We start from the raw sequence: 52874 nt of genomic DNA, 5'->3' as shown, positions 1-52874 counted from the left end.
TGGATTCGGGCATATGGAGACGTCGGGTTTTCGCAGGCTTTGCGAACTTTCCCGGCCAAGCACAACCCACGCGGGTGCGTGACTGGATGATGTTCGATGATTTGGGAGATCAACTATCGAATCGTGTGCTTGGTACGCCCAAGGGGAATCGAACCCCTGTTCCCGCCGTGAGAGGGCGGTGTCCTGACCGCTAGACGATGGGCGCGCTCAAGAACCGGCGATATAGGCTGACGGCCGGGAAAAAGCAACTGGGGTTTGGCGGCTTTACCAGATCGAATGAAAAGCCGCCCGCGAGGTTACCGCTTGGGCTCGATCAGGTCCCAGAGATTGCCGTGCAGATCGGCGAAAACCGCCACTGTCCCATAGGGCTCGAAACGCGGCGCCTCGCGGAATTCGACGCCCTTCTCCAGCATCGCCGCATGGTCGCGGGCAAAGTCATCGGTTTCGAGGAACAGGAAAACCCGGCCGCCGGTCTGGTTGCCGATGCTCTGTCTTTGTGTCTCGTCGGACGCCTCGGCCAACAGCAGCCTGGCGCCCTGATCGTTGGCCGGCGCCACCGTGACCCAGCGCTTGCCGCCGCCGAGATCGACGTCTTCGACGAGCAGGAAACCCAGCCGCCCGACATACCAGGCGATCGCCGCGTCATAATTGGCGACGACCAGCGCTACGGTTGCGACACGGCGATGTTCGGCAAAGCCGCTCATTTGTTGCGAATTGCAAACTGGCCGATCATACGACGCTCGGCGATATCATAGACGAAGATCGCGCGACTGCCGTCGGTGAGTTCCGCATCGATCGAGACGCGATTGCCCGACAGCGTCTGGCTGATCACTTTCGCGCCGACCGGCAGCACGATATCGCCGCTCAGGGGCTCGCCGGCGGGCACCTGGATGTCACCGGCCAGCGGCGGGGCCACCGGTGGCGCCTTGCGGGCTTTGTAGACAATCGCCGCGATCACCACCATAAGAGCCAGCAACAGCAGGCCGAGATTGATGGCCATGAAGCGGACGAGCTTGCCACGCATCTTTTCGACCTCGGGGTCGAGCGGCTTTTCCTCGCCTTCGGAGACTTCATCGGCATTGGGCCGGGCCATGGCAAATATTCCGGAACGGTTTTTCGATGAGCGCTCATAGCGAAGAGGCCCCCCAATTGATAGAGGACGAATTCACGGAAGCCGAGCCGACCGTGCTGGTCGCGGGCGCGGATGCGGCCGGCCAACGTCTCGATCAATGGCTGGCCGCTCAGCTTGGCCCCGACATGTCACGCAGCCGCGTGCAGATGCTGATCCGGCAGGGCGCGGTTTCCATCAACGGCAAGCCGGTCGAGGAAACCAAGCGCAAGATGATCCCAGGCGAAAGCGTATCGGTTGCCATGCCGGAGCCCGAGCCGGCCGAACCGCGGGGCGAAAATATCGCGCTCGATGTGCTCTACGAAGACAACGCGCTGATCGTCATCAACAAGCCGGCGGGGCTGGTCGTGCATCCCGGCGCCGGCAACTGGACCGGCACGCTGGTCAACGCGCTGATCCATCATTGCGGCGACAGCCTGTCAGGCATTGGCGGCGTGCGCCGGCCGGGCATCGTGCACCGTCTCGACAAGGAGACCAGCGGCGTCATGGTCGTCGCCAAGACCGACCGCGCCCACAAGGCGCTGTCCGAAGCCTTCGCCGACCATGGCCGGACCGGCGATCTCGAGCGCGCCTATCTGGCTTTGGTCTGGGGCATACCGCAAAGGCCGACCGGGACGGTCGACGCACCGCTCGGCCGCGCCGCCGACCGGGTGCGCCGTGCAGTGGTGCCGGAAGGCCGCGGCGACGCCCGCCACGCCGTCACCCACTTTGCCGTTCAGGAGCGTTTCGGCGAAAAACAGCAGGAATTCGCCACGGCAAGCCTGGTCGAATGCCGGCTGGAAACCGGCCGCACCCACCAGATCCGCGTCCACATGGCCCATATCGGCCACCCCGTCATCGGCGACCCGGACTACGGCCAGGCCTTCCGCACCAAGGCCAACCGGCTGCCGGACCCCCTGAAAAGTCGGGTCAAAGCATTTTCCCGGCAAGCTTTGCATGCCTGGCTCCTTGCATTTCGCCATCCCGATACCCATCTACCGATGAGGTTCGAGGCGCCGATACCGGGGGACATGGAGGAACTCGTCGGCGGCTTCCGCGATTTTTGAACCCGCCATCAACCGGCTCGAAACCAGCCATCAAAAAACCTGACTGGCATTGTTCACTTCAGCGTGACACACTGTTTCGTGTTGAACAAATGCCTGTCTTTTCTGGTTTTGTTCCTGTATAAGGTCTGACGTCGCGAGCGAGCCTTTTGGTGCTCGCGTCACATGCCCGCCGCGTTTCGGGGGCATCACTCCAATAGAGAGGGGGCGCTATCATGGCCCAGTCACTACCCAGTATCGTTTCCGGCGAAGGCGGCCTCAGCCGCTATCTGGAAGAAATCCGCCGCTTTCCCATGCTTCAGCCGCAGGAAGAGTACATGCTCGCCAAGCGTTATGCCGAGCATGAAGACACCTCCGCCGCGCACAAGCTCGTCACCAGCCATTTGCGGCTCGTTGCCAAGATCGCCATGGGCTATCGTGGCTACGGCCTGCCGATCGGCGAGGTGATCTCGGAAGGCAATGTCGGCCTGATGCAGGCCGTCAAGAAATTCGAACCCGAGCGTGGCTTCCGCCTCGCGACCTACGCCATGTGGTGGATCAAGGCCTCGATCCAGGAATACATCCTGCGCTCGTGGAGCCTGGTCAAGATGGGCACGACCGCCAATCAAAAGCGCCTGTTCTTCAACCTGCGCAAGGTGAAGGGCAAGATCCAGGCGCTGGATGACGGCGACCTCAAGCCTGACCAGATCGCCGAGATCGCCACGCGGCTGAACGTTTCCGAGGCCGAGGTGGTGTCGATGAACCGCCGCTTGTCCGGCGACGCGTCGCTCAACGCCCCGATCCGGGCGACGGAAGGCGAGTCCGGCGAATGGCAGGACTGGCTGGTCGACGACCACGAAAGCCAGGAAGAAATGCTGATCGAGCAGGACGAGCTGGAAAACCGGCGCGGCATGCTGTCGGGCGCTCTTGCGGTGCTCAACGATCGCGAGCGGCGCATCTTCGAGGCTCGTCGCCTCGCCGAGGAGCCGCTGACGCTGGAAGAGTTGTCGGCCGAATTCGACATCAGCCGCGAGCGCGTGCGCCAGATCGAGGTGCGTGCCTTCGAGAAGGTGCAGGATGCGGTCAAGGCCGCCGCCAAGCGCCAGACCCAGGCGCTGCGCACCATCGAGGCGCAGCCGGCGGCTTAAAAAGTCGGCTTCGGCAACGAAACACAAAGGCGGCGTCAGGAAACTGGCGCCGCCTTTTTCGTACAAGCTGCGATTGCCTCAAAGCCCATCCAGCGGAAACTTCAGATACCGCCTTCCATTGGCTTCCGGCTCCGGCAGCCGGCCGCCATTCATGTTGACCTGCAGCGCATGCAGGATCAGCCGCGGCATTGGCAATGTCTTGTCGCGTGCCTCGCGCAGCGCCACGAACTCGGCCTCGCCGCGCGCGGCGACGAGATGAATGTTGCTGGCCTTCTGCACGGCAACCGTGCTTTCCCACAAGGGCTCGCGGCCGCCGGCCTGATAGTCATGGCCGACGAAGACGCGCGTCGCGTCCGGCAATGCCAGTATGTCCTGGATCGAGCGCCATAACCGTGCGGCACTGCCGCCGGGAAAATCCGCCCGCGCCGTGCCGCTGTCGGGCATGAATAGCGTGTCATGGACGAAGGCGGCGTCGCCGATCACGTAGCTGATCGAGGCCAGCGTATGACCGGGTGAGAACAGCACCTTGACCGGCATGGTCCCGATCCGGAAAGTCTCGCCCTGCGTAAACAGCCGATCCCACTGCGAACCGTCGGCGGGAAAATCCGGCCAGTTGTAAATCACCTTCCACAGCTTCTGGACGTCGACGACCCTGTCGCCGATCGCCGTCGGCGCTCCGGTCTTCTGCTTCAGGTAGTGCGCGGCCGAGAAATGATCAGCATGCGGATGGGTGTCGAGAATCCACTCGAGCTCGAGCCCGCCTTCCCCGATGAAATCGAGCAGGGCATCGGCGCTCTTCGTACCGGTTGCGCCGGATTTCTCATCGAAGTCGAGGATCGGATCGATGATGGCGCACCGCTTCGTCGCCGGATCGGTGACGACATACTGAATGGCCCCGGTCGGCTTGTCATAAAAGCCCCTGACCTCAGGTCTTGCCAAAGCCACGTCCAACCGAGCTCTCCAACCAGCCGGCAGGAACGATTTTCTCCGCCGGACCCCAACGGGAGCATGGTTGTCCGCCAAAGCGGGCCAGTCAAGCATGACTTGGCCCGCTAGGTCGGAAAAGGCAAAATCCGTTCCGGTACCTGCCTCAGGCCGACGGCTGCTTGGTCTTCCTGAGATAGGGCAGGATGGTCTCGAAGGCCCCGAAGCGCTTGATCGCATCCTCGTTGGAAACCGCGGCCGTGATGATGACGTCCTCGCCCTGCTTCCAGTTGGCCGGCGTCGCCACCTGATGCTTGGCGGTAAGCTGCATGGAATCGACCGCACGGAGGATCTCGTCGAAGTTGCGGCCCGTCGTCATCGGGTAGGTCAGCACCAGCTTGATCTTCTTGTCCGGGCCGATGACGTAGACCGAGCGCACGGTGGCGTTGTCGGCTGGCGTGCGGCCTTCCGAGGTTTCGCCGGCGCCGCCGGGCAACATGTCGTAAAGCTTGGCGACCTTGAGGTCCTTGTCGCCGATCAGTGGATAGTGCACCGTTTGGCCGGTCGCCGTCTTGATGTCGGCCTGCCACTTGTCGTGGCTGGCAACCGGATCGACGGAGATGCCGATGATCTTGACGTTGCGCTTCTTGAACTCGCCTTCCAGCCCCGCCATCGTGCCAAGCTCGGTCGTGCAGACCGGGGTGAAGTTCTTCGGATGGCTGAACAGGATCGCCCAGCCGTCACCGATCCAGTCATGGAACTTGATTGACCCTTGCGTGGTCTCGGCGGTGAAATCCGGCGCAATATCGTTGATACGAAGGCTCATGGCACATCTCCCCTGTAACTAATCCCGTCGGCGCGGCAGGCCTCAATCAAGGCGCGCCTGCTCCGGCCCGCCGCATCTTAGCGCAAAAATCGCGACTGCAAGATAATATGAAACTCTTGTCGGCGGCGGAATGAGCATTTTCATGCTGCCGATGGCATCGGCGCAAGGGACTTCCAGTTGCATGGGAAGGCTTGGGCCGGCTCAGGCCTTGTTGATCGCCAGCGTCGCAGTCAGATCTTCCATGCGTTGCGCTAATGCGCCGAGCGCGCTTGTCATCACGCTGTCGCTCTTGTCGGCCTTGGTCAGCGCCTCGTCGCGCGTCTTGCGCAAGGTCAGCACTTCGCTTTCCATACCCTTGACGCGTTTCTGCAGCTCAGAGAGTTCGTCCATCACCATGATGCCGGCCATGACGGTCAGCCGCTGGTCGCCGATCTCGCCAAAGGAATCCTTCAGGTGCGAGACATAGCGGTCGAAGCGCTCGGCAAGGTCCATCAGATGTTCTTCCTGGCCTTCGTCGCAGGCCATGCGGTACTGTTTGCCGTCGATTGAAACCGTGACCTGTGCCATGGGCCAGCTCCTATCTGTCCAACACGGCGCGGATGGTTTCCATGGCGGTCACCAGCCGTCGCGAGACTTCCTTGTTGGCGTCCTCCAGCCGTTCGGCGCGCGCTTCGGAATTGTCGAGTTCCTGCGCCAGCCGGGAACGGTCGGCATTCATCCGCTGCACTTCGGCCTCGGCTTCCGAGTAGTCGCGTTCATGCTCGAGCTTGGCCGCGACGGCGTTTTCCAGCCCCTCGATGGCCTTTCCCAGCCTGGCGATGACTTCTTTGAGCGTGGTTTCCCCGGTCATGGCCTTCGTCCTGCCCTGCCCATCACCGAATCGTTCGTGTTCAGAACGCGTTATGTCGGAAACATTAGGCACCGGGTGAAGGCGACGTCAACAAAGCTCTCGCGACTGTCCCCTGCTAACGCTAATGTAGGTCGCTTCACCAAGCCTCAACGCCATCACAAGAGTGGCAAATCTGCACCCGATTTGTTGACTAAAAGCCCGCGCCTGCTATGTGTCGCGCACCCTTTTCAAGGGCTCTCCCAAGCCCCCAAACCCCCACCCCTGGAGGAACCATGACGTCGCGTGAACAACATGACCGGATGGCCAATGCGATCCGTTTTCTCTCCATGGACGCCGTCGAGAAGGCCAATTCCGGCCATCCCGGCCTGCCCATGGGCTGCGCCGACATCGCCACGGTGCTGTTCACCCGCTTCCTGAAATTTGACGCCAAGGCTCCGCACTGGGCCGACCGTGACCGCTTCATCCTGTCGGCCGGCCATGGCTCGATGCTGCTCTATTCACTGCTCTATCTGACCGGCTACGAGGACATGACCCTCGACCAGATCAAGAATTTCCGCCAGCTGGGATCCAAGACCGCCGGCCATCCCGAATACGGCCACGCCACCGGCATCGAGACGACGACCGGCCCGCTTGGCCAGGGCCTCGCCAATTCGGTCGGTTTCGCCCTCGGCGAGCGCATCATGAACGCCGCCTTCGGCAACGACCTCGTCAGCCACTACACCTATGTGCTGGCCGGTGACGGCTGCCTGATGGAAGGCGTTTCCCAGGAAGCCATCGCGCTGGCCGGGCATTTGAAGCTCAACAAGCTGATCGTCTTCTGGGACAACAACAACATCTCGATCGACGGTCCGGTCTCGCTTGCCGACAACACCGACCAGGTCGCCCGCTTCCAGGCCTCCGGCTGGAACGCCAGCCATATCGACGGCACCGACCCGGAAGCGATCGCCTACGCCATCGAAGCCGCCCGCCATTCCGACAAGCCGACCATGATCGCCTGCAAGACGACCATCGGCTTCGGCGCCCCGACCAAGGCCGGCACCAACAAGGCGCACGGCTCGCCGCTCGGCGCCGACGAGATCGCCGGCGCGCGCAAATTCTTCAACTGGGAATCGCCGCCCTTCGAGATTCCAGCCGACATCCTGGACGCCTGGCGCACTGCCGGCAAGGCCGGCGCCAAGCCGCGCGCCGACTGGGAAGGCCGCCTCGCCAAGGCCGAACCGAAGCTGAAGGCCGAGTTCGAGCGCCGCCTTTCCGGCAAGCTGCCGTCCAATTTCGACGCCGTCATCGCCGACTACAAGAAGAAGCTCTCGGCCGACAAGCCGAAGGTGGCGACGCGCAAATCGTCGGAAATGGCTCTGGAAGTCATCAACGGCGCCGTGCCGGAAACCATCGGCGGTTCTGCCGACCTGACCGGCTCCAACAACACCAAGACCAGCCAGACCAAGAACATAACGCCCGACGATTACGGCCAGCGCTATGTCCATTACGGCATCCGCGAGCATGGCATGGCGGCCGCCATCAACGGCCTGACGCTGCATGGCGGCCTCATCGCCTATGGCGGCACGTTCATGTGCTTCTCCGACTATGCCCGCCCGTCGATGCGGCTTTCCTCGCTGATGGGCATCCGCTCGATCTTCGTCATGACCCATGATTCCATCGGTCTGGGCGAAGACGGCCCGACCCACCAGCCGGTCGAGCACCTGGCGGCGCTGCGCGCCATCCCCAACCACAATGTCTTCCGTCCGGCCGACGCGGTGGAAACCGCCGAATGCTGGCAGATCGCGCTCGAATCCGAAAAGACGCCGTCGACCCTGGCTTTGACCCGCCAGAACCTGCCGACGGTCCGCACCGAGCATTCGGCCAAGAACCTGAGCAGCCAGGGTGCCTACGAACTGGCCGCGGCCAGCGGCGAGGCGGCGGTGACGATCTTCGCCACCGGCTCCGAGGTCGAGATCGCGCTCGGCGCCCGCGACCTGCTCGAGAAGCACGGCCACCCGACCCGCGTCGTGTCAGTACCTTGCTTCGAACTGTTCGATCAGCAGAGCGAGGCCTATCGCAAGAAGACGATCGGCAACGCGCCGATCAAGATGGCGATCGAGGCCGGCATCCGCCAGGGTTGGGATCATCTTATCGGCTCGGACGGCATCTTTGTCGGCATGCGTGGCTTTGGCGCTTCGGGCACCATCGAGCAGCTCTATCCGCATTTCGGCATCACCGCCGAAGCGGCCGCAAAGGCGGCGGAGACCCGCCTGCACGGCAAGTGATATCGGTGTCCGGCCCCGAGAACCGCTCTGGCGTTTCGCGGGGCTGGACCAACCTAATCGATTTAAATTCGGCCCTCTGCGGCTGGATTCTTGTGCCGTCCGCCGCTATGAAGCAGCGGATCTATCCGCCTTCCAGCTCCCAGGGAGAGAAAAATGACCGTCAGAGTTGCCATCAACGGATTCGGCCGCATCGGCCGCAACATCCTGCGCGCCATCCATGAATCCGGCCGCAAGGACATCGACGTCGTCGCCGTCAACGATCTCGGCCCGGTCGAGACCAATGCCCACCTCTTGCGCTACGACAGCGTGCACGGCCGCTTCCCTCACGAGGTGAGCGTCGATGGCGACCAGATCACCGTCGGCAAGGAGAAGTTCAAGGTTACCGCCATCAAGGATCCGACGCAGCTGCCGTGGAAGGACCTCGGCGTCGACATCGCGCTCGAATGCACCGGGATCTTTACCGCCCGCGACAAGGCCGCCGCGCACCTGACCGCCGGCGCCAAGCGCGTGCTGGTCTCGGCACCCGCCGACGGCGCCGACCTGACCGTCGTCTACGGCATCAACCACGACCAGCTGACCAAGGACCACATCGTCATCTCGAACGCGTCGTGCACCACCAACTGCCTGGCGCCGCTGGCCGCCGTGCTGCACGACACGGTCGGCATCGAAAAAGGCATGATGACGACGATCCACTCCTACACCGGCGACCAGCCGACGCTGGACACCATGCACAAGGATCTCTACCGCGCCCGCGCCGCGGCCCTGTCGCAGATCCCGACCTCGACGGGTGCGGCCAAGGCGATCGGCCTCGTGCTCCCCGACCTCAAGGGCAAGCTCGACGGCATCTCGATCCGCGTGCCGACCCCGAACGTCTCCGTCGTCGACTTCAAGTTCATCGCCAAGCGCGCCACCACGGTGCAGGAAATCAACGAAGCGGTGATCGCCGCCTCGAACGGCAGGCTGAAGGGCATTCTCGGCGTCACCCATCACCCGAATGTCTCGATCGACTTCAATCATGATCCGCGCTCGTCGATCATGGCGCTCGACCAGACCAAGGTGATGGACGGCAACTTCGTTTCGGTGCTGTCCTGGTACGACAATGAATGGGGTTTCTCCAATCGCATGGGCGATACCGCCGTCGCCTTCGGCAAGACCATCGCCTGATCGCGGGCTCTCGTCTCACGGCTTTGCAGACGCCCGGCTTTGCCGGGCGTTTTCATTTGCCGAGGCAGCAACAAAATCAGCGGTATAGGCCAAAAACCACCCTCCCGCCTTGCACTGGTCACGCCTTCGCCCCACTCTGCCGTAATCCAGGAGACAGAAGAATTTGAGGGGATGATTTAAGAATGGAGCATGCGATCTATCTCGTCACGCTGGTCGGCACGGCGCTCGTTGTCGCCGCAGCGTTTTCGAGCCTGATCGCCTTTCGCTTCGGCGCCCCGCTCCTGCTGCTATTTCTTTGCATCGGGCTTGCCACCGGTACCGACGGACTCGGCATCGAATTCGACAATGCCCGCATCGCTTATTTTGCCGGCTCATTGGCGCTGGCCGTCATCCTGTTCGATTCCGGTTTCGGCACGCCGCTCAACGCTTTGCGGCAGGCGGCGGGGCCGGCCCTGTCGCTAGCGACTGTCGGCGTGCTTCTCACCACCGGCCTGTTCGGCGCCGCCGCCTACTATCTGCTCGACCTGAGTTGGCTGGAATCCTTCCTGCTCGGTGCGGCCGTCGCCTCGACCGATGCGGCGGCCGTGTTCTTCCTGCTGCGCGCCGGCGAGATCAATCTGCGCGAGCGCGTACGTTCCACGCTCGAAGTCGAATCCGGCACCAACGACCCGATCGCCATCTTCCTGACCATCACCCTGGTCGAAGTCATCGCCGCGCACGCCAACCCTGAAACCAATGTCCTCCTCACCAGCCTGATCCTGGGCTTCCTCGTCAACATGGGCCTTGGCGCCCTTGTCGGCGTGCTCGGCGGCTTGGCCATCGTGCGTCTCGTCGACCGGCTCAATCTCGACCATGGCCTGCTGCCTATCTTCGTGCTGACGCTGTCGCTGATGGTCTTTGCCGCCGCCGGCGCGATCGGCGGCTCCGGCTTCCTGGCGGTCTATATCGCCGGACTCATTGCCGGCAATTCCGACATCCGCGCCGTCACCATTCTCAAGCGCTTCCAGGACGGCATGTCGTGGCTGGCGCAGATCATCATGTTCCTGATCCTCGGCCTGTTCGCGACCCCATCGCAATTCCCGGCGATCATGGTGCCGGCTATCGCGCTTGGCTTGTTCCTGATGTTTGTCGCGCGGCCCATCGCCGTCTGGCTCTGTCTGATCCCGTTCCGCCTGCCCCGTCCCGAGGTTGCCTTCGTCTCCTGGGTCGGCCTGCGCGGCGCCGTCTCGATCCTGCTCGCCATCACCCCCCTGCTCGGCGGACTGGAGAATGGCCGCACCATCTTCAACGCCGCCTTCATCATCGTGCTGGTGTCGCTGGTCATCCAGGGCTGGACAGTCGGCCCGCTGGCGCGTCGCCTCGGCCTCATCGTGCCGGCGCGCCTCGGCCCTCTCGACAAGGTCGAACTCGAATTGCCGGGCTCCGCCCATCACGAACTTCTTGCCTATCGTGTGGCGCATGGCAGCCCGGTGGCGCGCGGTGAGCGCATTCCACGCTGGGCACGGCCCTCGCTGGTGCTGCGCGACGGCCGCTCGATGCGCTTCCAGGACATGGGCCGGCTGGCCGCCGGCGACCAGGTCTACATCTTCGTGCCGGACCGCTATCCGCGCCTGCTCGACAAGCTGTTTGCCAGCCGTGCGGTGGTCGACCCCGAGGATGCCGATTTCTTCGGCGCCTTCGCCGTCGATCCGGCCCGTTCGGCCGAGGAACTGGAGGCCGCCTATGGGCCGGGCCTAAGCGAGGCCGAACGCAAGCTGACCGTCGGCGCCTTGGTCACGGCGCGTCTCGGCGGCCATGCCGAATATGCCGACCGCGTGCTGATTGGCCCGATCGAGCTGATCGTCAGGGATGTCGACGACAAGGGCAGGATCACGGGTCTCGGCCTCTCCTTCGAGCCGACAGCGCCGGTCGCGCGGGTTCCGGTGTTCCTCAGCGCCGGCGAAATGGGCGACCGTCTGGGCGCCTTTGTCCGCAACTGGCGCAAGCCAACCGAGACGCAAGAAGCGGCACGGACAGACGAGACCCCGGAGCCACCGGTCGAAAAGGCAACGACCGGCAGCTGACGAGAGCGATCGTTTGCCCTGTCCTGTCCGCGTGGGCGATCTTCACGGACTATGTCCCCGCCCGCCTCAAAATTTCGCACCGCCATCCCAGCCAAGCCTTGCATCGTCGTTGATGCGAGGTATGGTCCCGGCGATTTTCCCGAGGAAAGGAACCGGCATGGCCGCCTTCAAGACACTGGACGATATCGGCAACATCAGCGGCAAGCGCGTGCTGGTGCGCGTCGACCTCAACGTTCCCGTCGCCGACGGCAAGGTCACCGACGCCACCCGCATCGAACGCATCGCACCGACCATCGCCGAACTGTCGGGCAAAGGCGCCAAGGTCATCCTGCTTGCCCATTTCGGCCGACCCAAGGATGGCCCCTCGCCCGAATTCTCGCTTGAGCCGATCGCCAGGGCGACGGCGCAGGTGCTCGGCCGTCCCGTCGGCTTTGCCTCGGATTGCGTCGGCGACACGGCGGGAAGCGCGGTCGCGGCCATGAACAAGGGCGACGTGCTGCTCCTCGAAAACACCCGTTTCTACAAGGCCGAGGAGAAGAACGACCCGGCCTTCACCGAAAGGCTCGCCGCCAATGGCGACATCTTTGTCAACGACGCCTTTTCGGCCGCCCACCGTGCCCACTCCTCGACCGAGGGGCTGGCGCATCTTTTGCCTTCCTTTGCGGGCCGCACCATGCAGGCCGAGCTCGAAGCGCTGGAGAAGGGCCTGGGCAATCCGGTCCGCCCTGTCGTCGCCATTGTCGGCGGCGCCAAGGTCTCGACCAAGATCGACCTGTTGATGAACCTGGTGAAGAAGGTCGACGCGCTGGTCATCGGCGGCGGCATGGCCAACACGTTCCTGGCCGCGCGCGGCACCGATGTGGGCAAGTCGTTGTGCGAGCATGACCTGGCCCCGACGGCCAAGCAGATCATGATCGAGGCGGCCGAGGCCGGCTGCGCCATCATCCTGCCGGTCGATGGCGTCGTCGCCAGGGAATTCAAGGCAGGCGCCGCCTGCGAGACGGTCGCCATCTCCGACGTGCCTGCCGATGGCATGATCCTCGATGTCGGCGCCAAGACCGTGACGACGATCGGCGAATGGATCGACCGCGCCGCGACGCTGGTCTGGAACGGTCCGCTCGGCGCCTTCGAGATCGCGCCGTTCGATCACGCCACGGTGGCGGCGGCAAAACACGCCGCTGCGCGCACCAAGGCCGGCAAGCTGGTCTCGGTCGCCGGTGGCGGCGATACGGTGGCGGCCCTCAACCACGCCGGTGTCGCCGACGACTTCACCTATGTCTCGACCGCCGGCGGCGCCTTCCTGGAATGGATGGAAGGCAAGCCGTTGCCCGGCGTCGACGTGCTGAAGCGCTGAGGCAATTCTCGGCCCAAGCAACGATCCGATCAACTCAAAGCGAGCCGGCGGCGGCGCCGGCACCTTTCAATCGATTCGAGCTTTCCGATGCCATTCCTTTGGCGGTAGACTTCCGTTAAGCGCGGAAAGAACCCCTCCAGGAGAAGCATGATGAGCGAACGTCTCGAAGACATTGCCGCCGCGATCGTCGCCAATGGCAAGGGCCTGCTGGCCGCCGACGAAAGTTCCGGCACGATCAAGAAGCGCTTCGACGTGATCGGCGTCGAATCGACCGCAGACAGCCGCCGCGATTATCGCGAGATGATGTTCCGCGCCAAGGACGCGATGACCAAGTATATTTCCGGCGTCATCCTCTATGACGAGACGATCCGCCAGAAGGCCGCCGACGGGACGCCGCTGGTCGACATCATCAAGGCGGCAGGCGCCATCCCCGGCATCAAGGTCGATGCCGGCGCCAAGCCTCTGGCCGCCTTCCCCGGCGACACCATCACCGAGGGCCTCGACGGCCTGCGCGAACGCCTTGCCGACTACTACAAGCTTGGCGCCCGCTTCGCCAAATGGCGCGCGGTGATCGACATCGACATCGCCAAGGGCGTGCCGTCGGCGACCTCTATCGGCTCCAACACCCATGCGCTTGCCCGCTACGCCGCCCTTTGCCAGGAAGCCGGCATCGTGCCGATCGTCGAGCCGGAAGTGCTGATGGACGGCGCCCATTCGATCGACACGTGCTACGAGATCAGCAAGATGACTTTGCTTAAGCTCTACAACGAGCTCTACGCGGCGCGCGTCGTGCTCGAAGGCACGATCCTGAAGCCCAACATGGTGCTGTCGGGCAAGAAGTCGGGCACGGTGGACAGTCCCGAAAGGGTCGCCGAGATGACCATAAAACTGTTCCGCGAGACGGTGCCGGCGGCGGTCCCTGGTATCGCCTTCCTTTCCGGCGGCCAGGAGGACGAGGAAGCGACCGCCAACCTCAACGCCATCAACGCCATCGGCCCGCATCCGTGGAAGCTGACCTTCTCCTACGGCCGCGCGCTGCAGGCCGCCCCGCAGAAGGCTTGGAGCGGCAAAGCATCGAACGTTGCCGCCGGTCAGGCCGCCTTCACCCATCGCGCCCACATGAATTATCTGGCCGCGCTTGGAAAATGGCAGCCGGCCTTGGAAAAAGCTGCCTGAACCAAGCTTCTTTGCGCACACCAACCCGGGCCATGTGCCCGGGTTTTTGTTTGCCCCCAAAGCATTGGGCCAGAACTTGGGCTCGAGCCCGACCATCCTTATGTCCTGTGCGGTGTTTTCGGCTGCGATGTCGGATTGCGCCCACCTCGAACGTCCTTGGGGTGACCGAGAGGGAGAGGCACATGCATCGCAACAAGGCCGTTTCGCGCGAAGACTGGTTCCGGGCGCACAAGGCGCATCTGGCCCGCGAGAAGGAACTGACGCGGTTGCGCGCGCGTGTTGCGGCCGAACGGCGGGAACTGCCCTGGCTGAAAGTAAGGAAGGACTACGTCTTCGAGACGGAGCAGGGGCCGAAGAAACTGGCCGATCTTTTCGCCAACCTCAGCCAGTTGATCATCTATCACTTCGTGTTCGCGCCGGGCTCCACGCATCACTGCGAAAGCTGTGCCTTCGTCGCCGACCATATGGACGGCGCCAACCGGCATCTGAGACATCACGACGTGTCGCTCGTCGCCGTATCACGGGCGCCGCTTGCGGAGCTGCTGCCCTACAAGCAGCGCATGGGCTGGACGTTCGACTGGGTATCTTCCTATGCCTCGGACTTCAACTTCGACATGCAGGTATCCTTCACCGACAAACAGATCGCATCCGGCGAAGCCGTCTATAATTTCGAAACACCGGTGCTGACGTCGAAGGACCTGCCCGGCACCACTGTCTTCCACAAGGGCGAAACCGGCGACATCTTCCTGACCTTCATGTCACGGGCACGTGGCAGCGAGCAGTTCATCGGCGCCTATCAATATCTCGACATCGTTCCGAAAGGCCGCGACGAAACCGGTCCTTACCGGACCTTGATGGACTGGGTACGGCTGCACGATGAATATGGAAACAGGTCGCAACCGGACGACGCGCGCCTTAGCGCAATTCCAAGAAAAGTGTGACGCGGCTTTCCCTTGGGAATTGCGTCAACACAACAGTTGGAGCGGTTTGCCGTTTCGTGAAACGGTGAACTGCTCCAAGGCACCGGCCGGCGACGCTAGGGCCCGTTCACGGCGGACCAAACATGCGCTAAGCCTGCCGCAAATCGTTCGACGGTATCGCCATGCGCTTCCCCACCTCTCTCACCTGGCTCGCCTTCCCCATCTATGTCTGGCAGGGATTGGGCGTTCGCCGCCGCACCTCGCGCATGCTGCCGGCACAGGGACCGGTCATGCACGACCTTGCCGGCAAGACGCCGGCGGTCTCGCTTCTGGTGCTGGGTGATTCCTCGGCCGCGTCGGTCGGCATCGGCAATTCCGAGGATGGGCTTGCCGCGCAGCTCGCCGTTCTGATCTCGCTACGCACCGGCCGCGCCGTGCGCTGGCGCGCTGCCGGCTTCAATTCGGCGACGTCAGGCCAGATTCGCGACCATGTCCTGCCCAATTTGTCGGCCGATCCGTGGACGCATATCGTGCTCGCCATCGGCACCAACGACACCAAGAATTTCCATTCGGTGCCGCGCTTCAAGAAAGAGTTCGGCGGCCTGCTCTACGCACTGCGCGCCAAATGGCCGGAGGCGCGGGTGGTGTGGTCGCCGGTGCTGGAGTTCACGCGGGCGCCGGCCATGCCGCCGCTGCTCGGCAAGATCCTCGAAATCCGCGCGACCGCGATGAACCGGATGGGCGAACGCCTCTGCCTGGAGCGCGGCGCGGTGCCGGCGCCGCGCCTGCCGATCACGAATCCCGAAGAGGGTTTCGCCTCCGACGGATTCCATGCCTCGGAAGCAGGCTACCGGGCCTGGGCGGAACATCTCGTCGACCAGGTGCTTGCCGGCTGACTTTGCCGCGCCAGTCCTGTCATGCGCAGGAACCGCTCTAAGTCAAATGCCCGAGCACGGCCGCCAGCGAGATCGCCGCCATGGCGAGCAACGCCAGCTTCCAGAAATCGCTGCGGCGCTTGAGCCCGGGCCAGCCGATCGGTTTGATCAGCTGGATGACCATGAAACCAATGATCACAAGGGCGAGGAGTTTCGTCATGCCGCCTTTGACCAGCAACGCGGCTGGCTGTCAAAGTGGTTCGTTCGGTCGCTCGCACACGACAGGCGCCGCGTTCCTGGACCGGAACGCGGCGCGGTTGCCCAGGGAGCGGTCTACTTCAACGGCTTGAGGCCGGCCTCGATCGAGGCGCGCTTCGGTTCGAGGAAGGGCGGCAAGGCCAGGGTTTCGCCGAGCGTCTCCAGCGGCTCATCGGCGGTGAAGCCCGGCCCGTCGGTGGCGATCTCGAACAGGATGCCGTTCGGCTCACGAAAATAGAGCGAGCGGAAGTAGTAACGCTCGACCTCGCCGCTCGACGGCAGGCGGAATTCGGCCAGACGGGCGGTCCACTCATGCAGCGTCTCCTCGTTTGGCGCCCTGAAGGCCACGTGGTGAACCGCACCGGCGCCTTGCCTTGCGGGCGCCAGCCCGGGCTGCACGGCGACATGCAGTTCCGCCGCCGGCCCGCCCGCGCCCATTTCGAAAACGTGGACCTGGCCCTCGCCGTCCGGCGAGGCATAGTCGCGGACCTTGCGCATGTTCATCACCCTGGTCAGCACCGCCTCGGTGTTGGTGATGTCCGGGACGCTGATGACGATCGGCCCGAGCCCACGGATCTGGTGCTCGGCTGGCACCGGGCTCCCTGCCCAAGGGTGGCTGCCGCCTCTGCCGCCATCGCTGACGAGCCGTAGACGCTGGCCTTCGGGGTCTTCGAAATCCAGCGACGGATAGCCACCTATGTCGGCGACCTCCCCTGTCGGGATGTTTTCGTTCGTCAAATGCCGCTTCCACCAGGCAAGGCTTTCCAGACTCCCGACCCTGAGGCCGGTCCGCGCGATGCTGTGTGTGCCGCGCCGTTCGCTGCCAACCGGCCAGTCGAAGAAGGTGAGATCGGTGCCTGGCGTCGCCTCGCCGTCGGCGTAGAAGAGGTGGTAGGCCGATGTGTCGTCCTGGTTGACCGTCTTCTTGACCAGCCGCAAGCCCAGCACCTTCGTATAGAAGTGAAGATTGCCGGGCGCATTGGCGGTGATGGCGGTCAGATGGTGGATTCCTGTCAGTTGCAGGCTCATGGTCGTCTCCCTGGTTTTTGGGAAGAATTTTCTCCTTTCATATCAGAACTCCGGTCATGCCGCTGAAGGCCATCTGTCCCTGACGGTTAGTCGCCATGCGCTGAACAATATCGCCTCGACTATCATCCCGTTGGTGAACAATCGGCATCCCGTGGCGAGGCAGGTTGGCAGCGGGAAACACCCCTCTCCGCCGGGCGACGTGCCGAGCTGAATTATCCTCGTGCGCCCTGCCATCCTCCTGACAGACTGCTGTCAGGAGGGGTGTGCGATACTGTCTTCAGTCAGAGAGAGGAGAATAGCCATGAACGGTTTCACCATTTTGCGCGGCATGCAGCACTATGTTGGCAAGGTTCGCACCATGCGCAACGAAATCCGGACGCAGCGTTTCATGAACGCGCTGCCTGCCGACATCCGAAAGGATATCGGCTGGCCGGATATGTATGCTGAACGTCGCTCCCACCGCAATTGAAGCGAATTCCCGACGTCGATATTGGACATCGACGCGCCACTGCCCAAATATAGGTTCGGCGCGCCGGGGATGGGAGCGAGCTTATGCCCGATCAAAAGATAATCGGCTTCCTTTTCATCGAAGGTTTCGCCGACTGGGAGTATGGGCTGCTTGCGGCCTCGGCGGTCGAATGGTTCGGCGCACGCGCCGTGTCGCTGACGCCTGAAGGCAAGCCGGTGACCGCGATCAGCGGTTTTCGGCTGACGCCCGACCGCTCGACAGCCGTCGAAGAGAATGCCGATCTCGATGCCGTCGCCGTCATCGGGTCCGATCAATGGGCGGGCAAGGCGCCCCCGGATGTCGCCGAGCTGCTCAAAGCCGTTGCAACGAGCGGCGGTGTCGTCGGCGGGATCTGCGCCGGCACGTTGGCGCTGGCCCGGGCCGGCATCTTCGAAGAAGCCAAGCATACGAGCAATGGCCGCGACTGGATCAACGGACATGAAGCCGGCTACGCCGGTGGTCTGAACTATCAGGACGTGCCGTATGCCGTCGCCGACGGCAAAGTCGTTTCCGCGCCGGGTTCGGCACCTGGCACCTTTGCCCTTGCCTTTCTGAACACGCTTTATCCCGAAAGAGCCGGCGATCTCGCACAGATGCGAACGCTGTTCGTGAGGGAATATGCTGAAGCCTCCTGACAGAATGCTGTCAGGAGGTGCATGCGATGGTGGGGGAATGCGCATGGCCGGCCGAGAGGACGATCGATGAAAAGCTGGAACGACAGGCTGGACACGCCTGGCATCAACGGCGTGAAACCAACGCCTCGCACGATGAGTGACGTGGTCGAGGGGCAGCCGATGCTGGTGCCGACTGCTCGCCAGGTCGACGATTTCATCCGTTCGATTCCCGAGGGCGTCGAGATGGACATCCGTGCGTTGCGCACTGCCCTTGCCGTCGAACATGGCGCCGAAGTGACATGCCCGGTCACCATAGGCTATCATCTGCGCACGGTTGCCGAAGCCGCCAACGAAGACCTCGAGCGCGGCATGACGCTGAGCGACGTCGCACCCTTCTGGCGCGTGCTCGATGCCAGGACGCCGACAACGAAGAAACTGTCCTTCGGCGCGGAGTTCGTCGCCGCGCAGCGCAAACGCGAAGGGCTCAAACCGTAATGCATGGCAACTGGAAGTGGACCCGGTCCCGGAGCCACAGCATGCATGGGAAGAACACTGGGGAAGCAAACGATGCGCCGCGCCGACAGGCTCTTTCAGATCGTGCAGCATCTGCGTGGTGGCCGTCTGGTCACCGCCCAGAAGCTCGGCACGTGGCTCGAGGTTTCCGAGCGGACGATCTATCGCGACATAGCCGACCTGCAGTCGACCGGAGTGCCGATCGACGGCGAGGCCGGTGTCGGTTACATGATGAGGGAGGGTTTCGACCTTCCGCCGCTGATGTTCACGCGTGACGAGATCGTGGCGCTGGTTGCCGGCGCGCGGATGGTGCGCGCCTTTGGCGGCGCCGCCATGGCACGCGCCGCCGACGAGGCGTTGGTCAAGATCGGCGCCGTGCTGCCCGATGCCGAAAAAGACCGCATCGCCCGCACCGAGATTCACACGCCGATGTGGGTGGTCAGCGACGCCGCCCGCGAGGCGATCGACCTGATCGAACGTGCGGTCGAAAAGCGCCAGGTGCTGACCGTTGACTACTCGGACGAGGCCGGCCGTAGCACCGCGCGCGACATCAGGCCGCTCGGCCTGTGGTTCTGGGGCAAGGTGTGGACGCTGGTCGCCTGGTGCGAGATGCGGGACGACTTCCGAGCCTTCCGCATCGACCGCATTGCCTCGGTGGTGATCGCCGGCCGCATCTTCAAGCCGGAGCGCGGCAAGCAACTCGCCGACTTCTACCGGGCAGTAGAGCGCAGTGAGGACTACGGCATGGCGCCGGACCGCGTGGCGCGAAGCTGAGATTTGCCAAGCCGCACAAAAAAGCCCGCTCGAAGCGGGCTTTTTCTGGTCTGTTGGAGACCTCACTCGTCGTCGGCGTCTTCGTTCTTCGATTTCAGCGCCGACAGCTTGGCGAACACGGCGTTGGCGTCGAGTTCGGCATCCTCGTCCTTCGGCTTCTCGGCGGCCGGCACCAGTCGCTCGGTCAGGGCGGCGGGCAGCAGCGTGTCGCCAATCGGCTGCGCCTGCTCGCGGCCGCGCGAAGCGCGGTTGACTTCCATATCGAGGTCGATCTGCGAGGCGAGACCCAGCGTCACCGGGTCCATCGGCTGCAGATTGGCCGAGTTCCAGTGCTTGCGTTCGCGGATCTGCTCGATCGTCGACTTGGTGGTGCCGACGAGGCGCGAAATCTGCGCGTCCTTGAGTTCGGGATGGTTGCGCACCAGCCACAGGATGGCGTTTGGCCGGTCCTGGCGCTTCGACAGTGGCGTGTAGCGCGGACCCTTGCGCTTGGATTCCGGCACCCGCACCTTGGGGTCGGAAAGCTTCAGGCGCTGGTTCTGATCTTTTTCGGCGCGCGCGATCTCGTCGCGGGTCAGCTGGCCGGTCATGATCGGATCCATGCCCTTGATGCCTTGCGCCGATTCGCCGTCGGCGATCGCCTTGACCTCGAGCGGATGCAGCCCGCAGAACTGCGCGATCTGCTCGAAGGACAGCGCGGTGTTGTCGACCAGCCAGACGGCGGTCGCCTTGGGCATCAGCAGCGTATTGGCCATTTCCAGAAATCCTTCTCGTTCGCCCGCGTTCCCGCGCGGGCGGTGGTCTAGAGCCACCAAAATGGGAAATTCGCGGCCTGTATAACCGTTCCCGGGTCGTTTCGCAACGTTTTTGGATAGGCGCGGCAAGCGCGCTCGAATGCCTTGACCCCCGGCGACCTCAGCTAAAAGGACCGGCGCTTTTGAGCAGGGCCACGAGATGGCTTTGCTGGCGTGTCCCGGTCTTGGCGAATATTCGTTCCAGATAGGTCCGCGCGGTTTTCTCCGTGATCTTGGAGCCGGCCGCCGCGGCCTTGAGCGAATGGCCTTGCGACAGTGCCGTGGCCAGCCGCGCCTCGGCTGGCGTCAGATCGAACAGTCCGGCAAGCAGCGTTGGCGAAGGCACAAGCGAACTGGCGCTGAGCGTCGTCGCCGCCACCAGAATGTCGGCACCCGAAAAGATCTCGTGCGCCGAACGGCGCAGCGGCAGCATGTGCAGGATCATCGGCGACCGGCTCTCCACGCCCTGCACCGGTATGGAGCGGACGGTCGGCTCCAGATCGTTGCGCGCGGCGACGATGGCCTGCTGGAACAGCCGATTGGCTTCGGCGTCGGCAATGGCCACGCCGCCAAAGGCGGTGGGCAGGAATAGCGAGGACAGGCTTTCGAACAACGCGTTGGCGACCATCACCCGGCCTTTCAGCGACAGCACTGCCGCCGGCAGGCCCATCGCCGTCATGGCGGTAACCGTTCCTTCGGCGCGTTCGAGGCCGAGCCGCCCCGCTATCAGGCCGGCGCGCGCCATGGCTGGCCGCAGGCTGTCGAGCACATCCAGGCTCTTCTGGTCATAGCTGCCTTCACCGAGCCGGCGCTGGAAGACGAAAATCGCCAGTTCGCCGCTCGGCATCGGTATCGCGGTGCAGGCATGTGCGCCGATGCCCATGGCGCGGAGGCGTTGGCGCACCGGATCATTCTCGATCTCGTCCGGTGTCAGGAAAGCCTCGACGTCGACGAAGCTCGCCGGCTGCAGCGCGCACATGCGCGAAACCGCTGTCGAGAACTGCAGCGTATCGCTCGCCAGCAATTCACGTTGCAGATCCTGCAGGAATTGGATCGCCCTGCCGCGAGCGGGCTGGTCGTCACCGAACAGAAACACGGCGCCGCCCACGGAACCCGATACGGAATCGATGTCCTCCAGCACATCAGGCCAGAGATCCGGCACGAAGGCCGCCTCGTAGATCCTGTTCGTCAGGTCGTCGAGCATGGCATGAGCCTCTCCGGGCCGCCTCATCGTCCCCGACGTCAACATGTCAGAGTGGTCGCGGTCAATCATGGATAGGCAAAATGCCACGGAACGGCTCCGTTGGGGCGCCGTCGGTGGGACCGCTTCTCGTTGCTGGCTTTGCGCAATCCTGAGGGAGCAGCGCTGGGCGCGCTCTTGAGATCGGCAGGCAATCACCTGAGATCCCCAAAAAGACAAAACCCGCTGGACAGGGTCCAGCGGGCTCGGAACCGGAAACGGGAAACGTCTGCGACGGCTCTACTTCTCTGTATGCGCCCAGCCTTGCGACCAGGCTACGTCTTAAATCAGATCGCCTGGCGGGCGATCCGTTCGATGTCGGCGCGGTTGATGCCGAGATCGCTGAGCTGACGTGCATTGAGACGGTTCAGTTCGCGCACGGTCTCGTTGTACATGCGCCAGTTACGGAAAGCGCGGATCGGGTTCATGGTAGTCCTCCTGATGGGGTGTTCGTTTCGATGCTGCACAGATAGTGATCATCGATCGGGACTTGAACGGCCGATTTTGCATAGCAATGATGCAAATGCTGCATTGCACCATTAAGCTTCTGTTCATCTCATAGGCAGCGACGCCAATGCCGGGACGTGTCGAGATTCAGGTCAGGCCGAGCCGAGAATGGCGGGATCCGAGAACCGGAGCGGAGCGTACTCAAAGTACGTGAGCACCGGAAGCGCAGGAGGCCACCATTCGCAGGCCGGCCTCACCTGAATATCGGCACGTCCTAGCCGACGTCGAGCACGATCTTCCCGATATGCTCGCCCTCCTCCATCCGCTCATGCGCACGCCAGGCATCGGTGAGCGGGTAGATCATGTCCATGACAGGCGCCACCTTGCGCGTGCCGAGCAGCGGCCACACTTGCGCCTCGAGAGCTGCCGCGATTGCCGCCTTGAATTCGACGGTGCGCGGTCTCAGCGTCGAACCCGTATGGGTCAGCCGCTTGACCATGATCTTGGAAAAATCGGCGCTGGCGACGGCGCCGGCCTGCACGGCGATCTGCACGATGCGACCCTCGACAGCCGCGGCCTCGTAGTTTCGCTGGACATAATCGCCGCCGACCATGTCGAGGATGACATTGGCGCCCTTGCCCTCCGTCGCCTCCTTGACCGCCTTGACGAAATCCTCTTCGCGATAGTTGATCGCGCGATCGGCACCGAGCTTCAGGCAGGCGTCGCATTTGTCCTTCGATCCGGCAGTGGTGATGACATACGCGCCAAAGGCCGAGGCCAGCTGGATCGCCGTCGTGCCGATGCCCGACGAGCCGCCATGCACCAGCAGCGTCTCCCCCTTCTTCAGGCCGCCGCGTTCGAACATATTGTGCCAGACGGTGAAATAGTTCTCCGGCACCGCCGCCGCCTCCGTATGGGTGAAGCCCGCGGGCAGCGGCAGCACGCTGCCGGTGTGAACCTTGACATATTCGGCATAGCCGCCGCCCGGCGTCAGCGCGCAGACCCGGTCGCCGAGGCGCCAGCGTGATATCTCGTCGCCAAGGGCGGCCACTTCACCAGACACCTCGAGGCCCGGCAGATCCGATGCGCCGGGCGGCGGCGGATAGGCGCCCTTGCGCTGCTGCACGTCGGGCCGGTTGACGCCGGCGGCATGCACCTTGATCAGGATCTCTCCGGGGCCGGGCAAGGGGACGTCGCGCGTTTCCGGTTTCAGCACCCGTGGGCCGCCCGGCTCCGAGATCGCGATCGCCGTCATCCTTGCCGGAATTTTCTGTCCGCTCGCCATGAAGTCTCCCGTCCTTCCTCGCCGCATTCTTACCGGCTGTTTGCATCGACGCCCTTGCCCTATGTATGCTGATTGCCAAATCAGGCAAATGGCCAATCTGGTGTGCCCCAATCAGGTGTGACGAAGGGAGGAGCAACGATGGCGATCTTCGACGACGAACCCAAGAAGAAGGCGCGCCCGCACGAGGTCGGGCAGGACCTGTCGTTGCTCTCCGTTGGCGACCTGTCCGAGCGCATCGGCATCCTGCGCGACGAAATCGCCCGGCTGGAGACGGAGCTCAAGGCCAAGGACAACACCAAATCGGCGGCCGAGGCACTGTTTCGCCGCGGATAAGGCCGACGGGCGGAACGGCCCGCCGCTGAAAAGCCGGAATGCGACTGTCTTCAGACCCTGCCTTCCCCCAGAGTCCAGCCGGATCAAAAAATGCTCGCATCCTACCGACCGATCCTCTCTCTACTTCGCGGCACTGCCTTTCTGCTGGCGGCATCGGGTCTGCATGGGCTGTTGTTGCCCCTGCGCGGCCAGGTGGAGGGCTTCTCGACCGCGTCGCTCGGCCTGATGGGCACGGCCTGGGCCGGCGGCTTCGTCACCGGCTGCTTCTTCGCGCCGCGCATCGTGCGCCGCGCCGGGCATGTGCGCGCCTTCGGCGCGTTCGCGGCGTCCGGCGCCATCGTGGCACTGCTCACCGGCCTGGTCATCGACGAATATGTCTGGATCCTGCTGCGCGCCTTTACCGGCTTCACCATGGCCGGCGCCTTCATGGTCATCGAAAGCTGGCTGAACGAGAAAGCCACCAACGAGAACCGCGGCACCGTTTTCGGCCTCTATATGATGGTCACCTACGCCTCGATCATGGGCGGACAGATGATCGTCGCCGGCGGCGACGTGAAATCAGCCTCGCTGTTCATGATCACCGGCATCCTGTTCTGCCTGTCGCTGATCCCGACCGCCGTTTCGACGGCGTCGCACCCCAAACCGCTGCAGGACGTCAAGCTCGACGTCAAAGGGCTCTACGCCAACTCGCCGGTGTCGGCGGTCGCTTGCCTGTTGGTCGGCATCGCCAATGGCGCCTGGGGCACGCTGGGCGCCGTTTACGGCGCCCGTATCGGCATCTCCACCGCCGAGATCGCCTTGATGATGAGCCTCGTGGTCGTCGCCGGTGCCGCCATGCAGTTGCCGGCCGGGCGCCTGTCCGACAAGACCGACCGCCGTTTTGTGCTTGCCGGTGCCGCTTTCGGCGGCGCTCTGGTCGCGGTTCTCATCTTCCTGTTCGAGCCACGCTCCGCCATCTTCGTCATCGTGCTGACCGCCGCCTACGGCGCCTTCGCCTACACGCTCTATTCAATCGCCGTGGCGCATGCCAACGACCACGCCCGCGCGGAGGATTTCGTCAAGGTATCGGGTGGACTGCTGCTGCTTTACGGCTTCGGCACCATGATCGGGCCATTGCTGGCGGCAGCGCTGATGGGCTGGATGCGGCCGGAGGGCCTGTTCCTGGCGACCGCCCTCGCGCATCTGTCCCTGGCCGGCTACACGCTGCTGCGCATCAGCCGCCGGGCCCCGGTTCCGATCGAGGATCGCGATGCGTTCAAGACGCAGCCGGCCGATCGCTCGCTGACGCCGGAAGCATTGCGGCTTGATCCAAGAAGAAAAGCAGAAGCAAACAGTTGAGATTCGAAAAACTTTGCCTCACAAATGAGGAATGATGTTTTCCGACGCCTTCATGGCGATTGCCGACCCCAATCGGCGCCACCTTCTGGAAGAACTTCGACGCGGTCCGAAGACCGTCAACGAGTTGGCCGCCGGGTTGCCAGTCTCACGCCCGGCCGTTTCACAGCATTTGAAAGTGCTGCTCGACGCCGGCCTGGTCAACGCCAAGGCTGAAGGCACGCGGCGCGTCTATACCGTAAGCAATTCTGGCTTCCTGAGACTCAACATCTGGCTCGATCAATTCTGGGAAGCCTGATCTGCTCGCCCTTTGGCATCAATGCCGCCATGACAGTCAAATTTGTACTTTCAGGAAGGCGCCGAGCGCATCGAGAAGTTCGCCTGTTCCATGCTCACGCGTGGCTGAGGTGTCGTGGCCGTCGAGAAAGGCACCCTGTTCCGTCATCACCAGCCGCGTGCCGCCCGCCTCGGCCACAAGCTCGATCGTCGCCAGTGACACGGAGACGCGGGTTTCCCCGAACAGCAGTTCATAGCTGTATACGATGCGCTGGTTCGGCACGATGTCTTGATACACCGCGTTGAAGAAATGCATCTGCCCATCGCTTGGACATCCGGCATTGACCTCCTTGCCGCCGACGCGGAAGTCCATCTCATGCCGGCTGGGCATCGGGTCGTGGGGATCCACGAACCAGCGCCGCTTGGCATCGGGATCGCTGAACGCGGAGAAGACCCTTGCCGGCGCCGCTGGATAGAAGCGCTCGACGACAAAGGTGGAATGGACGACGGATCGCTGGCTCACTGAGGTCTCCTTCAATTTTCGTCTTTGCTTTCGGCCAGAAAATCGCCGAGCCGGTCCAGTCGGCGTTCCCAGGCAAGGCGCCGCTCATTGATCCAGTGTTCGGCCGCCCGCAATGCCGTCGGCTCGATCTGGCAGGTGCGCACGCGCCCCATTTTTTCAGAACGGACCAGACCGCTTGCCTCCAGCACGTTGAGATGCTGGACGACAGCCGACAGCGACATCGCCAGCGGTTCGGCGAGCTGGCTGACCGATGCGGGGCCGCGCGACAGCCGGTCGACCATCTGCCGCCGCGCCGGATCGGCGAGCGCTTGGAACATCAGGTCGAGCTGGGCGGCATCGTGCAGCACCGCGGTCAGCCGTTGTTGTAGGGAAAGAACTTGAAGTAGGGCCGCGCCTCCTCGATCACCCTGGCGAAGGCGGCACGCTGCTGCAGCCGGTCGTGATAACGCTTCACGGCGGGATATTTGTCACCGAACGGCTCGACCTTGTTGGCGTAGAAAAGTGCGGGAGACGCCGCGCAATCGGCCATGGTGAAGGCGTCGCCCACCGCCCAGTTCCTCGATTGCATCTCCTGCTCGATGATGGCGTAGGACGTACGCAGCTGGCCGCGCGCCTGGTCGACGCCAAACGGATCGGTCTTGTGCAGCGGACGCAGCCGGTCGCCGACGATCTTCTGCATCGGTTCCTGCACATAGAAGTCATAGAAGCGGTCGGCCTGGCGGACCGCCAGCGCCAGGTCGATGTCGACGGGAACGAGTTCGACCGGCCCCGGATAATGCGCCGCCAGATATTCCACGACGATCGTCGATTCCAGCACCGTGCGGTCGCGCGCATCGTCGCGCAGCGCCGGCATCTTGCCGGTCGGCGATATTTTCAGGAAGGCGGCGCGCGAGTGCTCGTCGCCGAGATCGACGATGACCGGGTCGAAGGCGATGGCGTTCTCGTAGAGTGCGATCAGCGGCTTCCAGCAGAAGGAGGCCAACGGATGGAAATGCAGCGTCAGGGACATTCTTTGCTCGTTCTGTTTCTCGTTCATCCATGGGCGGGAGCTATGCGCCCGCCAAATCAATACTGAAGCACTTACTTCACTATTGCGACCGGGCTTCCGCGTCAAGGCCGACCCGTGAAATCCCGATTGGACCTGATATGCGCGACGATGGCGGCTTGCATGGCGGGCCAGTCTTGCGGATGCAGTTCGTGGCCGCCGCCTTCAATGCGAAGTAGCCTCCCACCGGCGACCATCTTGGCCAGCGCCTCGCCATGTTCGACCGGAAAGATAGGATCCGATGTGCCGTGGATGACCAGCAGCGGCGCAGCCATCTCGTAGAGGCGGCACTTCCATCCATCACCGCCCTCGAGCGAAAAATGATTGGTAGCGCTCAGGAACCCGCCGGACCTGACATAATCCTGTTCGATGAACGCTCGCATCCGGGTCTCGTCGAACGGATGCGCGGTGCTGGCGATTGCCCTGGCATCCCTGACCATGAAGTCGACCACCTGGCGGCGGTCAGCCCAGTCGACATCGCCACCTTCCGACGAATGTTTGATATAGGCATCGGTCGTCTGCGGCAGATGCGAGGTGTCCATGCCCACCGGCGAACTGCTGATCACGGTCAGCGATGCGACGCGGGAAGGGTGCTTGAGTGCCACGAGTTGCGCGATCATGCCGCCCATCGACATGCCGGCAACATGGGCCCTGCCGACGCCATGGCGGTCAAGCACACCAATTGCATCGTCCGCCATGTCGTCGAATGTATAGGGCGGCTTGCCCGGCGGATATTTGGTCGAGCGGCCGGTATCGCGATTGTCGTAGCGGATGACGTACAGGCCGGCATCCGCGAGGTCCCGGCAGAATGCCTGCGGCCACCACAGCATCGAGGCCATCGCACCCATGATCAGCAGCAACGGGGGATTTTCGGGGTCGCCAAACGCTTCGGATGCGAGCTCGCGGCGATTGATCGTCGTCATCATAAGGTCTCCTCAATCTGATTGCGCTATGCAATCAGTTGCACGATAATAAACCGATATGATATTGCAACCGGTTTTACGGAGAGAATCGAATGAGCCTCGATCGTCGGTCCGGCTGCCCGATCAACCTGTCGCTGGAGGTGTTCGGTGACCGCTGGAGCCTGATCATCCTTCGCGACATGATTTTCGGCGGCAGGCGCCATTTTCGCGAACTGCTCAATGGCTCGATGGAGGGCATCGCCTCCAACATCCTCGCCGATCGGCTGAAGCGATTGATGGAGTTGGGCATGCTGACTAGGGCCGACGACCCCTCGCACAAGCAGAAGGCCATCTACAGCCTGACCGAGATGGCAATCACGCTGGTGCCGATCCTGGCCCATCTCGGCGCCTGGGGCCGCGTCTGGCTGCCGACCAGCGAAGAACTCTCGATCCGCGCCGAGCTCCTGGAAAAGGGCGGGACGCCACTGTGGGAGAAGTTCATGGACGAGTTGCGCCATGAGCATCTCGGCGCGCCGCTCGATGCGGCGTCTGGCCCTACTGTCCGCGCCACCCTGCAAGCCGCCTACGAGGCCGTGGTCGCCAGCAGGGCTCGCAGCGCCGGCAAGGCCAGCAGCGCCAGCCCGGCTGCCTGATCAACTATTTTTCCCGTTCGAAGGCCGGCTCTGCTAGAAGAAGCGGAAAACCACAATTCACGGGATGGATAAGGTCTTGGTTGAGAACTCTCGGGATGCCGCCCGCGCGCGCGCCGATCTGCGTTTCAAAAAGCAGGAAGAGGCGGCAACCGTCCGTCAGAAGGCGATGGCGGAATATGCCGCCGAGAGTGACGCCCGCAAGGTCAAGACCGACAAGCTGCGGGCGCTTCGCCTCGCCAAGGAAGCCGACGACCTCGCCAACGCGCCGGCAGTACCCGCCAAGAAACCTGCACGCGCCAAGAAGAAATAACGCACCGTTGCGGATTGGCCTGAAATCGGGCCAGCGCTGCCCATTCTGTCACAGCCGCCCGACAGCACCCAGACAGCCGCCCTTCATCTCGCTGCTTCACAAGAAGCAATTTCAACCGAAACCGGGATTGCTTCGTCCGGCCGGCCGCCGATGATTGTCCCTTTCCAACAGGAGATTGCCATGACCGCGCTGCCGCTCGAAAAAGCCAGGCAAATCATCGATGCCGCCTTCGCCAAGGGCGCCGATCTCAAGCTCAAGCCGCTGGGCGTCTCGGTGCTTGACGCCGGCGGCCATCTGGTCGCCTTTCAGCGCCAGGACGGCGCCTCGTTCCTGCGCCCGCAAATGTCGGCCGGCAAGGCCTATGGCGCGCTGGCCATCGGCATGGGCTCACGCAAGGTCGAGGCCTTCGCCAAGGAGCGTCCGCATCTGGTCGCCGGCATTTCCGACGTGTCGGGCGGACGCGTGCTGCCGGTAGTCGGCGGCGTGCTGATCCGCGACAAGGCCGGCGCCGTCATCGGCGCCGTCGGCATATCAGGCGATACCTCGGACAATGACGAGGCTGCGGCCATAGCCGGCATCGAGGCCGCCGGTTTCACCGCCGATCCGGGCTGAGACGTAGTTCGGTATTGAAGGCCGGGATGCGGCCTTAGTTGAGATTGATGTCTCGGCTCGCCGACCGCATCGACACCGCGAAACCGGCCAGCACGTCGAACAGCGCGATGATCATCAGCGTGAAGAAGATGGAATGCGCGGCGCCCTTGACCAGCAGGAACTCGACCAGGAAGGCGACGAAGACCAGCGTCGACAAGAGATGGTCCATGATCGAGGCGTTGGTCGTGCGCGCCGACTTCACCATTTCGACGAACAGGAAGATCAGCCCGATCAGCACCATCAGGTCGCCGAGCGTCATCGAGAACACGCCGCCCGACATCATGCGGAACGAGAGGATCTCGCTCGCCCACGGATCGTCGCCGCCGCCGAAAATTCCGAGCAGGCCGAGATTGTAGAGAATGAAAGGCACGATCAAAAGCGGGACGGCACCGAACATCTGGCGTCTCCATATGGGGGCATCATCTGTAGAATGCGCCGCAGGCACGCCGTCAAGATTTTTCGTGCAAAGCCGCAAACACGGTCGAAGACCGGATGCAACAACCATGTCAGCCGGTTGCCCGGCCGACATGGAGTAAACGCGAGATAAAACGCTCAGCGCTTGAAGTAGCCGGCGCGCACGGCGGCACCGATGACGTTGAGGAGGACTCGGGCCCGAGCTTCGGCTCCGGTCGTCAAGCCCGCCAAACGCAAAAAGACCGGCCAGAGGCCGGTCTTTTGTAACTCAAACCATCAAAAAAAGCTGGGCTCAGCTTTCCTTGGGGGTCAGCACCTGGCGGCCGCGATACATGCCGGTCTTCAGGTCGATGTGGTGCGGGCGGCGCATTTCGCCGGAATTCTTGTCCTCGACATAGGTCGGGGCCTTGAGAGCGTCGGCCGAGCGGCGCATGCCGCGCTTGGACGGAGAGGTTTTGCGTTTCGGAACGGCCATGGATATGCTCCACTACATGGTCAAAAGCCCCGCCCGCCCTCGTGAAAGGGCCATGTCGGGGCCTAAATCTGAGAAAGTCGGGTGCCTATACACGCCCTGCGCCGTTTTGGCCAGCGCTGGCTTGAATTTTTTTGTGTCGGCTACTCCAGGCAGCCGACATAAGCGCCGGAGCGGCCGGCACGCCGCTCGATCAGATTGGCCAACCTTCTCAGGCCCGGTCCGGGTTTTGCCGGATTGCGGGCGATCGGATTGGGCAGAGTGACGGCCAGTAGTGCCGCCTGCCGGCGCGACAGCTGTTTTGCCGGAATGCCGAAATGATGCTGCGCCGCTGCCTCGATGCCGTAGATGCCGGGGCCCCATTCGGCGATGTTGAGATAGATTTCCATGATGCGGCGCTTCGACATGACCGCGTCGAAATAGACGGCCAGCGGCAGTTCCACGACCTTGCGCACGGAGCCGAGCGGGCGCGACCAGAGAAAAAGGTTCTTCACCGTCTGCATGGTGATGGTCGAGGCGCCGCGTGTCGCCTCGCCGGCCAGCGCGTCGTCGACGACGCCGCGCAATTCGCCGAGATCGACGCCGCGGTGGAAACAAAACTGCCCGTCCTCCGACATGATCACCGAATGGGCCAACACCGGCGCCACATCGTCGATTGACACCCAGCGCCGGTCATAGCCGGAGAAGGTCGCCAGATCCTTCAACATCAGCGTCGACACCGGGTGCACAAAGGACGGCAGATAGAGAAAGGTCAGCACTGTCGGGATCAACGCCAGCACGGCGGCCACGACGATGCCGCGCCGGACCCAGCGCCTGAGACTGCGGCGGTTCACGCCGCGCGATCTCGTCGCCATGTCCAGCTTTTCGGTTTCATGATCGACGATCGGTTCCGCCAAGCCGCCCAACCCGTACAAGCGAGCTCGTTTCGAAACTCGCTCGTGTGAGTCATATGATGGTGTTTTCGAGAACCGGAGCGGAGCGTACATTCGAGTACGTGAGCACCGGAAGCGCAGAAAACGCCTTCAGATGACCGCAGGAGTAGAGTTTCCAAACGGGCTCTTACTGCTCCGGCATAATGGCGCTTGCCTTCTTGCGCAACGTCTGAGTGTCGGCTACCGCTCCCGGCCATGACGAATGACGACGAAATGGCGTTCGAAATGGCGCTGATCCGACGGGCGGCGGCCGTCGAGGTGCTGCTGCGGCGGTTGCTCGACGATCGCCCGCTTTCGGGTGAGATCGCACGGCCCGACCGGCTGATGGCGGCGATGCGCCATGGCGTGCTGAACGGCGGCAAGCGCCTGCGCCCGTTTTTGGTCATGGAAAGTGCAGCGCTGTTTTCCGCCGATGGCGAAGCCGCGCTGCGCGTCGCAGCGGCGCTTGAATGCGTGCACTGCTATTCGCTGATTCATGACGATTTGCCGGCGATGGACGACGACGACCTGCGCCGCGGCCAGCCGACAGTGCACAGGGCCTTCGACGAGGCGACCGCCATCCTGGCCGGCGACGCCTTGCTGACGCTGGCCTTCGACATCATCGTCGGCGAGGCGACCGTGCTGCCGGCCGAGCGGCGGGCGACATTGGTGCTGGCGCTTGCCCGTGCGGCCGGTGCCGGCGGCATGGTCGGTGGCCAGAAGCTCGACCTCGAAGCCGAACAGACACCGCCCGACGAGGCCGGCATCATAAGGCTGCAGGCGATGAAGACCGGCGCGCTGATCCGCTTCGCCTGTGAAGCCGGCGCCATCATCGCCGGCGCGCCGGCCGATGAGCGCGAGCGGCTGGCCGAATTCGGCTCGGCGATCGGCCTCGCCTTCCAGCTTGCCGACGACCTGCTCGATTTGACCGCCGACGCCAGCCAGATGGGCAAGGCGACCGGCAAGGACGCCGCCGCCGGCAAGGGCACGCTGGTGGCGCTGCACGGCGCCAATTGGGCGCGTAGCCAGCTCAACGGCCTGGTTGGCCAGGCGCATGCGCTGCTTGAGCCTTATGGCGACAAGGCGGCGCTGCTGAAGCAAGCCGCGACCTTCGTCGCGACGCGCAACAGCTGAGAGCCGGCCCCGATGCCGGGGCGGGGCGAGAGGCAAAGGGGAGATCAGCTTCGATGTCGTCCAATCTGTTCGATCTTGGCGGGCGCCGGGCGCTCGTAACCGGGTCCTCGCAAGGCATCGGGCTCGCCTTGGCAAAGGGCCTGGCGCAAGCTGGTGCCAGTGTGATCCTCAACGGCCGCGACGGAACGAAGCTCGACGCCGCGGCGGCGCAGATTCCAGGGGCCGAAACACTCGCTTTCGATGCGACCGACCACGACGCGGTCCGCTCGGCGATCGACAATTTCGAACTGTCGGGCCGCCCCATCGATATCCTGGTGAACAATGCCGGCACGCAGTTCCGCACGCCGCTCGAGGACTTTCCCGCCGATGCGTTCGAACGCCTGCTGCAGACCAATGTCGCCAGCGTCTTCCATGTCGGCCAGGCGGTCGCGCGCCACATGATCGGGCGCGGCCGCGGCAAGATCATCAATATCGGCAGCGTGCAGACGGCACTCGCTCGCCCCGGCATCGCGCCCTACACGGCGACCAAGGGCGCCGTCGGCAACCTGACCAAGGGCATGGCGACGGACTGGGCGAAATATGGGCTGCAATGCAACGCCATCGCACCCGGCTATTTCGACACGCCGCTCAATGCCGCGCTCGTCGCCGATCCGGCATTCACCGCCTGGCTTGAAAAGCGCACGCCTGCCGGGCGCTGGGGCAAGGTCGAGGAACTGGTCGGAGCCTGCGTGTTCCTGGCCTCCGATGCCTCGTCCTTTGTCAACGGCCATATCCTTTATGTCGACGGAGGCATCACCGCATCGATCTGATCTCCCGCACCGCCGCACGGACGCGGCTGTCGCACCGCTCGCGCCAACGAAATCTTAATGTAGATGAAGCGTAATCCCGGTCGTTAAAATAATGCGTATGTGTTGGGGTTGCGCATGCCGGAATATTCTTCCTTCATCCGGTTTGTCCGGATTCGCTATCTTTCAGGATTGCTGATTTTCGCGCTGGCTTCGACGGCCATCATGATCGCGCTCAACCGTGTCAATTCCTTCCGTCATGAGATCGACGCGCTGAGCAGCAACCTCGTCGTCTTCACCCGCGACCTGCGCAACGCGACCAGCTTCGCCGAGACGACAGGTTCGGCATGGCGCAACGAAACGCGCGATGCGCTGACCGCTTCGGCGCGCGGCCATTCCGAACGCCTGACCAGCGAGATCGACACACTGACTGCTCAGCTCGCCACGATCCGCTCGCGGCTGTCGGCCCCAACCATCAGCGAACTCGAAACCGCCTCGGTGAACGGCGATCTGTTCTGGTCGGCACGCGACATGGTGCGCAACTTCAACCTGATGTCGGTGGCGCAGAAGGGCGATGAATGGAGCTACCGGGAAATCCGCAACCAGAACGATCTGTTTGTCCAGCCGATGCTGGTCCGCGTCCGCACCGCCATGGATGAGGAGCGCCATTTGGCCGACACATCGAGCGACCGGCTGCTCTTGTGGGCGAGCGGGCTTCTGTTCGCCGTCCTGGCCATTGTCGCCTTCTGGATCTTCCGACCGATGGAGCAGGCGATCCGCCGCGCCTTTGCCCAATCGGCCGAGTCCCTGTTCAAGGCCGAGGCCGCCGACCGCGCCAAGTCTGAATTCCTTGCCAATATGAGCCACGAGATACGCACGCCGATGAACGGCGTGCTCGGCATGGCCGAACTCCTGGCCAAGACCGAGCTGACGCCACGCCAAAGGACCTTCACCGACGTCATCGTCAAATCCGGCAATGCGCTGCTCACCATCATCAACGACATTCTCGATTTCTCCAAGATCAATGCCGGGCAGCTCACCCTGGACCCGGCCCCTTTCCGTCTCACCGAAGCGGTCGAGGATGTGGCGACGCTGGTCTCGGCGCGTGTCGCCGAAAAGAACCTCGAACTGATCGTGCGCGTCGATCCGCGCCTGCCGGCCCATGTCGTCGGTGACGCCGGTCGCTTCCGGCAGATCGTCACCAATCTGGTCGGCAATGCAGTGAAATTCACCGAGAAGGGTCATGTACTGATCGATGTCGGCGGCGAAACCGTCAATGACGTCGTCCAGCTCAAGCTGCGGGTCGAGGATACCGGCATCGGTATTCCAGCCGAGAAACTGCAGAACGTGTTCGAGAAGTTCGCCCAGGTCGACGGCTCGTCGACCCGCCGCCACGAAGGCACCGGGCTAGGGCTCGCCATCGCCGCCCGCCTCGTCGATTTGATGACCGGCAAGATCGGCGTCGAGAGCGAGATCGGGCGCGGCTCCGTCTTCTGGTTCGCGGTGCCGCTGCCCGTGCATCATGCCGAGGCGCGCGACGCCATCGTGCCGGTCGACGTCACCGGAGCGCGCGTGCTGGTCATCGACGACAATCCGGTCAACCGCGAGATCCTGCTCGAACAGCTCAGGAGCTGGAGCTTCGACTGCGCCGCCGCCGAAAGTGGCGCGGTGGGGCTGGCCTTCCTCGATCGCGCCTGCCAGTTGGGCGCCAGCGTCGACTGCATCATCCTCGACTACCAGATGCCCGGCATGAACGGCGCCGATGTCGCCCGGGCGATCGCCTCCGACAGCCGGCTGTCGGCCATCCCGATCGTTATCCTGACCTCCGTCGACCAGGTCGATTTCGGTAAGATGATCATCGACTTCGGCATATCGGCGCATCTGACCAAGCCGGCGCGCTCGGCGGTGCTGCTCGGCACGGTCATCTCGGTCATCCAGAAGGCACGCTCGCAGGTTGGCAAGGCGCAGTTCGTTCGCGAGCCGGCCCAGCTGATGCCGATGCCGCAGGCGGCTCCGCCCGCCTTCACGGTCATCCGTGGCCCCGCCGTGCTGGTCATGCCAGTGCTGGAATCGACCGCCACGCCGAATGGGCCTATCGACATCCTCATCGCCGAGGACAATGAGGTGAACCAGCTGGTGTTCGGCCAGATCCTCAATGGGCTCGGCCTGAGCTATCGCATCGCCGGCAATGGCCGCACCGCGGTCGAGATGTACCGGTCGCTGCATCCGAAATTGATCCTGATGGACGTGTCGATGCCCGAGATGAACGGCTACGAGGCAACCCGCGCCATCCGCGCGATCGAGGCATCGTCGGACGGTCACATCCCAATCATCGGCGTCACCGCGCATGCGCTGAAGGGCGATCGCGACAAGTGCATCGAGGCCGGCATGGACGACTATCTGCCAAAGCCCGTTTCGCCAGATCGCCTCGGCGCCAAGATCGGCACATGGCTGAGCGAAACGGTGGTGGCCAGGACGGCCTAATCCACGTCACTGCGTCGGGCGTGCTGCGTCCAGACGATAGCGGCGCATCCAGTCGAGGCTTGTCTCGTCGGCGAGCTTTGCAACGCCTGGCCGGATATCCTCGGCATTGGGGGACCGGACGCCGAGAGCTTTGCAGATGCCCAGCAATGCCGCGGCCGGATTGGCGGAGAGACGCTCATAGCCAATCCGCAGAGGCGTCAGGCCTTGCGCCTCGAACCAGATGTTCCAGGCCGCATCATAGGCTTCGAGCTCGGCGAGCTCCCCTTTGATCCGCTCGAAATCATATTGGGGCTCCTGCCGCGGTGCGACCCTTTCGATCTCGGTGCCGTCAGGTGCGACGTGCCAAAGTCCGGTCTGCTGTGCCTTTATCAGCGAGACAGCCTGGGCGAGCTTGTTCTCGCGCGACAAGTGGATGTAGAGGATACGGCCAAAGGCGCTCGCGAAACGCGCCGCGTCCGACGCAAGCCCTGGGAAAATCCGGTCGAGGATCGCCGAAAGCTCATCCAGGTTTTCGCGCATCAGGCGCAGGCCAAAAACGCCCGTCTCACCCTTGCCGGCGGTGATTGCCGCATCGAGATAGGCCGTGTCGAATTCGAGCTCGCCCATCGTGTCGCGATCGGGCAGTTGCCACTCCTCGGCCCATTCCGACAGATCCTGCCGCCGGTAGAAGGAGTGAGGATCGCCTGACGTCCCGGTGGATGCCAGCAGCTTGCATAGCAAGGTGCTGCCCGTTCTCGGCGTGCCGCAAATTATGTAGGCGTCGAACATCCCGCTGCTCTTGTCGCTCCTCATAGGCAGGGCGAACCCAAGTGGTCCGCCGCCGCCTATAATTGAAATCTCTGCTGGATGCGGCGCGCACATTCGAGCGGCGTAAGCTGGCTGGTATCGATTTCGAGATCGTGGCGCATTGCCACGTGTACACGCTCATATTGCCAGCGCGCCAGCCCCGGCAGTCTGTCGGACCGCTGCGCTTCGCGGGCCTCCAGAACCTCCAGAGGCGCCATGACGCCGACCAGATGGAGATCGAAGGCCGCCAGCAGTTCGACATATTCCGACAGTTCGCCGTTGCACAACACATCGTCGACGATCAGGTTGTTGCCTTGCTTGGCCATGGCGGCGATGGCGTGGCGCATGCCGCGCAAGGTTCTTTCGCCCACCGGTCCAGCCCGGATCACAACCGCGGGTTTGCCATCCTGTTGAACCGTTTCGTAAGCGAAGCCGTCGGCATGGTCCTGCAAGGCCTCGGGCAGCATTTCGAGGAAACTGTCCATCTGGACATGCAAGAACGGCGCGGCGGTCATCGTCTGCAGCGCCCTGGCGATCGCGCTTTTGCCGGCACTGCCGACGCCATTGAGCAGAACGATCCTGGCTGCCATTTTTCAAACGCCTCTTTCGAACATGAACCGGCCTCAGGCCTTTACCGGTTGCGCACCACCACGCAAGCCCCGCCGACGCTCTGCAGTTTCTGGCAGATGCCATTGGCGGCGGCGCGATCGTCGATCCCGATCCTGACCGCGTAGATGCCACGCCGGCCGATAGGCGTGCGCACCCGGCTCACCACCGGATCATGGCCGGCAAGCAACGCCGGAAACCGGCTCCTCACCCGCAGCCACTGGCTGATTGCCGCGCTGCGGCGAAAATTGCCGGCGACCTGGATGCCCCAGGGTTTGACGTTGATCGAGGCCATCGCAACGGTCTGCGACATGATCACCGGCAGCTTGCGGCAGGCGACGGCGAAATCCGCCTTGGCGTCGAGCGGCTCGATTTTTCCGGCATAGGCGAGGTCGGTGAACTTGTCGACCGGCTCACCCATGATGTCGAAGACGTAGCTCTCGGTCTCCATCGGCAGGAAGCCGCCCGAACCCAGCCAGCGCGACACCCGGCTTTCACCGGCGTTGTAGGCGGCCGCCGCCAGGCCGAGATTGCCGTAACTGGTTTTCATTTCGGCGAGATATTTGGCCGAGGCCGGGATCGCCTGGTTGATGTCGAAGGAATTTTCGAGCCCCCGCATCTTGGCGGTGCCCGGCATGAACTGGGCGATGCCTTCGGCGCCGACCGGGCTGACGGCGTTGGGATCGAAACCGCTTTCCTTCCAGATCAGCCGGGCGAAGAAATCCCGGGGCAGGCCGTTCTGGTCGGCATGGGCCTGGATCAGGTTGCAGACCTTGTCGATCAGCCGTTGCTTGGCCGATTGCGGCGGATCGGCCCGAACGAGCGTCGACCAGGCCAGCCCGCAAAGCAGTATCAGCGTTGCCAAGAGGAAACGCCGCATCGCGGCTACTCGGCCGCGGCCTTGCCGCGACCAAATCTCTGCTCGATATAGTCAGCGACCATTTTCTCGAAATCCGCCGCGATCGACGGTCCGCGCAGCGTCGCCGCCTTCTTGCCGTCGACGAACACGGGCGCTGTCGGCGTCTCGCCGGTGCCGGGCAGCGAAATGCCGATATCGGCATGCTTGGACTCGCCTGGGCCGTTGACGATGCAGCCCATCACCGCGACCTTGAGGTTCTCGACGCCGGGATATTTTTCGCGCCACACCGGCATGTTCTTGCGCAGATCCGCCTGGATGTTCTGCGCAAGCTCCTGGAACACGGTCGAGGTGGTGCGGCCGCAGCCGGGGCAAGCGGCGACGATCGGCACGAACTGCCGGAAGCCCATCGTCTGCAGCAGTTCCTGCGCCACCTGCACCTCGCGCGTGCGGTCGCCATTCGGCTCCGGCGTCAGCGAAATGCGGATGGTGTCGCCGATGCCTTGCTGCAAGAGGATGCCCATCGCGGCGGACGAGGCGACGATGCCTTTCGAGCCCATGCCGGCCTCGGTGAGGCCGAGATGCAGCGCGTGGTCGGAGCGGGTGGCGAGCTCGGTATAGACGGCGATCAGGTCCTGCACGCCGCTGACCTTGGCCGACAGGATGATCTTGTCGCGGCCGAGGCCGATCTCTTCAGCCATCTCCGCTGACAGGATCGCCGACTGCACGATCGCCTCGCGAGTCACTTCCTGGGCCGTCAGCGGAAAACCCTTGTCCTGGTTGTCGTCCATCAGCCGGGTCAAGAGCTCCTGGTCGAGCGAGCCCCAGTTGACGCCGATACGCACCGGCTTGTCGTGCTTGATCGCCATTTCGACGATATCGGTGAACTGCCGGTCCTTCTTGTCCTTGAAGCCGACATTGCCCGGATTGATGCGGTATTTTGCCAGTGCCTCGGCGCAGGCCGGATGATCGGCAAGAAGCTTGTGGCCGATATAGTGGAAGTCGCCGACCAGCGGCACGTCGATGCCAAGCCGCAACAAGCGCTCATGGATGCGCGGCACGGCAGCGGCACTCTCGTCGCGGTCGACGGTTATGCGCACGATCTCGGAGCCGGCGCGGTGAAGTGCCGCGACCTGCGCGACGGTCTGGTCGATATCGGCGGTGTCGGTGTTGGTCATCGACTGCACGACAACCGGGGCGCCGCCGCCGACGACCACGCCGCCGACATCGACGCCGACCGAGGTGCGGCGCGGGAAGGGAAAGGAAAAATATCCGGTCATGCCGGCAGCCTTTAATCTCTGGAGCGCCGTGCGTCCACTTGGGACGTGCGAGCACTTCCCCGGGGCCGATGCGCTGAAGTCCGGGCATGAGGTGGAGGAGCAAAGATGGCTTGTCAATGGCGACAGGTCGCCACCAGCCCCGAAATGACCCGCGAACAGTTGCCCGGCGCCCAGGTTTTTACCCGGGCGCTTGGCGTTTGCGAATGGCATACCTTGGCGATTGGCTGGACCGCCCACCACTTCGTCATCCACGGGCGGAGCAGGAGCGAAGCTCCGTCGCGTAGACCCGAGGATCCATTCCGTGACCTATGCCATGGAGTGCGGCGGGACAAAATTCCGAACCGTGGCAACGCTTTGAGGTCGCGGCATGGATCCTCGGGTCTGCGCCGCGTCGCTACGCTCCTTGCTTCGCCCGTGGATGACGAAGTTCAGGAGGCTTCGGCCAATCTCAAATGTTTATGAGGGTCCGTCGGAAGTAATAAAACCATCACACCGGCGGCGGCTGCCGCCGGCAAGGAAGACCGCAAATGGTGAGCGGCTATATCAGTCGAGCGTCAATGCGTGGTCGCCCTCAGTTTTTCAATCTCGTCCTTGAGTGCCAGCTTGCGTCGCTTGAGATTCACGATTTCGAGGTCGTCCACCGACGGGTGGTTCATCGCGTTATCGATCTCGCGTTCGATGTCGCCGTGTTTCCGCTGCAACTCATCAAGATGGGATGCAAGAGACATGATTGGTTCTCCCTTTCATGGTTTTCCTCGATTGCAGCCGTCAAAGGCACGTCCACCGCAGGTCGTTTCTGTGACGGCACGATGACACTTTGCCACCTTCCGATCGCGATGTCGAATGCTGCGTGGTAGCATTCCACGACAATGTGAAATGTGATATTGGCTGCGCGCCGGTGGCAGAAATTGCCGCCCCCGCCCAACCAGGCCCAGTTTTGGGCGCCGCAGACGTGCAGACGGTAGAGAATGTCCGATCAGGAAAAGGCCGATATTCGCCTCGAATTTTCCCGGCTGAAGCAGGAACACGCCGATTTCGACGCCGCCATCAACGCGATGATCGCCACCAACTGCGATCCCCTGCAGATCCAGCGCATGAAAAAGAAGAAGCTGGCGCTCAAGGACCGGCTGATGAAGCTGGAAGACAGGATCATTCCAGACATCATCGCGTAACCGTCATGCGCCTACCCGCCGATCGAAAGCCTGCCCGCACGGTCGCGCAGCAGGCCGATGAGACTGCCGGTCCGCTCCTCGGAGGTGTCGATGGGAACCACCAGGCACATCGTCGCCTCGACCTTGCCCGGCGCTGAAAACACAGGCGCGGCAAGACATTTCGTATAGGCATCGACCAGGCCCGAGGTGACGCAGTAGCCGGTAACCCCGGCCTTGGCGATGTCGGTGATGAAATCGTCGAGTTCGAGCTTGCGCCCGTCAGGCAGCACGAGATCGTCATCCGACACCATGGCTTCGATCTCTGCCCGCTCCAGCCCTGCCAGCAGCAGCCGGCCGGATGCGGTCCACGGCAGTGGAATCTGCAGGCCGGTGGCCGAGCTGATGCGGAACGGCCTGGTGCCGGGGCTGGAATGGACGATGGTATAGCGGCCGCTCTGCAGCATGCACAGCTCCGAGGTCTCGCGCGACAGATGGTCGACTTCCTGGCGTCCTCGCCGCAGCAGGTCGTTGCCGCGCACATAATCCATTCCATAGAGATAGAGCTTCTTGCCGAAATAGACGCGGTTGCCGTCGCCGGCCATTTCCAGCAGGCCGGCATCGACCAGCGACCGCACCAGCGTGTAGGTCGTCGAGCGCGGAGCGTTCACCCCCTTGGCGAGGTCTCCAATGCCGATCGCCCGCTGCGTCGTGTGCAGAAAGTCGAGGATCTCAAGCACCCGGTTGAGGCCCTTTTCGCGCGAGGCCGTCGTCTTTTCGTCGGCCGAAACGGCCAAGGCATTGCCATCTTGCATTGTCGATTCCTGATGTTAGTATCTGTCTTGTACAGGATACATGCGTCTCTTGTAAGAGACAATTTTTTTATAGTCATCATCGCGTGTATGGCCTGTGCATAGGGGAACACAACACGAAAGGAGGTCGCCGTGAACGACACATCCGGAAGACGTGATTTTCTGAAATTGGGAATGGCGGGACTGGCCACCGCCGGCGTACTGGCAACCGTCGATGCCCAGAAGGCAGCCGCCCAGGCCGCATCCGACAGCCTGCTGCGCACCGTGCTCGACCGCGGCAAGCTGATCGTCGGCACCGGCAGCACCAACGCGCCCTGGCATTTCGAGAACGATGCCGGCGAGCTGGTCGGCATGGACATCACCATGGGACGCATCCTGGCCAAGGGCCTTTTCGACGATCCGACCAAGGTCGAGTTCGTCATGCAGGATCCGGCGCAGCGCATTCCCAACGTCACCACCAACAAGGTCGACATAACAATCCAGTTCATGACGATGACGGCGCAGCGCTCGCAGCTGATCAATTTCAGCAGGCCTTACTATGTCGAAGGCGTTGCCTTGCTGACGCTGCCCACCGCCGAGAACAAGACCTTCGACAAGTTGCTCGCCGGCGGTTCGGCGACGCGCATTTCCATCCTGCAGAATGTCGACGCCGAAAGCTCGGTCCACTACGCCTTGCCGCAGGCGCAGGTGCTGCAGATCGACACCCAGGCCAACGTGCTGCAGGCGCTGGAATCCAAGCGCGCCGACGCAGCCGCAGTCGATCTCTCCACCGTGCGCTGGCTCGCCTCGCGCAATCCCGACAAATATTTCGATGCCGGCAAGAGCTGGTATTCGATGCTCTACGGCGCGGCCTTGCGGCAAGGCGATCTCGACTGGCTGACCTTCGTCAACCAGACCTTCACCATCGCCATGTTCGGTCATGAATCGGCGCTCTACGATGCCGCCTTCAAGGACTATTTCGGCCAGGAGCCGCCGGCCCGCCACCCCGGATTCCCCGTTATCTGATCCTGGTTGGCATCTGATCCTGGCTTGCGGAAGGGCGGCATTCCCGCCCTTCCGCAAGCCACACGACGCCCTTCACACCGAGGCGAATGCATGGGCTATGCCCTGAATTTCAATCTCATCTGGCGGCATTTCGACAAGCTCTGGGGCGGCCTGCTGCTCAGCCTCGAGCTTGCCGTGATCTCGATCGCCATCGGCACCGTCATCGGCCTGGTGCTCGCGGTCTGGTATGTCTCTGCCGGGCGCACGGTGCGGGCGATCATCGCCGCTTACGTCGAATTCATCCGCAACGTGCCGCTGATCCTGCTGGTCTATCTGGTCTTCTACGGCCTGCCGACCGTCGTCGACCTGGCTTACAGCGCGCCGACCTCTTTCATCCTGACCCTGTCCGTCTATAGCGGCGCCTATCTGGTCGAGGTGTTTCGCTCCGGCCTCGAAGCCGTCCCGCGCGGCCAGCTCGATGCCGGCAAGGCGATCGGCCTGACCCCTTGGCAAAGACTGCTGCATGTGCGCCTGCCGACGATGCTGCGCATCACCTTGCCGGCGCTCTCCAACACCTTCATCTCGCTGTTCAAGGACACCTCGATCGCTTCGGTCATCTCGGTGCCGGAACTCACCTTCGGCGCCCAGTGGATCAACTTCAACACCTTTCGCATCGTCGAGGTCTATCTGGTGACGACGGCGATGTACCTGGTGACCGGCTACATCCTGCTTTTCGGGCTCAGGCTCGTCGAGCGCCGGTTCAGGGCGGCGCGCTGACATGGTTGGCCAGATCCTCTACGCCCTGCCGTTCCTTGCCCAAGGCTTCGCCCTTACCCTTTGGGTATCGCTTCTGGTCGTGGTGCTGTCGCTCATCGCCGGCGTCACGCTTGGCGTTGGCCTGGTCTATGGCCCTGCCCCATTGCGCTGGGCGGTGCGCATCTTCTCGGATACCATTCGCGGCATTCCGATCCTGGTGTTGATGTTCTTCGTCTATTACGGCCTGCCGGCGATCGGCTTGCACCTGCCATCCTTCTGGGCCGCCGTCCTGGCGCTGACGCTGTTCAAGACGGCGCAGGTCATCGAATATCTCAGGGGCGCCGTCGCTTCGATCCCGAAGGGCCAGTCCGAGGCGGCGATGGCGATCGGGCTGACCTTCCGCCAGCGGTTGACCTACGTCATCTTTCCGCAGGCCTTCAGGCGCTTCCTGCCGCCCTGGATCAACGGCGTCACCGACGCGGTCAAGGGCAGCGCGCTGGTGTCGCTGCTCGGCATCACCGATTTGATGCAGGCCATCAACCAGGTCATCGGCCGCACCTACGAGGCGATGCCGCTCTATATCCTCGGCGCGCTCATCTATTTCGCCGTCAACTACGCCCTCTCGCTCGCCAGCCGGCGGCTGGAGCGGCGGTTTTCTTTCATCCGGGAATAGCACGATGTCCGAAACCTCAAACGCTGGTCCCGCGCTGCTCGACGTGCGCGACGTTTCCAAGGCCTTCGGCGCCGTCGAGGTGCTGCGTTCCGTCAGCCTTCAGGTCGAACGCGGCGAGGTGGTTACCGTCATCGGCCCATCGGGAAGTGGCAAGACCACGCTGCTGCGCTGCGTCAACTTCCTCGAAAGCTACGACTCGGGCTCGATCCGCATCGACGGCAAGGAGGTCGGCTACCTCTCAGCCGGAACACGCCAGCGCCGCGGCGAGCGCGACTTGGCCGCGATGCGTGCCGAGACCGGCATGGTGTTCCAGAGCTTCAACCTGTTTCCGCATCTGACGGCAGCCGGCAACATCATGCTGGGCTTGACCAAGGTGCGAGGCAAGAGCCAGGCCGAGGCACGCCAGGCGGCCGAACACTGGCTCGGCCGCGTCGGCCTCGCCCACAAGGCCGACAGCCTGCCAGCCGAGCTCTCCGGCGGCCAGCAGCAGCGCGTCGGCATCGCACGCGCGGTGGCGATGGAGCCAAAAATCCTTTTGCTCGACGAGATCACCTCGGCCCTCGACCCCGAATTGGTGGGCGAAGTACTGGCCGTCGTGCGCAGCCTTGCCGAAGACGGCATGACCATGCTGATGGTGACGCATGAGATGGCCTTTGCCCGAGACGCTTCGAGCCGCATTGTCTTCATGGCCGATGGCGGCGTCAGCGCTGTCGGCCCGCCGAAGGAGATCCTCGCGGCGGAGACCAGCAACGATCGTCTCCGCACCTTCCTGGCGCGTTTTCGCGCTTCGCATTTCTGAGATTGGACGACTAAAGCCGTCCCAAGGAGCCTTCATTCATGTCGCCTTACACCAGGCTCGCCGAACTCGGCCTGACGCTGCCCGAACCGCCGACGCCCATCGCCAATTTCGTCACCCATGCCGAGAGCGGCCGGCTGATCTTTCTGTCCGGCCAGGGGCCGCTGCGCGCCGACGGCACGCTCTGCACCGGCAAGGTCGGCGAGGATGTCACGGTCGAGCAGGCCTATGAGCATGCGCGCCTTACCGGGCTCAATTTGCTGGCCGTGATGCACGCCGCCGCTGGCGATCTCGGCCGCATCGTGCGCGTCGTCAAGCTGCTCGGCTTCGTCAACGCGACGCCGACCTTCAGCGACCACCCGAAAGTGGTCAACGGTTGCTCGGATTTGTTTGCCGATGTCTTCGACAAGATCGGCGGCCACGCCCGCTCGGCGATCGGCGTCGGCTCGCTGCCCGGCAACATCACCGTCGAAATCGAAGCGGTCGTCGAGATCGCCGCCTGACCTGCCACTCACGGGATTCGCTCACATGAAAACCACTTCCTCCGCCGGTTCCAACACCACCATCCGCGAACGGCTGGGTTTGCGGCCGATCATCAATGTCTCCGGCACCATGACCGCGCTCGGCGCATCGATCATCGTTCCCGAGGCGATCAGCGCCATGGCCGAGATGGCCTCGCAATGGGTCGAGATGGACGATTTGCAGCGCGCCGCCAGTACGGTCGTGGCGCGCCTCACCGGCGGCGAAGCCGGCTTCATCACCGCCTGCTGCGCCAGCGGCATCACCATGGCGATCGCCGGCGCGATGACGGGAAACAACCTGCTCGCCATCGAACGGCTGCCGGACGACACCGGCGAGCTCAAGTCGGAGGTCGTCATCCAGCTCGGCCACATCGTCAATTATGGCGCGCCGATCGACCAGTCCGTCCGCGTCGCTGGCGCCAGGGTGATTCCCGCAGGCACGGTCAGCGTGACGCAGGACTATCATGTGCGCGAGGCGATCAATGAGCGCACCGCGGCCGGGCTCTATGTCGTTGCTCACCACACGGTGCAATACGGCATGCTGTCCCTGGAAGAATTCTGCGATATCTGCCACGCCAAAGGCGTGCCGGTGATCGTCGATGCCGCCTCCGAATACGATCTGCGCGGTTTCCTTGCGCGCGGCGCCGACGTCGTCATCTACAGCGGCCACAAATTCCTCTCGGGCCCGACCAGCGGCATCGTCACCGGCCGCAAGGACCTGGTGCGATCAGCCTATTTGCAGAACCGCGGCGTCGCCCGCGCCATGAAGGTCGGCAAGGAAAGCATCGCAGGCACCATGGCGGCACTGGAAGCCTGGGAGAAGCGCGACCACGCCGGCATCCGACGGCGCGAGGAGGCTGCGCTCAATCTGTGGAAGGACGCCTTGCAGGGGCTGCCGGGCATCTTTGCGAAAATCATTCCGGACCCGACGGCCAACCCGCTCGACCGCCTGCAAATCTTCGTTTCGCCGGAGAGCCGGTTCAGTGCCGCTGGTCTTACCTCGGCGCTGGCCGCTGGCTCGCCGCCGATCATCGTGCGCAACCACGAGATCGAGCGCGGCCATTTCTTCCTCGATCCCTGCAACCTTCATCCTGGCGAGGCGGAAATCGTCGCCGAACAGCTGCGGGCCATACTGACCGCTAAGGATCGCCCCGCCGACGCGATGAAAGCCGCCCGCAAGGATTCTTCCGGCGTCTTGCGCTGGCCGGACTAAGCGCCAACCCTACTGAAAACACCAGTTGATCACGCGACTGTGATCAACTGGATTTGCGCGGCGGGAATAAACCGGCGCCGCGCCAAGTCTCCTCGGCATACGCCACCATTGGCGTTGAGGAGACCGGCATGCCGTATCATTGCAAGGACAGCGACTTTAGTCGCGGCGTCAGCCATCACCATGTGCTGGCGAGCATGATCGTCGTCAGGCTCTCCTTTGTAGCGCCCCTTCTTCCCACAGCGCTTGACACCGGTGACGCAGATGAATTCAGTTTCGGCAAGGCAGGCGGCTCTGCCTGCTTCCGGGGGATTTCCCCCTGCGAGCAAGGCAAGGCCACCGTCGCATCTTGAGGCGGCACGGCCCGGAGTATCCGATCATGGTGCTGCTTTGAGCGAAAGGGCCCTGGCAGAGCGCTTCAACCAGGTGGTGCTGCCGCATCTTGGCGACGCGCTGTCGCTCGCCCGCTGGCTGACCGGCAATGCCGCCGACGCCGAGGATGTCGTGCAGGACGCCTGCATCAAGGCGCATGCCGGCATATCAGGCTATGCCGGCGGCAACGCCCGTGCCTGGCTGCTGACCATCGTGCGCAACACCTCCTACACCTGGATGGCGCGCAACCGGCCGCGCGCCATGATGGCCGTCGGCGACCTTGGCGATCTCGACGACATGGCGGCGGCACACGGCACCAGCCTGCCGGACGAGGACGGCCCGGAGGCGAGCCTGATCGCCAGGGCCGACACAGCGGCACTGGAGGCGGCGATCGCGGCCCTGCCGCAGCCATTCCGCGAAACGCTGGTGCTGCGCGATATCAACGGCCTCAGCTATCGCGAAATATCGGCCATGCTCACCGTGCCGATCGGTACCGTGATGTCCAGGCTGGCCCGCGCCCGCGGCCTGCTGGCGTCTGAACTGGGGAGAGCGTCATGACGCACGACGACGGACTGCCCAACGATCCCGAAGGTATCAGACTGATGATCCATGCCCTTGTTGATGGTGAGCTCGATGCGGCGGCCGCCCTTGCCGTGGAGCGTCGCATCGCCGCCGATCCCCGGCTTGCCGCCGAGCATGCCCGCATTGTCGCCTTGCAAGGCGCGGTCAGCCGCTTGCCGCGTCCCGATGTCAGCGACGCCTTTCGGGCCCGCATCGCGGCGATCGCCATGGCTGGCGCCGACGAGCAGGCGACCGCCGAGGCGACAGGGCCGCAGCGGGGCGCGGCGTCTGCTCTACCGGGATTGATTTCGGTCGCCGGCGGCGGCCAGAGGCGTGACGCCGGGACACGCCCCGCGCAGACACGGACATCGCCAAGGGCACGCCGCTTCGGCTCGTTCGACTGGCGCGCCATGGCCGCGTCGATCATGATCAGCGCCGTGCTGGCCAGCGGGGCGACCCAATGGGTGATGCAGAGCGGCGTGGATGACGGCTTTGCCGCGGCGGTCGCCAGCGGCCATCGCCGCAGCCTGCTGGCATCAAGCCCGATCGACATCGTCTCGTCCGACCGTCACACCGTCAAGCCATGGCTCGACGCCCGCATCGGCGTGTCGCCGCCGGCGCCCGATCTTGCCCAGGACGGCTATGCGCTGATCGGCGGCCGGGTCGAGGTGATATCAGGCCGGCCAGTGCCTGCCCTGGTCTACCGCCACCGCGAACACCTGATCACGCTGGTCGCCGAACCGCAGCAGGGCGGCAAGACCACCCAGCCGGACGACCTTTCGTCGGGTGGCTTCTCGATGGTGCACTGGAGCGACGGCGCCTTCTCCTACTGGGCGATCTCCGACATGGAACGCCCCGAGCTCGACGACTTCGTCGCCCGCTTCCGCAAGGCGGCGGTGTGAGCCGGATTGTGGCCGTCGGCATCCAGCCGAGGCCTGAAATCCTTGCGGCCCCGCGCGAATTCCGCTAAGGCGCGCCTTTGTCGCCGGGGAGCAATAGCTTGAACGATCAACGCGCCGACGTCGCCATCATCATGGGCAGCCAGTCCGACTGGGCGACGATGCGCCAGGCGGCCGAAACGCTCGAGGCGCTGGGCGTCCCGCATACCAGGCTGATCATCTCGGCGCATCGCACACCCGACCGTCTCTATGAGTTCGCCAAGGGCGCCAAGGCCGCCGGCTACAAGGTTATCATCGCCGGCGCCGGCGGCGCTGCCCACCTGCCCGGCATGACGGCGGCGATGACGCCGTTGCCAGTCTTCGGCGTGCCGGTGGAATCGAAGGCGCTCTCGGGACAGGATTCGCTGCTCTCCATCGTTCAGATGCCGGCTGGCATTCCGGTAGGGACGCTCGCCATCGGCAAGGCTGGCGCGGCCAATGCGGCCCTGCTGGCCGCCGCTGTGCTGGCGCTGAACGACGACAAGCTTGCCCAGCGCCTCGACGCCTGGCGCGCCTCGCAGACCGCCAAGGTCGCGGCTGAGCCGACGGACGCGCCGTGAGCCTGCCTGCCGGATCGACCATCGGCATCATCGGCGGCGGCCAGCTCGGCCGCATGCTGGCAATGGCCGCCGCCCGCCTCGGCTACCGCACCGTCGTGCTGGAGCCGCAGCCGGATTGTCCGGCCGCCCAGGTCGTCAACCGTCAGATTACGGCCGCCTACGACGACCCGGCCGCCCTTGCCGAGCTCGCGGCGGCCAGTGCCGTCGTCACCTACGAATTCGAGAATGTACCGGTCGCGGCGGCGAAAACGCTTGCGGCCGAGGTGCCGGTCTATCCGCCGGCACGTGCGCTTGACGTCGCGCAGGATCGCGTGAGCGAAAAGACATTCCTAAACGGCATCGGCATTGCCACCGCCGATTTTCGTCCGGTCGATACCGACGGCGACCTGGCGGCGGCGCTGAAAACATTTGGCGGCAGCGGCATATTGAAGACGCGGCGCATGGGCTATGATGGCAAGGGCCAGCGCGTCTTCCGCAACATGGAATCAGGCGGCTTCGCCGGCACCTGCGAGTCGATGGGAAATGTCCCGCTGATCCTGGAAAGCTTCGTGCCGTTCGAGCGCGAGATTTCGGTAATCGCCGCGCGTGGGCTGGACGGCACGGTCGCCGCCTACGATCCGGCCGAGAATGTCCACCGCGACGGCATTCTCCACACCTCGACCCTGCCGGCCGGCGTCAAACTTGAAACGGCTGAAGCAGCGCGGGCGGCAGCGGCAAGAATCCTGTCGGCGCTCGACTATGTCGGCGTTATCGGCGTCGAGTTCTTCGTGCTTTCCGACGGTTCGCTGCTGGCCAACGAGATTGCGCCGCGCGTCCACAATTCAGGCCACTGGACCGAGGCCGCCTGCATCGTTTCGCAGTTCGAGCAGCATATCCGCGCCGTAGCCGGCCTGCCGCTGGGCAGCCCCGGCCGCCATTCCGATTGCGTAATGGAGAACCTGATCGGCGACGACGTGCTGCGCGTGCCCACCCTGCTCGCCGAGCCCGAGCTGATGCTGCATCTCTACGGCAAGGCCGAGGCGCGGCCCGGCCGCAAGATGGGCCATTTCACCCGCATCAGCCGCCGAACTTAATCCCGCAAACGCGCCTATTGCACCTCGTCGCTGTCCTGATCGGGACTGGCGCAGCTCACGTCGCCTTCCTCGCAATCGGCGGAGGCGGCGAGCTGCTTGATGCGCTCATTAGTCAGCCTGGTCAGGCACTGGGAAACCACCATCGGATGGATGGAACCGCCTGCGCTGGCGGCGGTGGTATGCGCGCATTCGGCGTCACGGAAGGTGATCCAGGCCCGCTGCGCCGCCTGCAGCAGTCTCTTGGCATCGGCATCGTCGGAACTGATCAGGTTCTGATAGGCGGCATTGAGCTTGGCGTCGGCGGCTTGGTAGTCTTCGCCGGCGCATATGTTCATCATCTGCTGGCTGTCGTCGGTGCGGTCGCATTCCTGCGCACCCGCAACCGACGCTCCCGCCAGCACGGCAAGGCAGGCGGACAGCAATATTCGGCGCATGATCGTCCCCCAAATCACTTGGAATACACCGCATCATCCCAGCCCGCCCGGAACCGTGCAATGCCGAGCGGCGGACATGGCGGATATTTGATGATATGGCGGTGTAGAGCATTCTTGCGGCTGACTTATGGTTGACATGGGCGAGGCTCCTCGTTTATGAGCCACCCACCGTTGAAAAGGCGCGTCTTCTGGCGCGCCTTAAAATTTCGACCCGGAACCGGGTCCACACCGACAGGCAAGACCATGAAGATCAAGAATTCGCTCAAGGCGCTGAAGGCGCGTCACCGCGACAACCAGCTGGTTCGCCGCAAGGGCCGCATCTACATCATCAACAAGACCGCCCCGCGCTACAAGGCGCGCCAGGGTTGAGGTTTCGGCCGGAGGCTTTTGCCTCCGCCAATTGATGCTTGTCGGCCTGCCGACCCTTTTACGCTAAAATCACTTTGCTGTTCCGCCGCCCGGGACTAGGATCGGGCGATGCGGATTCTCTTTGCATTTTTGACAGCCCTGCTCGTTTCCGGCGTCCTGCCGGCCACGGCCGCGGACGATCAGCCGGCAGCGCCGGCCACACCGGATGCCGCGCCGATGACGAAACAGGCCCGGCTCGACAAGCTGTTTTCTGACCTGAAGCGCGAGCGCAACGAAAAGGCCGCCGAACGCATTGCCGGCAACATCTGGAGCGAATGGTTCCAGTCCGGCAGCGCCTCGATCGATCTGATGATGTTGTGGTCGCAAAAGGCGATGGACAATCAGAAATTCGACGTCGCGCTCGATTTCCTCGACCAGGTGGTGACCCTGCGGCCTACCTATGCCGAAGGCTGGAACCGGCGCGCCACTGTGCATTTCATGATGAAGAACTACGGCAAGTCGATGTCCGACATTGAGCGCACGCTGCAGCTCGAGCCGCGCCATTTCGGTGCGCTGTCGGGTCTGGCGCAGATCATGGCGCTGACCGGCCACAAGCAGTCGGCGCTCGAGGCCTGGCAGAAGGTTCTGGCCATCTACCCGATGATGCGCAGCGCCCAGGACCAGGTCGCGACACTTTCCGAAGAGCTGGCCGGCGAAGGCATTTGATGCTCTGAAGGGAGTAAGGGAATAGGGCAGTAAGGCAGTAGGGAGTGGATTGTGCTGCTGGACGCATGACCCTGCTGCGCTACCCCACAACTTATTCCCCTCCACCCCCGTATCTCCCCGGATGAACCTGATCTACGCCGCCTTTGCCTTTCTCCTCGCACTCGTTTTCAGCCTTGTCGGCGTCACCCGCGTCGGCACGTGGCTGATCGAGCGCCGCAATCCGCCGATTGGTGAATTCGCCGACATCGGCGGCGCCCGCATCCACTACGTTCACATTCCCCGCCCCGCCAACGCCGACCTGCCGCCGATCGTCTTTATCCACGGGGCCAGCGCCAATCTCAGGGACCAGATGCTGCCGCTACGGCCTCTGCTAGAAGGCCGCGCCGAGATGCTGTTCTTCGACCGGCCGGGCTTTGGCTGGTCGGGGCGCGGACCCGGCAACAATGAGAACCCATCGGCGCAGGCCGCCACCATCGCCGCCTTGATGGACCGTCTCGGCATCAGACAAGCAGTCATCGTCGGCCATTCCTTCGGCGGCGTCGTCACAGCCGCTTTCGGCCGCGAGCATGCCGACAAGACGCTCGGTCTCGTCTTCCTGGCGCCGGCGACCCATCCCTGGCCGGGGGGCGCGACGTCCTGGTACTACGACCTGACCACCGTTCCGCTGATCGGCCGGCTGTTTTCCGAGACCCTGACCTATCCCGCCGGAACGCTGCAGCTGGCTGATGCCACGACTTGCGTGTTCTCACCCAACAAAGTGCCTGACAATTATCTCGGCATCGCCTCGATCCCGATGGTGCTGCGGCCGGCGGCCTTTCGCGCCAACGCCACCGACGTCGCCGGCCTCTACAGCTATGCGCTGGGAGCCGCACCGCACTATAACGAGATCACGGCGCCGACCGTCGTCATTTCGGGCGACCGCGACAAGGTTGTCTACGCGCATATCCACTCCGTCGGCCTGGTGCGCGACATAGCCGGCGCCGAGCTGGTCTGGGTGCACAATCTCGGCCACAAGCCGGACTGGATCGCCGGCGACCTCGTCGTCGGTGCCATCGAGAAAGTCGCCGGCAAGGAGATCGATCTGGAGGCGATGGCCAGAACGGTGGAGGCGCGGATATCAGGCGACGCCTATGGCGTGGGCAAATGCCCCGACATCAAGGAGCCTCAAGCCGAACTGGCGCCGGGCTGACATGTACGTCCTCAAGCATGGCATAAAGAGAAATCCGGAGAAGCGCTGGGCGCTGCCGGATCGCATCTTCTTCGGTCACGGTGCGTGCCACATTCTCGCCGGCACCTTTCTCGAGCATCCCCCTCTGGAAGGATTCTACGGCGAACGGATCATTCCAGGCGAGGGCTTTGCCGGAAACCATATCTATGTGACCAACGGCGTGATCGCTTTTGATTACCACGGCTATTGCGCCCGCGAGCGGTTGTTGGAGCACCATGGGAAGAGCTGGGCTTCACGCGCCGCCGGATGGCACTGCGCCATCACCAAGGTCGATTTCGATCTGCTCGATACGATCGAACTCAACCGGCGAAAGATACTGGGACCGGACCAGTACCTCCATGACCTCATTTCTCGGGCGCGGCGGTTTCTTCAGCGCATAGACCATGCTGAAGCCGCGGCGAGAGCGCTGAGGATCGCGACGGCTTGAAGTCCGTCGGCCAGTCACCCGGAAGCACTCAGGCGACGTTTCCGTGAAGGATGAACCGCTCTACCGGCTGCTTTGCGCTTCCGATCCGACATAGGCGATGCGCAGCATGTTGGTCGAGCCAGGCGTCCTCAGCGGCACACCGGCCGTGATGATGACGCGGTCGCCAGGCTTGCCGAACTCTTCTTCCAGCGCGATGCGGCAGGCGCGGTTGACCATGTCGTCGAGATCGATGGCATCCGGCGAGACGACGCAATGCGTGCCCCACAACAGCGACAGCCGCCGCGCGGTATTGAGGATCGGCGACAGCGCGATGATCGGCACCTGCGGCCGCTCACGCGCGGCGCGCAGGCCGGTGGTGCCGGACGCCGTATAGG

Annotated in this window: 65 protein-coding genes and 1 tRNA gene (1 of these 66 cut by a window edge); 38 read left to right on the top strand and 28 right to left on the bottom strand. The window is 63.6% G+C overall.

Annotation, left to right across the window (positions count from 1 at the left end; all coding sequences use genetic code 11):
* Positions 1–130 precede the first annotated feature (130 nt).
* From A3AU_RS0117225 to A3AU_RS0117215, 3 genes are all read right to left on the bottom strand, one after another.
* Positions 131–205, bottom strand: a tRNA-Glu gene (locus A3AU_RS0117225).
* Positions 206–296: 91 nt separating this feature from the next.
* A complete protein-coding gene (locus tag A3AU_RS0117220; protein WP_027053964.1) occupies positions 297–704 on the bottom strand; it encodes a VOC family protein in 408 nt (135 codons plus the stop codon).
* Complete coding sequence (locus A3AU_RS0117215) at positions 701–1093, bottom strand: hypothetical protein (protein WP_027053963.1); 393 nt, start codon at positions 1091–1093, stop codon at positions 701–703. The genes A3AU_RS0117220 and A3AU_RS0117215 overlap by 4 nt, the downstream gene beginning before the upstream one ends.
* 26 nt (positions 1094–1119) lie before the next feature.
* On the opposite strand from A3AU_RS0117215, the gene A3AU_RS0117210 reads away from it, so the two are divergent.
* Positions 1120–2175 carry an RluA family pseudouridine synthase gene (locus tag A3AU_RS0117210; RefSeq protein ID WP_027053962.1) on the top strand — a complete coding sequence of 352 codons (1056 nt, stop codon included), beginning with the start codon at positions 1120–1122 and terminating at the stop codon, positions 2173–2175.
* A gap of 212 nt (positions 2176–2387) precedes the next feature.
* Complete coding sequence (rpoH, locus tag A3AU_RS0117205; protein ID WP_027053961.1) at positions 2388–3299, top strand: RNA polymerase sigma factor RpoH; 912 nt, start codon at positions 2388–2390, stop codon at positions 3297–3299.
* 78 nt (positions 3300–3377) lie between these two features.
* Here rpoH and A3AU_RS0117200 read toward each other — a convergent pair whose 3' ends face one another.
* From A3AU_RS0117200 to A3AU_RS0117185, 4 genes are all read right to left on the bottom strand, one after another.
* The gene (locus tag A3AU_RS0117200; protein WP_027053960.1) at positions 3378–4250 is read right to left on the bottom strand and encodes an MBL fold metallo-hydrolase; all 873 of its coding nucleotides are present in this window, start codon (positions 4248–4250) and stop codon (positions 3378–3380) included.
* A 139-nt stretch (positions 4251–4389) separates the two neighbouring features.
* Entirely contained in the window at positions 4390–5049 is a 660-nt protein-coding gene (locus tag A3AU_RS0117195; protein ID WP_027053959.1) for a peroxiredoxin, read from the bottom strand.
* A 201-nt stretch (positions 5050–5250) separates the two neighbouring features.
* A complete protein-coding gene (locus A3AU_RS0117190) occupies positions 5251–5616 on the bottom strand; it encodes a cell division protein ZapA (protein WP_027053958.1) in 366 nt (121 codons plus the stop codon).
* A gap of 10 nt (positions 5617–5626) precedes the next feature.
* Complete coding sequence (locus A3AU_RS0117185; RefSeq protein WP_006200774.1) at positions 5627–5899, bottom strand: DUF4164 domain-containing protein; 273 nt, start codon at positions 5897–5899, stop codon at positions 5627–5629.
* Between the two features lie 272 nt (positions 5900–6171).
* Between A3AU_RS0117185 and tkt the strand changes: the two genes are divergently transcribed.
* The 7 genes from tkt (at position 6172) to A3AU_RS0117150 (ending at position 15736) form a co-directional block, all read left to right on the top strand.
* Complete coding sequence (tkt, locus tag A3AU_RS0117180; protein ID WP_027053957.1) at positions 6172–8163, top strand: transketolase; 1992 nt, start codon at positions 6172–6174, stop codon at positions 8161–8163.
* A 153-nt stretch (positions 8164–8316) separates the two neighbouring features.
* Positions 8317–9327, top strand: a complete 1011-nt coding sequence (gene gap / locus A3AU_RS0117175) for a type I glyceraldehyde-3-phosphate dehydrogenase (protein WP_027053956.1) — start codon at positions 8317–8319, stop codon at positions 9325–9327.
* Between the two features lie 182 nt (positions 9328–9509).
* Entirely contained in the window at positions 9510–11390 is a 1881-nt protein-coding gene (locus tag A3AU_RS0117170) for a potassium/proton antiporter (RefSeq protein WP_027053955.1), read from the top strand.
* A 157-nt stretch (positions 11391–11547) separates the two neighbouring features.
* Positions 11548–12744 (top strand): phosphoglycerate kinase, encoded by a 1197-nt coding sequence (locus A3AU_RS0117165; RefSeq protein ID WP_027053954.1) that lies wholly within the window; start codon positions 11548–11550, stop codon positions 12742–12744.
* Between the two features lie 150 nt (positions 12745–12894).
* Complete coding sequence (locus tag A3AU_RS0117160; protein WP_027053953.1) at positions 12895–13920, top strand: class I fructose-bisphosphate aldolase; 1026 nt, start codon at positions 12895–12897, stop codon at positions 13918–13920.
* Positions 13921–14102: 182 nt separating this feature from the next.
* A complete protein-coding gene (locus tag A3AU_RS0117155; RefSeq protein WP_027053952.1) occupies positions 14103–14861 on the top strand; it encodes a DUF899 domain-containing protein in 759 nt (252 codons plus the stop codon).
* A 161-nt stretch (positions 14862–15022) separates the two neighbouring features.
* Positions 15023–15736, top strand: a complete 714-nt coding sequence (locus A3AU_RS0117150) for an SGNH/GDSL hydrolase family protein (RefSeq protein WP_027053951.1) — start codon at positions 15023–15025, stop codon at positions 15734–15736.
* Positions 15737–15773: 37 nt separating this feature from the next.
* Here A3AU_RS0117150 and A3AU_RS1000000139885 read toward each other — a convergent pair whose 3' ends face one another.
* On the bottom strand, positions 15774–15953 hold the full coding sequence (locus tag A3AU_RS1000000139885; protein ID WP_032917560.1) for a hypothetical protein: 180 nt from the start codon (positions 15951–15953) through the stop codon (positions 15774–15776).
* Between the two features lie 95 nt (positions 15954–16048).
* Entirely contained in the window at positions 16049–17002 is a 954-nt protein-coding gene (locus A3AU_RS0117140; RefSeq protein WP_027053950.1) for a ring-cleaving dioxygenase, read from the bottom strand.
* 301 nt (positions 17003–17303) lie between these two features.
* Between A3AU_RS0117140 and A3AU_RS1000000139880 the strand changes: the two genes are divergently transcribed.
* The 4 genes from A3AU_RS1000000139880 (at position 17304) to A3AU_RS0117120 (ending at position 19411) form a co-directional block, all read left to right on the top strand.
* On the top strand, positions 17304–17471 hold the full coding sequence (locus A3AU_RS1000000139880) for a hypothetical protein (RefSeq protein WP_081709572.1): 168 nt from the start codon (positions 17304–17306) through the stop codon (positions 17469–17471).
* Between the two features lie 83 nt (positions 17472–17554).
* Positions 17555–18145 carry a DJ-1/PfpI family protein gene (locus A3AU_RS0117130; RefSeq protein WP_027053949.1) on the top strand — a complete coding sequence of 197 codons (591 nt, stop codon included), beginning with the start codon at positions 17555–17557 and terminating at the stop codon, positions 18143–18145.
* Between the two features lie 66 nt (positions 18146–18211).
* A complete protein-coding gene (locus tag A3AU_RS0117125) occupies positions 18212–18619 on the top strand; it encodes a hypothetical protein (protein WP_027053948.1) in 408 nt (135 codons plus the stop codon).
* A gap of 72 nt (positions 18620–18691) precedes the next feature.
* On the top strand, positions 18692–19411 hold the full coding sequence (locus A3AU_RS0117120) for a helix-turn-helix transcriptional regulator (RefSeq protein ID WP_027031515.1): 720 nt from the start codon (positions 18692–18694) through the stop codon (positions 19409–19411).
* Positions 19412–19473: 62 nt separating this feature from the next.
* On the opposite strand, the gene A3AU_RS0117115 is transcribed toward A3AU_RS0117120, so the two are convergent.
* From A3AU_RS0117115 to A3AU_RS0117100, 4 genes are all read right to left on the bottom strand, one after another.
* On the bottom strand, positions 19474–20166 hold the full coding sequence (locus A3AU_RS0117115; protein ID WP_027053947.1) for a DUF1013 domain-containing protein: 693 nt from the start codon (positions 20164–20166) through the stop codon (positions 19474–19476).
* Positions 20167–20326: 160 nt separating this feature from the next.
* Positions 20327–21409 carry a helix-turn-helix transcriptional regulator gene (locus A3AU_RS0117110; RefSeq protein ID WP_032917556.1) on the bottom strand — a complete coding sequence of 361 codons (1083 nt, stop codon included), beginning with the start codon at positions 21407–21409 and terminating at the stop codon, positions 20327–20329.
* A gap of 323 nt (positions 21410–21732) precedes the next feature.
* Entirely contained in the window at positions 21733–21873 is a 141-nt protein-coding gene (locus A3AU_RS1000000137990; RefSeq protein WP_064987068.1) for a DUF1127 domain-containing protein, read from the bottom strand.
* 293 nt (positions 21874–22166) lie between these two features.
* On the bottom strand, positions 22167–23177 hold the full coding sequence (locus tag A3AU_RS0117100; protein ID WP_027053945.1) for an NAD(P)H-quinone oxidoreductase: 1011 nt from the start codon (positions 23175–23177) through the stop codon (positions 22167–22169).
* Positions 23178–23315: 138 nt separating this feature from the next.
* On the opposite strand from A3AU_RS0117100, the gene A3AU_RS0117095 reads away from it, so the two are divergent.
* The 3 genes from A3AU_RS0117095 (at position 23316) to A3AU_RS0117085 (ending at position 25143) form a co-directional block, all read left to right on the top strand.
* Positions 23316–23510, top strand: coding sequence for a DUF1192 domain-containing protein (locus tag A3AU_RS0117095; RefSeq protein ID WP_027053944.1), 195 nt, complete (start codon positions 23316–23318; stop codon positions 23508–23510).
* Between the two features lie 90 nt (positions 23511–23600).
* The gene (locus A3AU_RS0117090) at positions 23601–24848 is read left to right on the top strand and encodes an MFS transporter (RefSeq protein ID WP_027053943.1); all 1248 of its coding nucleotides are present in this window, start codon (positions 23601–23603) and stop codon (positions 24846–24848) included.
* 31 nt (positions 24849–24879) lie between these two features.
* Positions 24880–25143 (top strand): ArsR/SmtB family transcription factor, encoded by a 264-nt coding sequence (locus tag A3AU_RS0117085; RefSeq protein ID WP_027053942.1) that lies wholly within the window; start codon positions 24880–24882, stop codon positions 25141–25143.
* A gap of 36 nt (positions 25144–25179) precedes the next feature.
* On the opposite strand, the gene A3AU_RS0117080 is transcribed toward A3AU_RS0117085, so the two are convergent.
* The 4 genes from A3AU_RS0117080 to A3AU_RS0117065 all read right to left on the bottom strand — a co-directional run bounded on the left by A3AU_RS0117080 (position 25180) and on the right by A3AU_RS0117065 (position 27615).
* Positions 25180–25644, bottom strand: coding sequence for an SRPBCC family protein (locus tag A3AU_RS0117080; RefSeq protein WP_027053941.1), 465 nt, complete (start codon positions 25642–25644; stop codon positions 25180–25182).
* An 11-nt stretch (positions 25645–25655) separates the two neighbouring features.
* Complete coding sequence (locus A3AU_RS0117075; RefSeq protein WP_027053940.1) at positions 25656–25991, bottom strand: ArsR/SmtB family transcription factor; 336 nt, start codon at positions 25989–25991, stop codon at positions 25656–25658.
* Positions 25992–25996: 5 nt separating this feature from the next.
* Positions 25997–26653, bottom strand: a complete 657-nt coding sequence (locus A3AU_RS0117070) for a glutathione S-transferase family protein (protein WP_027053939.1) — start codon at positions 26651–26653, stop codon at positions 25997–25999.
* A gap of 101 nt (positions 26654–26754) precedes the next feature.
* Positions 26755–27615, bottom strand: coding sequence for an alpha/beta fold hydrolase (locus tag A3AU_RS0117065; RefSeq protein WP_032917553.1), 861 nt, complete (start codon positions 27613–27615; stop codon positions 26755–26757).
* Positions 27616–27704: 89 nt separating this feature from the next.
* On the opposite strand from A3AU_RS0117065, the gene A3AU_RS0117060 reads away from it, so the two are divergent.
* From A3AU_RS0117060 to A3AU_RS0117050, 3 genes are all read left to right on the top strand, one after another.
* On the top strand, positions 27705–28244 hold the full coding sequence (locus A3AU_RS0117060) for a winged helix-turn-helix transcriptional regulator (protein WP_027053937.1): 540 nt from the start codon (positions 27705–27707) through the stop codon (positions 28242–28244).
* Between the two features lie 76 nt (positions 28245–28320).
* Positions 28321–28554: a hypothetical protein gene (locus A3AU_RS0117055; protein ID WP_027053936.1), complete on the top strand. Its 234-nt coding sequence runs from the start codon at positions 28321–28323 to the stop codon at positions 28552–28554.
* A 180-nt stretch (positions 28555–28734) separates the two neighbouring features.
* Complete coding sequence (locus A3AU_RS0117050) at positions 28735–29166, top strand: GlcG/HbpS family heme-binding protein (RefSeq protein ID WP_027053935.1); 432 nt, start codon at positions 28735–28737, stop codon at positions 29164–29166.
* 34 nt (positions 29167–29200) lie between these two features.
* Here A3AU_RS0117050 and A3AU_RS0117045 read toward each other — a convergent pair whose 3' ends face one another.
* From A3AU_RS0117045 to A3AU_RS0117035, 3 genes are all read right to left on the bottom strand, one after another.
* Positions 29201–29602, bottom strand: a complete 402-nt coding sequence (locus A3AU_RS0117045) for a hypothetical protein (protein WP_027053934.1) — start codon at positions 29600–29602, stop codon at positions 29201–29203.
* A gap of 309 nt (positions 29603–29911) precedes the next feature.
* Positions 29912–30094 (bottom strand): 50S ribosomal protein L32, encoded by a 183-nt coding sequence (rpmF, locus tag A3AU_RS0117040; protein ID WP_008834724.1) that lies wholly within the window; start codon positions 30092–30094, stop codon positions 29912–29914.
* A 140-nt stretch (positions 30095–30234) separates the two neighbouring features.
* Complete coding sequence (locus tag A3AU_RS0117035) at positions 30235–30996, bottom strand: biosynthetic peptidoglycan transglycosylase (protein WP_027053933.1); 762 nt, start codon at positions 30994–30996, stop codon at positions 30235–30237.
* A 222-nt stretch (positions 30997–31218) separates the two neighbouring features.
* Between A3AU_RS0117035 and A3AU_RS0117030 the strand changes: the two genes are divergently transcribed.
* From A3AU_RS0117030 to A3AU_RS0117020, 3 genes are all read left to right on the top strand, one after another.
* Entirely contained in the window at positions 31219–32136 is a 918-nt protein-coding gene (locus A3AU_RS0117030; RefSeq protein ID WP_051355391.1) for a polyprenyl synthetase family protein, read from the top strand.
* A 53-nt stretch (positions 32137–32189) separates the two neighbouring features.
* Positions 32190–32945: an SDR family oxidoreductase gene (locus A3AU_RS0117025; RefSeq protein WP_027053931.1), complete on the top strand. Its 756-nt coding sequence runs from the start codon at positions 32190–32192 to the stop codon at positions 32943–32945.
* A 114-nt stretch (positions 32946–33059) separates the two neighbouring features.
* The gene (locus tag A3AU_RS0117020; RefSeq protein ID WP_027053930.1) at positions 33060–35405 is read left to right on the top strand and encodes a response regulator; all 2346 of its coding nucleotides are present in this window, start codon (positions 33060–33062) and stop codon (positions 35403–35405) included.
* A gap of 6 nt (positions 35406–35411) precedes the next feature.
* On the opposite strand, the gene A3AU_RS0117015 is transcribed toward A3AU_RS0117020, so the two are convergent.
* The 5 genes from A3AU_RS0117015 to A3AU_RS1000000137985 all read right to left on the bottom strand — a co-directional run bounded on the left by A3AU_RS0117015 (position 35412) and on the right by A3AU_RS1000000137985 (position 39661).
* On the bottom strand, positions 35412–36173 hold the full coding sequence (locus A3AU_RS0117015; protein ID WP_161633515.1) for a Stf0 family sulfotransferase: 762 nt from the start codon (positions 36171–36173) through the stop codon (positions 35412–35414).
* Positions 36174–36229: 56 nt separating this feature from the next.
* Positions 36230–36781 (bottom strand): phosphotransferase-like protein, encoded by a 552-nt coding sequence (locus tag A3AU_RS0117010; RefSeq protein ID WP_027053928.1) that lies wholly within the window; start codon positions 36779–36781, stop codon positions 36230–36232.
* Between the two features lie 41 nt (positions 36782–36822).
* On the bottom strand, positions 36823–37677 hold the full coding sequence (locus A3AU_RS0117005; protein WP_027053927.1) for a lytic transglycosylase domain-containing protein: 855 nt from the start codon (positions 37675–37677) through the stop codon (positions 36823–36825).
* A gap of 5 nt (positions 37678–37682) precedes the next feature.
* Entirely contained in the window at positions 37683–38933 is a 1251-nt protein-coding gene (gene ispG, locus A3AU_RS0117000; RefSeq protein ID WP_027053926.1) for a flavodoxin-dependent (E)-4-hydroxy-3-methylbut-2-enyl-diphosphate synthase, read from the bottom strand.
* A gap of 554 nt (positions 38934–39487) precedes the next feature.
* Positions 39488–39661 carry a YdcH family protein gene (locus tag A3AU_RS1000000137985; RefSeq protein ID WP_081709571.1) on the bottom strand — a complete coding sequence of 58 codons (174 nt, stop codon included), beginning with the start codon at positions 39659–39661 and terminating at the stop codon, positions 39488–39490.
* A 240-nt stretch (positions 39662–39901) separates the two neighbouring features.
* Between A3AU_RS1000000137985 and A3AU_RS0116990 the strand changes: the two genes are divergently transcribed.
* Positions 39902–40105: a YdcH family protein gene (locus A3AU_RS0116990; RefSeq protein ID WP_027053925.1), complete on the top strand. Its 204-nt coding sequence runs from the start codon at positions 39902–39904 to the stop codon at positions 40103–40105.
* A gap of 11 nt (positions 40106–40116) precedes the next feature.
* On the opposite strand, the gene A3AU_RS0116985 is transcribed toward A3AU_RS0116990, so the two are convergent.
* Positions 40117–40896 carry an IclR family transcriptional regulator gene (locus A3AU_RS0116985; RefSeq protein WP_027053924.1) on the bottom strand — a complete coding sequence of 260 codons (780 nt, stop codon included), beginning with the start codon at positions 40894–40896 and terminating at the stop codon, positions 40117–40119.
* Between the two features lie 171 nt (positions 40897–41067).
* Between A3AU_RS0116985 and A3AU_RS0116980 the strand changes: the two genes are divergently transcribed.
* The 11 genes from A3AU_RS0116980 (at position 41068) to A3AU_RS0116930 (ending at position 49337) form a co-directional block, all read left to right on the top strand.
* On the top strand, positions 41068–41898 hold the full coding sequence (locus tag A3AU_RS0116980) for a transporter substrate-binding domain-containing protein (protein ID WP_010911956.1): 831 nt from the start codon (positions 41068–41070) through the stop codon (positions 41896–41898).
* 90 nt (positions 41899–41988) lie between these two features.
* Positions 41989–42654 (top strand): amino acid ABC transporter permease, encoded by a 666-nt coding sequence (locus tag A3AU_RS0116975; RefSeq protein ID WP_027053922.1) that lies wholly within the window; start codon positions 41989–41991, stop codon positions 42652–42654.
* A gap of 1 nt (position 42655) precedes the next feature.
* Positions 42656–43306 carry an amino acid ABC transporter permease gene (locus A3AU_RS0116970; protein ID WP_027053921.1) on the top strand — a complete coding sequence of 217 codons (651 nt, stop codon included), beginning with the start codon at positions 42656–42658 and terminating at the stop codon, positions 43304–43306.
* Between the two features lie 4 nt (positions 43307–43310).
* The gene (locus tag A3AU_RS0116965; RefSeq protein ID WP_027053920.1) at positions 43311–44105 is read left to right on the top strand and encodes an amino acid ABC transporter ATP-binding protein; all 795 of its coding nucleotides are present in this window, start codon (positions 43311–43313) and stop codon (positions 44103–44105) included.
* A 38-nt stretch (positions 44106–44143) separates the two neighbouring features.
* Positions 44144–44605 carry a RidA family protein gene (locus tag A3AU_RS0116960; RefSeq protein ID WP_027053919.1) on the top strand — a complete coding sequence of 154 codons (462 nt, stop codon included), beginning with the start codon at positions 44144–44146 and terminating at the stop codon, positions 44603–44605.
* 25 nt (positions 44606–44630) lie between these two features.
* Positions 44631–45836: an aminotransferase class V-fold PLP-dependent enzyme gene (locus A3AU_RS0116955; RefSeq protein ID WP_027053918.1), complete on the top strand. Its 1206-nt coding sequence runs from the start codon at positions 44631–44633 to the stop codon at positions 45834–45836.
* A gap of 128 nt (positions 45837–45964) precedes the next feature.
* Positions 45965–46186 (top strand): hypothetical protein, encoded by a 222-nt coding sequence (locus tag A3AU_RS0116950; RefSeq protein WP_027053917.1) that lies wholly within the window; start codon positions 45965–45967, stop codon positions 46184–46186.
* 37 nt (positions 46187–46223) lie between these two features.
* Positions 46224–46763 (top strand): sigma-70 family RNA polymerase sigma factor, encoded by a 540-nt coding sequence (locus A3AU_RS0116945; protein ID WP_027053916.1) that lies wholly within the window; start codon positions 46224–46226, stop codon positions 46761–46763.
* Positions 46760–47668, top strand: coding sequence for an anti-sigma factor family protein (locus A3AU_RS0116940; protein ID WP_027053915.1), 909 nt, complete (start codon positions 46760–46762; stop codon positions 47666–47668). Before A3AU_RS0116945 ends, A3AU_RS0116940 begins: the two co-directional genes overlap by 4 nt.
* 98 nt (positions 47669–47766) lie before the next feature.
* Entirely contained in the window at positions 47767–48264 is a 498-nt protein-coding gene (gene purE / locus A3AU_RS0116935) for a 5-(carboxyamino)imidazole ribonucleotide mutase (RefSeq protein WP_027053914.1), read from the top strand.
* Entirely contained in the window at positions 48261–49337 is a 1077-nt protein-coding gene (locus A3AU_RS0116930) for a 5-(carboxyamino)imidazole ribonucleotide synthase (protein WP_027053913.1), read from the top strand. Before purE ends, A3AU_RS0116930 begins: the two co-directional genes overlap by 4 nt.
* 14 nt (positions 49338–49351) lie before the next feature.
* On the opposite strand, the gene A3AU_RS0116925 is transcribed toward A3AU_RS0116930, so the two are convergent.
* Complete coding sequence (locus A3AU_RS0116925) at positions 49352–49771, bottom strand: lysozyme inhibitor LprI family protein (RefSeq protein ID WP_027053912.1); 420 nt, start codon at positions 49769–49771, stop codon at positions 49352–49354.
* A 243-nt stretch (positions 49772–50014) separates the two neighbouring features.
* Here A3AU_RS0116925 and ykgO point away from each other — a divergent pair, with 243 nt between their 5' ends.
* From ykgO to A3AU_RS0116905, 4 genes are all read left to right on the top strand, one after another.
* Positions 50015–50140, top strand: coding sequence for a type B 50S ribosomal protein L36 (ykgO, locus tag A3AU_RS0116920; RefSeq protein ID WP_006203764.1), 126 nt, complete (start codon positions 50015–50017; stop codon positions 50138–50140).
* 108 nt (positions 50141–50248) lie between these two features.
* A complete protein-coding gene (locus A3AU_RS0116915; protein WP_027053911.1) occupies positions 50249–50845 on the top strand; it encodes a tetratricopeptide repeat protein in 597 nt (198 codons plus the stop codon).
* Positions 50846–50966: 121 nt separating this feature from the next.
* The gene (locus tag A3AU_RS0116910) at positions 50967–52034 is read left to right on the top strand and encodes an alpha/beta fold hydrolase (RefSeq protein WP_027053910.1); all 1068 of its coding nucleotides are present in this window, start codon (positions 50967–50969) and stop codon (positions 52032–52034) included.
* 1 nt (position 52035) lies between these two features.
* Positions 52036–52500 (top strand): hypothetical protein, encoded by a 465-nt coding sequence (locus A3AU_RS0116905; RefSeq protein ID WP_027053909.1) that lies wholly within the window; start codon positions 52036–52038, stop codon positions 52498–52500.
* Positions 52501–52560: 60 nt separating this feature from the next.
* On the opposite strand, the gene pyk is transcribed toward A3AU_RS0116905, so the two are convergent.
* Positions 52561–52874, bottom strand: the end of a protein-coding gene (gene pyk / locus A3AU_RS0116900) for a pyruvate kinase (RefSeq protein ID WP_027053908.1). It continues 1123 nt past the right edge of the window; the window shows 314 of its 1437 coding nt (coding positions 1124–1437); the start codon falls outside the window, past its right edge; it ends in the stop codon at positions 52561–52563.

This window comes from Mesorhizobium erdmanii USDA 3471, assembly GCF_000472705.1.
In the GTDB taxonomy this organism is placed as follows: Bacteria; Pseudomonadota; Alphaproteobacteria; order Rhizobiales; family Rhizobiaceae; genus Mesorhizobium; species Mesorhizobium erdmanii.
Note: the sequence above shows the minus strand (reverse complement) of the source record. Positions and strands in the feature narration are given on the sequence as shown.

Excerpts from the sequence above, each read along its gene's own strand:
- A3AU_RS0117150 (WP_027053951.1), top strand. The coding sequence starts at position 15,023 with ATGCGCTTCCCCACCTCTCTCACCTGGCTCGCCTTCCCCATCTATGTC.
- A3AU_RS0117070 (WP_027053939.1), bottom strand. The coding sequence starts at position 26,653 with ATGTCCCTGACGCTGCATTTCCATCCGTTGGCCTCCTTCTGCTGGAAG.
- A3AU_RS0117065 (WP_032917553.1), bottom strand. The coding sequence starts at position 27,615 with ATGATGACGACGATCAATCGCCGCGAGCTCGCATCCGAAGCGTTTGGC.
- A3AU_RS0116960 (WP_027053919.1), top strand. The coding sequence starts at position 44,144 with ATGTCGCCTTACACCAGGCTCGCCGAACTCGGCCTGACGCTGCCCGAA.
- A3AU_RS0117010 (WP_027053928.1), bottom strand. The coding sequence starts at position 36,781 with ATGGCAGCCAGGATCGTTCTGCTCAATGGCGTCGGCAGTGCCGGCAAA.
- A3AU_RS0116915 (WP_027053911.1), top strand. The coding sequence starts at position 50,249 with ATGCGGATTCTCTTTGCATTTTTGACAGCCCTGCTCGTTTCCGGCGTC.
- A3AU_RS1000000137990 (WP_064987068.1), bottom strand. The coding sequence starts at position 21,873 with ATGAACCCGATCCGCGCTTTCCGTAACTGGCGCATGTACAACGAGACC.
- A3AU_RS0117220 (WP_027053964.1), bottom strand. The coding sequence starts at position 704 with ATGAGCGGCTTTGCCGAACATCGCCGTGTCGCAACCGTAGCGCTGGTC.
- A3AU_RS0116990 (WP_027053925.1), top strand. The coding sequence starts at position 39,902 with ATGTCCGATCAGGAAAAGGCCGATATTCGCCTCGAATTTTCCCGGCTG.
- gap (WP_027053956.1), top strand. The coding sequence starts at position 8,317 with ATGACCGTCAGAGTTGCCATCAACGGATTCGGCCGCATCGGCCGCAAC.
- A3AU_RS0117215 (WP_027053963.1), bottom strand. The coding sequence starts at position 1,093 with ATGGCCCGGCCCAATGCCGATGAAGTCTCCGAAGGCGAGGAAAAGCCG.
- A3AU_RS0116910 (WP_027053910.1), top strand. The coding sequence starts at position 50,967 with ATGAACCTGATCTACGCCGCCTTTGCCTTTCTCCTCGCACTCGTTTTC.
- A3AU_RS1000000137985 (WP_081709571.1), bottom strand. The coding sequence starts at position 39,661 with ATGTCTCTTGCATCCCATCTTGATGAGTTGCAGCGGAAACACGGCGAC.
- A3AU_RS0116955 (WP_027053918.1), top strand. The coding sequence starts at position 44,631 with ATGAAAACCACTTCCTCCGCCGGTTCCAACACCACCATCCGCGAACGG.
- A3AU_RS0117015 (WP_161633515.1), bottom strand. The coding sequence starts at position 36,173 with ATGTTCGACGCCTACATAATTTGCGGCACGCCGAGAACGGGCAGCACC.
- A3AU_RS0117025 (WP_027053931.1), top strand. The coding sequence starts at position 32,190 with ATGTCGTCCAATCTGTTCGATCTTGGCGGGCGCCGGGCGCTCGTAACC.
- A3AU_RS0116975 (WP_027053922.1), top strand. The coding sequence starts at position 41,989 with ATGGGCTATGCCCTGAATTTCAATCTCATCTGGCGGCATTTCGACAAG.
- A3AU_RS0117140 (WP_027053950.1), bottom strand. The coding sequence starts at position 17,002 with ATGAGCCTGCAACTGACAGGAATCCACCATCTGACCGCCATCACCGCC.
- A3AU_RS0117050 (WP_027053935.1), top strand. The coding sequence starts at position 28,735 with ATGACCGCGCTGCCGCTCGAAAAAGCCAGGCAAATCATCGATGCCGCC.
- A3AU_RS0117195 (WP_027053959.1), bottom strand. The coding sequence starts at position 5,049 with ATGAGCCTTCGTATCAACGATATTGCGCCGGATTTCACCGCCGAGACC.
- A3AU_RS0116925 (WP_027053912.1), bottom strand. The coding sequence starts at position 49,771 with ATGCGCCGAATATTGCTGTCCGCCTGCCTTGCCGTGCTGGCGGGAGCG.
- A3AU_RS0116970 (WP_027053921.1), top strand. The coding sequence starts at position 42,656 with ATGGTTGGCCAGATCCTCTACGCCCTGCCGTTCCTTGCCCAAGGCTTC.
- A3AU_RS0117125 (WP_027053948.1), top strand. The coding sequence starts at position 18,212 with ATGAAAAGCTGGAACGACAGGCTGGACACGCCTGGCATCAACGGCGTG.
- A3AU_RS0117120 (WP_027031515.1), top strand. The coding sequence starts at position 18,692 with ATGCGCCGCGCCGACAGGCTCTTTCAGATCGTGCAGCATCTGCGTGGT.
- ispG (WP_027053926.1), bottom strand. The coding sequence starts at position 38,933 with ATGACCGGATATTTTTCCTTTCCCTTCCCGCGCCGCACCTCGGTCGGC.
- A3AU_RS0117100 (WP_027053945.1), bottom strand. The coding sequence starts at position 23,177 with ATGGCGAGCGGACAGAAAATTCCGGCAAGGATGACGGCGATCGCGATC.
- A3AU_RS0117005 (WP_027053927.1), bottom strand. The coding sequence starts at position 37,677 with ATGCGGCGTTTCCTCTTGGCAACGCTGATACTGCTTTGCGGGCTGGCC.
- tkt (WP_027053957.1), top strand. The coding sequence starts at position 6,172 with ATGACGTCGCGTGAACAACATGACCGGATGGCCAATGCGATCCGTTTT.
- A3AU_RS0117090 (WP_027053943.1), top strand. The coding sequence starts at position 23,601 with ATGCTCGCATCCTACCGACCGATCCTCTCTCTACTTCGCGGCACTGCC.
- ykgO (WP_006203764.1), top strand. The coding sequence starts at position 50,015 with ATGAAGATCAAGAATTCGCTCAAGGCGCTGAAGGCGCGTCACCGCGAC.
- A3AU_RS1000000139880 (WP_081709572.1), top strand. The coding sequence starts at position 17,304 with ATGAACGGTTTCACCATTTTGCGCGGCATGCAGCACTATGTTGGCAAG.
- A3AU_RS0116940 (WP_027053915.1), top strand. The coding sequence starts at position 46,760 with ATGACGCACGACGACGGACTGCCCAACGATCCCGAAGGTATCAGACTG.
- A3AU_RS0117160 (WP_027053953.1), top strand. The coding sequence starts at position 12,895 with ATGAGCGAACGTCTCGAAGACATTGCCGCCGCGATCGTCGCCAATGGC.
- A3AU_RS0116980 (WP_010911956.1), top strand. The coding sequence starts at position 41,068 with ATGGCGGGACTGGCCACCGCCGGCGTACTGGCAACCGTCGATGCCCAG.
- A3AU_RS0117155 (WP_027053952.1), top strand. The coding sequence starts at position 14,103 with ATGCATCGCAACAAGGCCGTTTCGCGCGAAGACTGGTTCCGGGCGCAC.
- rpoH (WP_027053961.1), top strand. The coding sequence starts at position 2,388 with ATGGCCCAGTCACTACCCAGTATCGTTTCCGGCGAAGGCGGCCTCAGC.
- rpmF (WP_008834724.1), bottom strand. The coding sequence starts at position 30,094 with ATGGCCGTTCCGAAACGCAAAACCTCTCCGTCCAAGCGCGGCATGCGC.
- A3AU_RS0117130 (WP_027053949.1), top strand. The coding sequence starts at position 17,555 with ATGCCCGATCAAAAGATAATCGGCTTCCTTTTCATCGAAGGTTTCGCC.
- A3AU_RS0116905 (WP_027053909.1), top strand. The coding sequence starts at position 52,036 with ATGTACGTCCTCAAGCATGGCATAAAGAGAAATCCGGAGAAGCGCTGG.
- A3AU_RS0117030 (WP_051355391.1), top strand. The coding sequence starts at position 31,219 with ATGACGAATGACGACGAAATGGCGTTCGAAATGGCGCTGATCCGACGG.
- A3AU_RS0117085 (WP_027053942.1), top strand. The coding sequence starts at position 24,880 with ATGATGTTTTCCGACGCCTTCATGGCGATTGCCGACCCCAATCGGCGC.
- A3AU_RS0117190 (WP_027053958.1), bottom strand. The coding sequence starts at position 5,616 with ATGGCACAGGTCACGGTTTCAATCGACGGCAAACAGTACCGCATGGCC.
- A3AU_RS0117095 (WP_027053944.1), top strand. The coding sequence starts at position 23,316 with ATGGCGATCTTCGACGACGAACCCAAGAAGAAGGCGCGCCCGCACGAG.
- A3AU_RS0116985 (WP_027053924.1), bottom strand. The coding sequence starts at position 40,896 with ATGCAAGATGGCAATGCCTTGGCCGTTTCGGCCGACGAAAAGACGACG.
- A3AU_RS0117165 (WP_027053954.1), top strand. The coding sequence starts at position 11,548 with ATGGCCGCCTTCAAGACACTGGACGATATCGGCAACATCAGCGGCAAG.
- A3AU_RS0117020 (WP_027053930.1), top strand. The coding sequence starts at position 33,060 with ATGCCGGAATATTCTTCCTTCATCCGGTTTGTCCGGATTCGCTATCTT.
- A3AU_RS0117115 (WP_027053947.1), bottom strand. The coding sequence starts at position 20,166 with ATGGCCAATACGCTGCTGATGCCCAAGGCGACCGCCGTCTGGCTGGTC.
- A3AU_RS0117210 (WP_027053962.1), top strand. The coding sequence starts at position 1,120 with ATGAGCGCTCATAGCGAAGAGGCCCCCCAATTGATAGAGGACGAATTC.
- A3AU_RS0117045 (WP_027053934.1), bottom strand. The coding sequence starts at position 29,602 with ATGTTCGGTGCCGTCCCGCTTTTGATCGTGCCTTTCATTCTCTACAAT.
- A3AU_RS0117170 (WP_027053955.1), top strand. The coding sequence starts at position 9,510 with ATGGAGCATGCGATCTATCTCGTCACGCTGGTCGGCACGGCGCTCGTT.
- A3AU_RS0117110 (WP_032917556.1), bottom strand. The coding sequence starts at position 21,409 with ATGCTCGACGACCTGACGAACAGGATCTACGAGGCGGCCTTCGTGCCG.
- A3AU_RS0117060 (WP_027053937.1), top strand. The coding sequence starts at position 27,705 with ATGAGCCTCGATCGTCGGTCCGGCTGCCCGATCAACCTGTCGCTGGAG.
- A3AU_RS0117185 (WP_006200774.1), bottom strand. The coding sequence starts at position 5,899 with ATGACCGGGGAAACCACGCTCAAAGAAGTCATCGCCAGGCTGGGAAAG.
- A3AU_RS0116965 (WP_027053920.1), top strand. The coding sequence starts at position 43,311 with ATGTCCGAAACCTCAAACGCTGGTCCCGCGCTGCTCGACGTGCGCGAC.
- A3AU_RS0116950 (WP_027053917.1), top strand. The coding sequence starts at position 45,965 with ATGCCGTATCATTGCAAGGACAGCGACTTTAGTCGCGGCGTCAGCCAT.